The sequence below is a fragment of the Snuella lapsa genome (assembly GCF_039539345.1).
Classification (GTDB): domain Bacteria; phylum Bacteroidota; class Bacteroidia; order Flavobacteriales; family Flavobacteriaceae; genus Snuella; species Snuella lapsa.
Genome location: NZ_BAABCY010000051.1, coordinates 1 through 49,881, shown reverse-complemented (window position 1 = coordinate 49,881; position 49,881 = coordinate 1). Strand labels below are relative to the sequence as shown.

Below are 49,881 nucleotides of genomic sequence, written 5' to 3'. Positions count from 1 at the left end.
GCTGGGGGGAATCCTGATAAGGTTTTTAAAACTTAAAAAAAATGGCCGGAATTTCTTCCGACCATGGCTACCCTAAAGGTTGCTTTTAAAAATATTATGTTTTTGTATTTATATGTGTAACGCCCTATCTTCAGTAGCAGCTAAAGCCGCTTCTTTAATAGCTTCTGTAAAAGTGGGGTGCGCATGCGACATACGTGATATATCTTCGGCCGAAGCTCTGTACTCCATAGCCACTACAGCTTCGGCGATCATATCGGCAGCACGAGCACCAATCATATGCACTCCTAAAATTTCATCAGTTGATTTATCTGCCAATACTTTTACAAAACCATCCAAATCCATACTTGCCCTGCTACGTCCTAAAGCACGCATAGGGAATTGTCCAGTTTTATAAGCAACCCCAGCTTCTTTTAATTGTTCTTCGGTCTTTCCAACACTAGCTACCTCGGGCCAAGTATAAACTACACCTGGAATTAAATTATAATCTATATGTGGTTTTTGACCTACCAATGTTTCGGCAACAAATACACCTTCCTCTTCCGCTTTATGAGCCAACATAGCACCTTTTACCACATCACCAATAGCATAAATATTAGAAGCTGATGTTTGTAAATGATCGTTTACTTCTATCTGCCCACGTTCATTGATCTTAACTCCGGCAGCTTCAGCATTTAACCCATCCGTATACGGACGACGTCCTACAGATACTAAGCAGTAATCACCTTTAAACTCTACTTCTTCTCCTTTTTTATTATCTGCTTTAACAACAACTTCGTCACCAATACGCTCTACAGATTTAACCTTATGAGAAGCATTTATCTTAAATTTTTGCTTCTTAAGTACTTTGTTCAATTCTTTAGATAAACCAGCATCCATAGTTGGAATGATTCTATCCAGATATTCTATAACGGTTACTTCGGCTCCTAAACGCTTATAAACCTGCCCCAATTCAAGACCTATTACACCTCCTCCTATTACAATTAAATGCTTTGGAATCTCCTTAAGCTTCAATGCTTCGGTAGATGTAATTATGCGTTCCTTGTCTATATTAATAAAAGGCAAACTTGAAGGCTTAGAACCAGTTGCAATAATGCTGTGCTTCGCTTCAATCTCTATTGTTTCCTTACCATTAACAACAATATGTGTTGCATCCTTAAAAGCACCCAAGCCCTCATAAACATCAATCCTGTTCTTTTTCATTAAAAAATCGATACCACCTGTGGTTTGGTCTACTACGGCTTGTTTGCGGGCAATCATTTTCTCTAAATTCACTTTAATTTCTCCCGGCACTTCAATACCGTGATCTTCAAAATGCTTCACGGCATCCTCATAGTGGTGAGATGAATCTAAAAGAGCTTTACTCGGAATACAACCTACATTTAAGCAAGTACCACCAAGTGTAGCATATTTTTCTATAATTGCAGTTTTCATACCCAGTTGCGCACAACGAATGGCTGCCACATAACCTCCTGGACCAGAGCCAATAACGGCTACATCGTAAGAATTCATAAGATTATTTTTAGTCGATTTTGTTAAAACGAGTACAAAAATACGAATTTTGAATGATGTTAGTAACTTTCAAATGCATTGATTTTACTTATTTATGCTAAGAACCTTCCCTTATAAATAGTTTAACTCCTTTCTAAATAACTCCCTAAAAACATAACAAACTAAATTGCAAACACTTACTATATTTTTCGTATCTTAATTAGCTAAAAACTAATATCATGGAAGAGCATATTTACAAAAAAATTGAAATAGTAGGTACTTCAGAAAAATCAAGTGATGAAGCCATACAAAATGCATTGGCAAAAGCTTCTCAATCGGTACACAATTTAAGATGGTTTGAAGTTATCGATACCCGTGGAAGCATTAAAGATGGAAGTGTTGAGCGATGGCAAGTAACCATTAAAGTTGGCTTTACTATGCATAGCTAATGCCTTTTACTCATAGTATTTTACAAAATCACAAAAATAATTTATACAACTAAAAATAGCGCTACTCGCAATTTAGTTTCAAATTTCTTATGCCCTTTCTTCTCAAGTTAAGCACAACATCATAAAATTATGTAGCTTTGTGCTCCATGCAAAAGACTATTAACATACAAAATAAAAAAGCCCGCTTTCAATATGATATATTGGACAAATATACTGCTGGTATTGTATTAACGGGAACCGAAATAAAATCCATTCGAAACAGCAAGGCTTCTATTGCTGAAAGCTTTTGTGAATTTAATGATCGAGGTGAACTTTTTGTTATTAATATGACCATAGAAGAATATCTTTACGGCAACTACTACAATCATAAACCCAAAGCCGAACGCAAACTTCTTTTAAACAAAAGAGAACTAAAAAAATTACATAAAGAAGTACAAAATACGGGAATCACCATTATTCCCTTACGTTTGTTTATAAACGATAAAGGTTATGCTAAACTGGATATTGCCTTGGCAAAAGGGAAAAAACTTTACGATAAACGGGAAACCATAAAGGACAGGGACAACAAACGTAATCTGGATAGAATCAAGAAAATATACAAATAATTTAAGAATCTGTTAACACGTAAATCCTAAGTAAATTTAGACCTTGGTAACTTATTTTTATGATTATCCATGTATGATTAAAACCGTAATTATTTACACAATCTATAACATACACATACTACATGTGTCCATTACGAAATCAACAAACACAAACACATGAGACAATTAGTAACTATTCTGGCTATTGCCTTAATTTCTACAACTGTAAAAGCGCAAGACGCCTCTACCCCCCAAAAAAACGACACTGTTAAGGAACAGGCCATTGACAGCTCGAAAGTATTAACGCTTAACGGTACGGTAAAAGCTTTATATGAGGTCATTTCTGGAGAAAAAGAAGAAAAACGTAACTGGGAATTCTTCAAATATCTATTCCTCCCGGATGCCAAACTCATAGCTTATGGAAAAGACGCAGAGGGCGCCCAAAAAGTTAGATTCATGTCTCCCAATAACTATATTAACAATGCAGGTGAATGGATGGTTGAAAATGGTTTTTTTGAAAAAGAAATCCATAGAGAGATAGAAGTATTTGGCAATATTGCACATGTTTTTAGCACCTACGAAGCTTACACCAGTGCAGACAAAGAAATCCCGATGTTAAGAGGCATTAATAGTATCCAGCTATTAAATGATGGTGAACGCTGGTGGATCGTAAACATTTTTTGGGCTCAGGAAACCTGGCGAACACCAATACCCAAACAATACTTACCAAAATAAAACCAAAAAAACTAACTCCTTTTTCACTCTAATACAAATCACATAGTATGAATACAACATACAAAATAAAAACACCTAGAGTACTTATAGTTACAGTATTACTATTACAGATTTTCAGTTATTTGCAGGCACAAACAAAAGCTTCTCCTGTTTTTAAAGATGGTGAGGCTCAAATAGTTGAAGCATTTAATGATCCTGAAAAATGGATACGTCATGACTTATGGGTCGAAACAACATTCGACACAGATGGTGATGGCAAGTTAGACCGTATGCATGTGGACGTAACAAGACCATACCAAACAGAAACTGAAGGCCTAAAACTCCCCGTTATTTACGAGTCCAGCCCATATTATGCTGGTGTTGCACCCAATGTTGAAGGTTTATTTTGGTATGTTAATCATGAATTAGGAGAAACAGCCAAACCCAGAACCCAAGTAGAAGTAACTCGCAAAGGAAAACGTCCCATTATATCAAACTCCCAAATTAGAACATGGGTTCCCAGGGGATATATTGTAGTACACTCATCCTCTCCTGGCACTGGGCTTTCACAGGGTTCTCCTACCGTTGGTGGTGATAACGAATCTTTAGCACCAAAAGCCGTCATCGATTGGCTGTGCGGTCGTTCCAAAGGATATACTACACCAGATGGTAATGAAACGGTTAACGCTTTTTGGTCGACGGGAAAAGTTGGTATGACGGGAACATCGTATAATGGCACCATACCCTTAGCCGCTGCGACAACCGGTGTCGAAGGATTAAAGGCCATAATTCCAGTAGCTCCTAACACTTCCTATTATCACTACTACAGATCTAATGGTTTAGTAAGATCTCCTGGCGGCTATTTGGGTGAAGATATTGATGTTTTATATGATTTTATACATAGTGGTGATGAGACCAAACGTGCCTATAGTAACAAAGTGGTTAGGGATACTGAAATGAAAAATGGTATGGATAGGGTTACTGGAGACTATAACGACTTCTGGGCAGGCCGAGATTATTTAAACGATATGAAACCCATGAAAGCTGCCTTATTAATGTCCCATGGCTTCAATGACTGGAACGTGATGCCCGAACACAGCTATAGAATTTACAAAAAAGCAACAGAAATGGGATTACCTACCCAAATATACTACCACCAAAATGGTCATGGTGGCCCACCCCCAATCACAATGATGAACCGTTGGTTTACGCACTATCTTCACGGCATTGATAATGATGTTGAAAACGATCCTAAAGCTTGGATTGTTCGTGAACATGACCCCAAAGATAAACCAACACCTTACAAAGCGTATCCCAATCCTGATGCACAAAACGTAAAACTATACCTTACAGCAGGGGCTCCGAAAGCGGGAAGCTTAACTACAGCCCAAAACGATGTTCGTGGGAAAGAAACCTTAATTGACAACTATAATTTTTCTGGGGATTCATTGGCTAAATCACCAAGTTCTGAACACCGCCTTTTATATGTAACACCTAAACTTACTGAAGCACTTCACATTTCTGGGACACCAAAAGTTACCATTAAACTGGCTAGCAGCAAACCAGCTGCGAACCTATCAGTTTGGTTAGTTTCACTCCCTTGGAACGAAGGAAAGAAGGCAAAAATAACCGATAATATTATCACGCGCGGATGGGCCGACCCTCAAAACCATAAATCACTTACCAAAAGCAGCCCTTTAAAACCTGGTAAGTTTTATAAGGTTACTTTTGATCTCATGCCAGACGACCAGGTTATTCCCAAAGGGCAACAAATTGGATTGATGATATTCTCCAGTGACAAAGATTTTACTTTACACCCTAAACCGGGAACAGAGCTAACCATTGATTTAAACGGTACAACTTTAACCTTGCCCTTGGTTGGTGGTAAAGAAAAATTTAATAATGCTTTAGGAGCTAAAAACAAGTAATAATCTGCAAAACCAAAAGCATGGGAAAACAATTTTCTGAAATAAACGATGATCTTCAGGACTTTGTTAAAAATCAAAAGATATTTTTTGTTGGTACGGCGGCAAAGGACGGACGTGTAAACATCTCTCCTAAAGGACATGACACGCTTAGGATATTAAGCCCTAATAAACTAGTTTGGCTAAACCTTACTGGAAGCGGTAATGAAACGGCTGCCCATCTGTTAAAAAATGACAGAATGACTATTATGTTCTGTGCTCTTGAAGGCAAACCTTTAATACTAAGGCTTTACGGTAAAGCCAAAATATACCACGAAAGAGACACTAAATTTCAAGAATACATCAAAATGTTTCCACACAACGTTGGCTCGAGGCAAATCATAGAAATGCATATAGATTTAGTACAAACCTCTTGTGGTTATGCCGTGCCCCTTATGGATTTTAAAGAAGAGCGCGGCATGCTAAATGCCTGGTCGGAAAAACAAGGCAAAAAACGTATCGAAATGTATTGGCAAGAAAAAAACACCAAGAGCATTGATGGTTTTGAAACGGATATTCTACCAAAAAATAAATGACATTCTAATTTTTATCTTCTAACAAAGGCACAAAACGAAATTCCCCAAACTCATGCTGCTCAAATTCCTTGGGGCCTTTCCTTATGAAAAGAGTCATTACCTGTACATCATTGCCCACTGGAATGACCAAACGCCCGCCAATAGCTAGTTGAGCTAACAGCGGTTTTGGGACAAATGGTGCTCCGGCAGTCACAATAATACTATCAAAAGGCGCTTCTTCCGGCAAGCCTTTATAGCCATCGCCAAAAACAAACTTTTTGGCTCTATATCCCAGCTTAGGCAAAAACTTACTGGTCTTTTTAAATAATTCCTGCTGGCGCTCTATACTATACACTTTAGCTCCCAGCACACATAGCACAGCTGTTTGGTATCCACTGCCCGTACCTATCTCCAAAACTTTATCGCCCTTTTTCACTTGCAACAATTCGGTTTGAAACGCCACAGTATACGGCTGAGAAATAGTTTGATCGGCAGCAATTGGAAATGCTTTATCCTGATAAGCATGATCCAAAAATCCCGAATCCATAAATAAATGTCTTGGTATGCTCCCAATAGCATTTAATACCGCAGGGCTGGCTATACCTTTGGCTTTTATAACATTAACTAATTGCTGTCGTAAACCCTTATGTTTAAATGTATCGTTCAATGGCTATATCATTTTTCACGGATAAAATTAGGCATTCCTTTCTAAGCTCAAAACATTTTTTTTTAGAATTTACACCAGTGGCTTTTAACTAAATTTTAGCTTAAAAAAGTACATTCATATTTTAAATATCTTATTTTTGTTGAAAACGTAAAATTTATGCTAAAAGCTGGTGTACTTGGTGCCGGACACCTCGGAAAAATTCATTTAAGACTTCTCAATCAATCTGAAAAATATGAGCTTGTTGGTTTTTATGATGCCGATGAAGCGAATGGTAAAAAAGTAGAAGCCGAATTTGGTTATAAATTCTTCAACTCCATAGATGCGCTTATTGATGCGGTAGATATGGTAGATATTGTTACGCCTACGCTTTCGCATTACGATTGTGCCAAACAGGCCATTGCAAAAGGCAAACATATTTTTATTGAAAAGCCTATTACCAATACCGTTGAAGAGGCGGAACACATAAGAGAACTCTTGGCTAAACATAAGTTACGCGGACAAGTAGGGCATGTCGAGCGATTTAACCCAGCATTCATCGCTGTAAAAGACGATATTAAGTCTCCTATGTTCATCGAATCGCATCGTTTGGCCGAATTTAACCCGAGAGGCACCGATGTGCCTGTAGTATTAGATTTAATGATCCATGATATAGATATTGTTCTTAGTATCGTTAAATCTAGAATTAAAAACATTTCTGCCAGCGGTGTTTCTGTTATAAGCGACACGCCCGATATAGCCAATGCCCGCATAGAGTTCGAAAATGGATGCGTAGCAAATTTAACAGCCAGTAGAATTTCGTTAAAAAAAATGCGTAAAGCACGATTCTTTCAAAGAGACGCCTATATCTCTGTCGATTTCCTAGATAAAAAATGTGAAGTTGTAAAAATGAAAGACGCCCCAGAACACCCTGGAGATTTTGACATGGTACTTCAGAATGCTGAAGGCATAAAAAAACAAATTTATTTTGACAACCCGCATATAGCAAACAACAACTCCATATTGGACGAATTAGAAACCTTTGCAGATGCTATTAATAATAACACAACACCTATTGTAACCCTACAGGATGGTACAGAAGCCCTTCGTGTTGCCAATCAAATAATAAACTGTTTTAACAAATAGGCACACCTCCGTAAACAAGAAAAATTAAAAACTAAACGATGAAACATATTGCAGTAATAGGAGCCGGTACAATGGGTAATGGTATCGCACATACCTTTGCTCAAAATGATTTTAAGGTACGGCTTATCGATATAAATGAAAGCGCTCTAAAAAAAGGGATAGAGACTATTTCTAAAAATCTGGATCGAATGGTTGCCAAAGAGACGATTTCAAAACACGCAAAAGACGAAACACTAACAAATATAAGCACCTACACATCTATTGTCGAAGGCGTTAAAAATACAAGTTTGGTCGTAGAAGCAGCCACAGAGCATGTAGATTTAAAACTCGATATTTTTAAACAACTGGATAAGGCTTGTCCAAAAGATACCATTTTAGCAACCAATACATCCTCCATTTCAATAACTCAAATAGCAGCAGTTACGAATAGACCAGATAAGGTTATAGGCATGCATTTTATGAACCCCGTTCCCATTATGCAATTAGTGGAGGTTATAAGAGGTTACAGTACCAGTGACTCAGTTACCCAAACCATCTTGAACCTGTCTAAAACCCTTGGAAAAACACCTGTAGAAGTAAACGATTACCCTGGTTTTGTAGCCAACCGTATTTTAATGCCCATGATTAACGAATCCATTGAAACACTCTACAATGGTGTAGCAGGCGTTAAAGAAATAGACACTGTAATGAAATTAGGCATGGCACACCCTATGGGACCTTTACAACTTGCAGATTTTATTGGTTTGGACGTTTGCTTGTCTATTTTGAATGTAATGTACGAAGGCTTTAAGAATCCGAAATACGCTCCGTGCCCCTTATTGATTAACATGGTTAGAGCCAATAAATTAGGCATTAAATCAGGCGAAGGTTTTTACGATTATACCGAGGAGAGAAAAGCAGAAAATGTTGCTAAACAGTTTTTACAATAATGACCAAAACAAAACCATACGCTTTATCAAAAAATCAGTACGCAAAAATTTTAATCCATAAACGTTTTAAAAATTTCTGGTGGCTATACGCAATAATGATCCTATTGGGTTTACTAAACCTAAAAACGTTTAATGAGAGTAGTTTTAGTAGTTTTGTTGTTATATTTTCTTTAGCCTACCCAATAGTAACATTTCTTTTTCTTTATCTATGGACACATGCTAAAGCGCACAATCCTATATTCTCCACAACCAACTTACTTTTTGATAATGAATTCATTTATTTTCATGTCAATAAAAATGAGACAAAACTACACCATGAAAGCATTCAAAAAGTAGTATCCAACAAAATATATTGGTTACTATATGTTTCTAAAGGACAATTTGTTTATATACCAAAAGATATTTTTTATACTCAAGACGATTTTAATAAATTTTCAGTTATGATTAACACATAACAACATGGCAAAAGTTATTCCTTTTAAAGCAGTGCGACCAACACGTGACAAGGTGAGTTTGGTAGCCTCACGCTCCTATCAGAGTTACACACAAAAAGAACTGGAGTTTCGATTAACATACAATCCATTTTCATTTTTACATATTGTAAACCCAGGCTATAAATACCATCAGGACATTACAGGGCAAGAGCGGTATCATTTAGTAAGAAATCGATATTTAGAATTTAAAGAAGATGGGATTTTTGAGCAGGACGAATCCCCTTGTTACTATGTATACAAAATTGTAAATCGTGAAGGGCGTTCTTTCTCTGGTATTATAGCTGCCACAAGTGCCGAAGACTATAAAAATGACGTTATTAAAAAACATGAAGACACCATCGAATACCGCGAAAATATTTTTAAAGATTATCTAAAGACAGTCGGTTTTAATGCAGAACCTGTATTACTTACCTATCCCGACAATGATGTGATAGCATATATAATCAAGGATACTCAACGTGAACGTGCTGAATTTGAGTTTACAACCACTTATAGGGACACTCATTATCTATGGAAAATAAACAATACAAAATTAATTGACACCATACGTAATGAGTTCGAAGCCATAAACCCTATTTACATAGCTGATGGACACCACCGATCTGCTTCATCATACTTGCTTTCAGAAGCTTTAAAGGCCGAAAACGATAAGCATACGGGAAAAGAGCCTTATAATTATTTTATGAGCTTCTTAATTCCTGAATCCAATTTAAAAATTTTTGAGTTCAATAGACTTGTTAAAGACCTAAACGGTCTTTCTAAAGAAGCATTTCTAATTCAGCTAGATACCATGTTCCGTATTGAAAATAGAGGTAACGAATTATATGCACCAAACAAAAAACATCATTTTAGCATGTATTTAGATGGTAATTTTTATTCTTTATACCTAAGAAAAAACAACACAGAATTTGCTACACCCTTAGATGCATTAGACACCCAAATTCTTTATAAAACCATATTACAGCCCATACTTGGAATTTCCGACTTGCGCAATGACACCCGTATTGAATATTCGCACGGTAAAAATGATCTGGTAACCATAAAAACAAAAGTTGACAATGGCGACTTTGCTGTTGGCTTCGGACTAATGCCCATTTGTATTGATGAGATGAAAGCTATAGCCGACGCTGGATTAACCATGCCCCCAAAAAGTACTTTTATTGAACCAAAACTACGAAGCGGTGTTACTATTTATGAATTTTAAAAGTGTTTATTTGATTTGCTTAGTTGATAAGTCGTTTGGATATTTGCAACTTAACTACTAATTACAACACAAAAAATAATGTCTATAAAACAGAACCTTCAAGATATAAAAGTCTCTTTACCCGAGCATGTCACTTTGGTCGCTGTCTCTAAAACCAAACCCATAAACGATTTAATGGAAGCCTATAAAGCAGGACAACGTGTTTTTGGCGAAAATAAAATTCAGGAGATGGTTCAAAAACATGACGTCATGCCAAAAGATGTCGAATGGCATATGATTGGCCACGTACAGCGCAATAAAGTAAAATACATGGCCTCTTTTGTTAGATTGATTCATGGTGTTGACAACCTAAAACTACTTCAAGAAGTAAACAAACAGGCGCGAAAACACGATCGGTCAATAAACTGTTTGCTACAAATAAAAATAGCTTCTGAAGATTCTAAATTTGGGATGTCCCCAGAAGATGCAGCGGCCCTCCTACAATCTGAAAACTTACGGGAACTAAAGAACATTAAGGTTATCGGTCTTATGGGCATGGCAACCTTTACAGAAGACATGAGCCAAATAAAAAATGAATTCTCTTATTTAAAAGAAACTTTCGATAAATTACAACAATTCTCAAGTTTCAACTGTCAGCTCTCAACTTTAAGCATGGGTATGAGTGGCGACTACCAATTGGCGATTGACTGTGGAAGCACAATGGTTCGCGTAGGAAGTAGTATCTTTGGGGCCAGAAACTACAATTAACCACATAAACTATAAACGACTAAACACATAAACACCATATTGTACGCAATATTAGACATAGAAACCACAGGAGGTAAGTATAATGAGGAAGGCATTACCGAAATTGCAATTTACAAATATGATGGACATCAAGTTGTAGACCAGTTTATTAGTCTGATTAATCCAGAACGTGAAATACAACCCTTTGTAGTTAACCTTACGGGGATAAACAGCAACATGCTTCGCAATGCTCCAAAGTTTTACGAAGTAGCCAAACGTATTGTTGAAATAACTTATGACTGTATCATTGTTGCTCACAATGCCCAGTTTGACTACCGTATTTTAGGCACAGAATTCAAACGGTTGGGATACGACTATAAGCGTCAATCCCTATGTACGGTCGAGTTGTCCAAAAACCTTATTCCAAACCAGCCTTCCTATAGCCTGGGCAAATTAGTACGTTCCTTAGGAATTCCTGTTGCCGACAGGCATCGTGCCGCTGGTGATGCCCAAGCAACGGTAAAGCTTTTTAAAATGTTATTGGAAAAGGATTCTTCTAAAAACATTATTCAGCAATCCATCCGTTTAAACCCCAAGCACCAATTAGAGCCCCGACATTTGGACATTATTAACGAATTACCTACAACAACAGGGGTTTATTATATTCATAAAGCCAATGGCGACATCATCTACATTGGTAAAAGCAACAATATAAAAAAGCGTATCAATCAGCATTTTACAAGTAGTAACCAAAAGTCAAAAAAAATACAAGCGCAAGTTGCTGCCGTTACTTATGAAGCAACTGGTAGTGAATTAGTAGCCCTTCTAAAAGAAAGCGAAGAAATAAAACGCACTAAGCCAGTATACAATAGAGCTTTAAGACGCACATCCTTTACCCATGCCCTATATAGCTTTACAGATGAAAAAGGGTATACCAACCTTAAATTAGATATAGCTGACGGACGAAAAAATGCAATAACCACATTTAGTAACAAACAAAGTGGAAAAAGCTTTATTGCCAATGCTGTAGAAGAGTACAAACTATGCCAAAAATTAACAGGTTTGTATCCAACCAAAACAAGCTGTTTTAATTACGATATTAAAACATGTGCTGGAGCCTGTATTGAAGAAGAGCCAGCTGAGCTATATAATCAACGTGTAAATACCCTTATCTCAAAAAATAGTTACGCCAATAAAAATATGGTTATTATAGACAAAGGCCGCGATATAGACGAGCGCAGTGCCATTCTTATTAAAAATGGCGTGTACCAAGGATATGGTTTCTTCAATTTAAACTACCAAATAAACAATCTTGACATTTTGGAGTCTATCATTACCCACATGAAAAACAACAGGGACACTCAGCATATTATTCAAAATTATTTAAGGAAAAACAAGCGCTTAAAAATAATGGTCTTTAATTAAGCCCATATCATAATAAAATATTATTTTGTGAGTTAAATAATACATCAATCACCTATTTAATGAAACAAAATCACTTATTCTTACTTTTATTGTTCACTTCGCTAAGTGTATTCTCCCAAACTAATAACAAAGAAGCCTCTTACAGAACTAATCTCAAAGAGTTGAATATGAAGGTTTACGAAAAAGACTCAACTGCCAACGCTTTGGTTTTATATGAATATGGCAACAGTTATGTAGACCAACGTGATTATGACCTCATTACCGAAAAAAAATTTAAAATAAAACTTTTGAACCGTGAGGGGTTTGATAACGCTACAGTTACCGTCCACTTGTACAACAACGAAAGAAGATCTGAAAAAATAGAGGAGATAATAGCTACTACCTATTCCTTGGTTAACGGTAACGTTGAAACAACAAAACTAAGCAAGGAAAATATTTTTAAAGAACGGTACAATGAAAACTATACTCTAGTAAAATTTACTTTACCCAATATTAAAGAAGGTTCCGTTATAACATATAGTTATAAACTTATTTCCCCCTTTATGTATAAATACCATGGCTGGGAATTCCAAGGAGATATTCCTAAGTTATATAGTGAATACAATACTAGTATTCCAGCCAACTGGACGTATAATATTAAACTTGTAGGCGCTAAAAAGCTAACCACAAACACATCAGACATTAAAAAAAATTGCCTATCCGTATCTGGAGGTGGTCATTCCGACTGTGCCATTAGTAAATATGTTATGAAAGATATTCCTGCCTTTATAGAAGAGGACTATATGACAAGTGAATCTAACTATTTATCCAGGATTGATTATGAACTTATGACTTTTAAAGGTTTTGACGGTAGCATATATAACTATACAAAAACTTGGGAAGCAGTCGACAAAGAATTAAAAACAGATCCTAATATTGGCAAACAACTCTATAAATCGATCTCTGTAGAAGATTTGTTGTCTAAAACGATTATCGACGAGCAAGATGAATTAAAAAAAGCCAATGCTATCTACAAATATGTACAAGAGGAATATACCTGGAATGAAGAATACAAAATCTTTAAAGATGTTTCCGTTAAAGACCTTATTAAAAACAAATCAGGTAATATTTCTTCTATCAACATTCTACTTCATAACTTATTAAAATCCTGTAAAATAAATGTTAAGCCTGTTTTACTATCTACACGTGAAAATGGCCTTCCAACCAAAATTTATCCGGTCATTTCGGATTTCAATTATTTAATTGTTCAAGCAACCATCAATGACAAAACATATTTGCTGGATGCAACCGACAAGTTCCTAAGCTTTGGGCAAATTCCTTTCAAGTGCTTAAATCAGTATGGACGCCTTTTAGATTTAAAAAATGGCAGCAAATGGATAGATATTAAACCAGAAAAATCTTCGGCTGTTCAATACAAAGCAACGTTAAGCTTAAATAAAACAGGAAACATAACAGGAACAGTAACCTCAAAAAGAACAGACTACTATGCCCTAAAACACAAAAAATCATTTAAAAACGAAGAAAATTACCTAAAAAACCTAGAAGACAACAACCCCAATATCGAAATAACAAACCACAACGTTACAAGAAATGAATCGCACCCCGATTTTCTAGAAAATTACGATGTTAAATACCTTTACGATAACGCAGGAAACAACATTTACATTAATCCTTTTTTTATTAAACTTTTTAAAGAAAACCCTTTTAAACTTCAAGAAAGAACCTATCCTATCGATTTTGGTTATGAAAGTACTTACTACTATATAATGCATATTGACTATGACGAGGGCTACACCGTTTTAGAAAAACCCAAAGATTTAAATATTGCTCTGCCAAATAATACAGGACAATTTATTTTTTCCAGTACCATAAGCAATAATTCCTTAAACATGTTAATGAGAATAAGCATCAAAGAATCTTTATTTCCATCAGAATATTATCCCTATTTAAAAGCCTTTTTTAATAAAATAATCGAATCGCAAAATAATTCTGTCATTGTGCTACAAAAGACATAAGCAATCTTTTCTTATTTTTACTTTATGAACAACAACCCTAAAGAAGATTGGAAAACAGCCCTTCACAAAATTATTTATGAAGCGGACACTAAAGCCGGCAAGCTGTTCGACATTGTTCTATTCATCACCATTGTAGCTAGCGTTATCCTTGTAATGCTCGAAAGTGTAAAAAGTATAGATGTACACTACCATCGCATTATCAATACAGCCGAATGGTTTATTACCATCTTATTTAGTTTGGAGTATATAGCACGTATAATTGTTGTAAAAAAGCCCATAAAATATATTACCAGTTTTTATGGCATTATCGATCTGCTTTCAACAGCTCCTAAATATATCTCGCTTTTATTTGGAGGTGTACATGCGCTTGCCGCCTTACGCGCTTTACGACTCCTTAGGATTTTTAGGATTCTGAAATTAGTACGTTATCTCGGAGCTTCGTACACACTAATAAGAGCTTTAAAAGCAAGCCGTGTTAAAATTTCGGTGTTTTTATTTACCGTCATAATCATTTCAGTCATCTTAGGCACCATCATGTATCTTGTTGAAGGCGAATCTAGTGGTTTTACCAGTATTCCAGCAAGTGTTTATTGGTGTATAGTAACACTCACAACGGTTGGCTACGGGGATATCTCTCCGGTTACACCTTTGGGGCAATTTATTGCATCTATTGTCATGATATTAGGATACGGTATTATTGCAGTTCCTACAGGCATCGTTTCAGCAGAATATGCAACACAACACAAAGCAAACAAAGACAAAGCCCCTGTTATTCCTTTAAATTCTCAGTCTTGTGCTAATTGTATGGCCGAAAACCATAAAGATAGCGCAGAATTTTGTTATAATTGTGGTCACAAGTTGCACTAGGAATATTAGCCAATACGTTTTCAGCTATTAAAAACCAAAAACTATAAAAACACCATCTAAATACCTTATTTCAATAGTAGGCCCTACTGCCATAGGTAAAACGGCTCTAAGCATAACATTGGCCCAACATTTTAATACCGAGATACTATCGGCCGACTCCCGACAGTTCTTTAAGGAAATGCAAATAGGAACCGCCGCCCCTACCCAGGATGAGTTAGCTGCTGCCAAACACCATTGTATTCACCACAAATCCATACATGACGACTACAGTGTTGGTGCTTTCGAGCTGGACGCCTTACAATGTCTCAACACGCTTTTTAAAACACATAATACCGCTATTATGGTTGGTGGTTCAGGATTATATGTTGATGCCGTAACCAAAGGTTTGGATAATTTCCCTAAAATCGATCCGCAAGTAAGAGCTACTTTAAACAAAACCCTTGAAACAGAAGGACTTTTACAATTACAGGAACAGCTAAAGCAGTTGGATCCTGTTTCTTACAATACGATTGCAATAGATAACCCGCACCGCGTTATTCGTGCCTTGGAAGTATGCATAGGTTCAGGACAAGCCTATTCCTCATTTTTAAACAAAGGCAAAACGACACGTAATTTTAAGACCATAACCGTAGGGCTTAAGGCCGATAGAACGATCATTTATGAACGTATCAACAAACGCGTTGATATGATGATGCAACAGGAACAGTTAGAAGAAGTTAAAGGCTTAATGCCTTATCAAGATTTAAATGCACTCAACACCGTTGGATATAAAGAACTCTTTAATTATCTTAATGGAGAGTGGTCTTTAGAGTTTGCCATTTCCGAAATGAAAAAGAACACCCGACGTTTTGCAAAACGCCAATTAACTTGGTTTAAAAAGAATGAAAATACGATATGGTTCGATTATTTAACCGACTCCAAAACCATTATAGAAAGCATAGAAGAGTGTAAAGCATCCATTGGATAATTACTTTAGTTTAAAGACGATGGTTAAATAAGCAAATAATAGAATTTATAAAAAATATCATATCTTAACCTTTCATAAATAACCTATCAAATTCGCTTGCTTTGATTGATTTTCTCTTCACAGCCGATGCATTAATGGCTCTAGTAACGCTTACCTTCCTGGAAATAATTCTGGGTATCGACAACATTGTATTTATCTCGATAGCTGCCAATAAACTACCAGAGCACCAACAATCTAAGGCAACAAACATTGGTTTGTTATTAGCTATGTTACAACGTATTATATTGTTATTTTTTGTTTCCTTTCTTATTGGTTTAAAAGATCCCTTTTTCCATGTAGAAACCAATTGGCTACATCTGGAAATAAGCTGGCAAGCTCTTATATTGTTTACCGGAGGTCTGTTTTTAATTTACAAAAGCACATCGGAGATCCACGAAAAAGTAGAATTGCCAAAACACGATGAAAACGAATTGAAAAGCAAAAAAATAAAAAATTTTCCCCAAGCCATTGCTCAAATATTAATCATCGATTTTATATTTTCAATAGATTCTATTTTAACGGCGGTGGGTATGACCAATGGTATTCATTCCAACCATAATTACACACTGGTTCTTATGATAATAGCAGTGGTTATATCAATTGCTGTTATGATTGGCTTTGCCAACCCAATAAGAAAGTTTATTAACACGCATCCCAGTATGCAACTATTAGGACTGGCATTTTTAATTCTTATTGGTTTTATGCTTATTACAGAAGCTGCTCATTTATCGCACACCAAACTATTTGGCAATACTGTGGGAGCCATTCCCAAGGGCTATTTATATTTTGCAATTGCCTTTTCTCTATTTGTTGAGTTTTTAAATTTCAAAATGCAGAAAAAGCAAAAAAAGAGCAAATAACTAACTGAACCATTATGGATTTAAAACCCAACAACCAGCAACCAATAAACACTAAACCTTCTTTAGTAAATGCTCAAGTGCAGGTTTTAAGTGATGGTATTTAAAATAAAACCCTTTATCCTCAATTCTTTTAGAGCTAACGCGTTGGCTTAAAAACAGTAATACATACATTTCCCCTAAAATAAACTTCATAACAGATTTAGGGATACTTGGTAAAATTAATGGTTTACGCAATACCCGTGCTACCGTTTTTGTAAATTCATGATTGGTAACGGGGTTGGGTGCTACTCCATTATACACCCCAAACAATTGATACTCTAATACGAATAAAAACATACGAGCCAAATCTTTAATATGAATCCAAGATTGCCAATGCTTGCCAGATCCAAAAGATGCGCCCATCCAATACCGCATTGGTTTAACAATTTCTGGAAGTGCCCCTCCTTTATTCGATAATACCAAACCTATCCTTATTTTTGAAACAGGAATGTTTAAACTTGAGAAATTATCAACCGCCCGTTCCCATGTTTTTGTTACTTCACTTAAAAAAGTAGCACCAACACCAGTAAATTTTTCATCGTAATAGTTTATTAACGAATCTGGATAAATACCAATAGCACTAGCCGAAACAACCTGTTTTATGGTATGTGACTCCCCCTTTAGTGCATTAATTAACAACTGTGTACTTTGTACCCTACTAGATACTATTGTTTTTTTATAAGCCCGTGTCCACCGTTTGGCAATTGTAGCCCCTGCCAAATGGATAATGGCATCAACTCCCTTAAAACACCTGGTATCTATATCCTGAGTTTTAATATTCCAGTAAAATCCTTTGTAATTTTCACTTTGCTCCAGTTTGGACCGCTTTGTGGTTAAGTAATTAACAGCAATACCATTTTTATGGCAACGGTTCACAATTGCCTGTCCGATTAACCCTGTTGCACCTGTAATTAAGACCCGCATTATCAATTTTTACATAAAGTTACAAAATGAAAATACGATCTCCCTTACATTTATACTAGCTTTAACACTATAAACCATGCACATAACTAGCCTAAAACTTTAGAAGCCCTAAGCATTTCTCTCTTTCCTGGAGGTCCGGGTAAACGTTCTACACTAAAGCCAACAGCTTGCATAGCACGGCGCACACTACCTTTAGCTGAATATGTAACCAAAACGCCATTGGGTTTTAGTGCTTCGTACATCTTTTTAAATATAGCCTCCGTCCACAATTCGGGTTGCACTCTTGCTCCAAAGGCATCAAAGTAAATAATATCGCATATACCCTTCTCCTTAATTTCAGAAAAAAAGCGTTGCTGCTTTATTAACGAAAATTTATCCGAAAGCCTATGGGACGTTTCCCAAGAAACCTCATGAAGTGTATTAAAAATGGTCTGGTTTCCTAATTTTATATGTTTCGGATAGTTTAACATATTAATTTCTTCAATCGAAACCGGATACCCTTCTACACCACAATAATCAACAGCCACCTGTAAGTCTTCAGTTTCTAGTAACGTAATGTAGGCATTCAATCCCGTTCCAAAACCTATTTCCAAAATAGATACCTCAGTGGGTTGGTGCATTCTATAAAAATACTGTAAGCCATGCGTTATAAACACATGATAGGCCTCTTGTACAGCCCCATGTTTAGAATGGTATTGTTCATTCCAATCCGGCAAGTGGATGGTTGACGATCCGTCTCCAGTAATCACTATCTCTCGTTCCATATACTAAAAGATCATTCGTAAATTTCCTCTTTCATCGCAAAAATAGTCTAAATCCTTTCTAAAAACCTCTGTACCTGTATTACTAACTACACAACCTTGCTAATGGTTAATAGATAAAACATAAAGCTTTAAAAGAACAAATCCTTATAAAAATCAAAAAATTAAATTTTAATGATTTGTTGTAAATATACCGCTTTTTTAAAAACGTTTTTACTTAAATTTGCACTATAAAACGACTAGACTTATGAATGCTTTAATCAATGATATAGAGATTATAAAAGCAAAGACTACAAAAATTAATGATGTAGATTTTGATAACCTAACTTTCGGAAAAATACTAACGGACCACATGTTAGAATGCGATTTTAAAGATGGTAAATGGCAAGCCCCAAAAGTGGTCCCTTACCAACCCATTACTTTAGATCCGTCTGCTAAAATTTTTCATTATGGGCAATCTGTCTTTGAAGGCATGAAAGCCTACAAAGATGCTAATGATACTGTTTGGTTATTTCGCCCTCTAGACAATTTTAAGCGCCTAAACATTTCTTCAAAACGATTAGCCATTCCTGAACTCCCAGAAGATTATTTTATGAATGGCTTAAAAGCACTGTTAAAAGTAGATAGTGACTGGATTCCCAGAAATGAAGGCAGCTCTCTATATATAAGACCATTTGTCTTTGCTTCGGGAAAAGGATTTCATGCTTCACCCGCCGATGAATACAAGTTTATTATTGCTTGTGCTCCATCAGGCTCTTATTTTTCTGGAAAAGTAAAAGTTTTAATCGAAGAAAAATACTCCCGATCTGCCAATGGTGGTGTTGGATTCGCTAAAGCCGGAGGTAACTATGCTGGGCAATTTTATCCGACACAACTAGCCATAGAAAAAGGCTACCAACAAGTAATCTGGACCGATGATAACACACACGAGTATATCGAAGAAGCAGGTGCAATGAACATTTTTATTAGAATTAACGATACACTTATAACCGGACCAACAAGTGATAGAATTCTAGACGGTATTACACGAAAAAGCATCATAGAATTAGCACAATCTAAGGGTATCCCAGTAGAAGTTAGAAAAATAACAGTAAGTGAAGTTGTTGAAGCAGCCAAAAACGGATCGCTTAAAGAAATGTTTGGAGCCGGTACAGCTGCAGTAGTTTCTCCTATTTCTGGATTTGGCTACAAAAATGAAGATTACGACATTCCAGAAATGGAAGACACTTATGCTAGTTTTCTAAAAAAGCATATCACAGACATACAAACCAATAAATCTGAAGATCCATTTGGATGGCGTTATAAAGTAGAATAAACTTTTTAGTAAGTTATTATATTATGTATTATGAAAGACATCCCATTGCGGATGTCTTTTTTGTTGTATATGTGCATATAATAAGGAATTCCTTCTCTGTCACTTCTTAAACGTAGTCTTCAATTATCACATTAAATAAAGAGCTTAAAAACAAGGCTTCCATCCTTTCCCTACTTTCCATGTAGCTCTAGCACCATTTGCCTTTTAAATTAGAAAATAACAACAAAAAGCAAATATAGAGGTTATCATAGCTAATACAAAGCAGTAAAACCTATTATTTTAGAATTAATTTTGTTATACTCATACAAGTATAAATCTATATAATAAGGTACATAATAATAATGTACATATCAAAACATAAATGAAAAAATTTTGGAATACAGATGACCAGCTTTTTACAGCAGCTAAAAAAGAACTTTTCACAGCTGTTATTGGTGACGCTATGGACAAAATGAATCTATTACACCAATTTTTACCACCTAAAATACAACCTTTAAAAACAGATATGTTTTTAATTGGAAGAGCTATGCCAGTTTTAGAAGCGGATACCTTTGAAGAGTTAAGCCATAACAGTCAAAATCCACTTATGTCAAAACCGTTTGGATTAATGCTGGAAGCCTTAGACGATCTGAAAAAAAATGAAGTTTATATCTGTTCTGGAGCCTCTCCTAATTATGCATTAGTTGGAGAATTAATGATGACTAGAGCCAAAGTCCTTGGTGCTGCTGGTGCTGTTGCCAATGGCTACTCCAGAGATACTTTTGGCTTATTAGACTTAGACTTTCCTGTCTTCTCTTATGGAAACTATGCACAAGATCAAGCGCCTCGTGGTAAAGTAATTGACTTTAGGGTACCTATTGAAATTGAAGGTGTTCGCATCAACCCTGGAGATATTGTAGTTGGCGATACAGATGGTGTATGCATTGTTCCAAAAGTACACGAAGAAGAAGTGTTTTTACGTGCATTTGAAAAATCTAGAGGTGAAAAAACCGTTTTAAAAGCAATTCAAAATGGTATGAGTGCTGTTGATGCCTGGAATAAATATCAAATAATGTAAACAAGATAAACTATGAAAAATATAAACACTACGCTTTGTCAATTGACAATTCTCATCTATCTGCTTTTAATAGTTCCCCCCGTTTGGGCACAACAAAAAAACAGTTCCATCTTATCTGATGCAAACGTAACAATCCCTAGAATTTCACCACTGCCAATAAAAGTTAACAACGTCGCAACCCCTGTTTTATCACTCGATGGGGAATGGCAAGTAGCCATTGAAAAAGGTAACAACGCACCAATACAAGTTCCCGGAGAGTTACTCATGCAAGGATTTAATCTGAATATTGGAGAAACGGCCTATTACACAAAGCATATTGAAATTCCCGAAGATTGGAAAAACAAAAAAATATTTGTGCGCTTTGATGGTGTTAGCTCTCATGCTATTGTAAAATTAAATGGCAAAAAAATTACAGAACACGAAGGCAGTTTTGCACCTTTTGAAGCAAATATTACCAAAGCAATCAATACAAGTAACAATATATTAGAGGTCGAGGTTAAAGCAAACACAATCAGCGACATACTGGCGTGCACCTCGCAATATGCCGCCCATACGGTAGCAGGCATTTTACGTAAAGTTACACTTTTTGTCCTTCCAGAATCAAACATTGAAGATATTACCACAAATACCACGTTTGATAAAAAGTTTAACAATGCAAATCTGTCGATAGAAACTAAAATTGATCAACCATCAACAGGTCTGCAACTAAGATATACTTTGTACAATGCGAATAATAAAAAAGTATTTCAAAAAAATATTACCGTAAACGGTAATACATCTACAGCAAATATTCCTGTAAAAAAACCGAATAAGTGGAATGCTGAAAGCCCCTATTTGTATGTTTTAACTACCGAATTACTTCAAGACAAAGAAATACTTCAAAAAAATGAACAAAAAGTAGGATTCAGACAAATTCAAGTTATTGGCAGTGAACTCTATGTCAATGGAAAACCTGTGAAATTACACGGCGTAAACAGGCATTCAGTACACCCAATAACAGGTAGATCTTTAAGCCCTGAAATGGAACGATTGGATGCTGAATTGTTCAAAAAAGCAAACTGTAATTATATAAGGACATCGCATTATCCTCCTTCGGAAGAATTCTTAAATGCTGCCGATGAATTGGGGCTTTTTGTTGAAAGTGAAGCCTCCTTAACCTGGATACAACATGGTGCCTCACCTATTTGGGGACATTGGGATTATAAGGATGGAAAATTTCTACCATACTTCTTGCAAGCCAATTTAGATAATGTACAAGCCAATAAAAACCATCCTTCGGTAATTATATGGTCATTGGCAAACGAATCGCGATGGAGTCCGCTTTGGGATAAGGTAAATCAAGTAGTAAAACAAATGGATCCTCATAGACCTACCAGTTTTCATGACCAGTGTTGGGGTGGTTTTAATAATGCCGGCAGTACAGCCGATATAGCTAATTACCATTATCCTGGTATTGACGGACCAGCTGCAACAGACTCTATGACCCGTCCTACACTTTTTGGTGAATATGCCCATTTATCTACTTACAACAGAAGAGAACTTCTTACCGATCCAGGTGTAAGAGATGCCTATAATATACCTTTAGTAAAGTTTTACGATTCAATTTATGCTCATAAAAACAATTTGGGAGGCGCCATCTGGAGTGGAATCGATGACATCTTTCATTTGCCGGATGGAAGAATAGTTGGCTATGGACCTTGGGGGCCCATAGATGGTTGGAGAAGACCCAAACCAGAATATTATGGTATGAAAAAAGCCTATTCTCCGGTACGGGTTAATTCTGTACAGAACCTAAAAGGTAAATTACTTATAAACGTGGAAAACCGTTATGACTTCACTCCCTTTTCAAGCCTCAAAATAGTAGCCGAGATAAACGGACTTAACAGCACTATTAAAAGTAATATTCAACCAAGACACAAAGGAATAATAACAATTCCTTTCAAAGATAAAGTTAATAGTTTGAAACTAACCTTTTACAACGCTAATAACCATATAGTTGAAGAAGAATTTTATAACTTTAATGAAGAGAATATCGTTAGCTCTAAGTTAGATTTAAAACTTTCTTATTCAGAAAATAAGGAATCATACCTTATACAACAAGGGACGACAAGCTATAGAATTGATAAACTAAAAGGAAAAATTGTGTCCATTACCAAAGGGAATAAAGCGGTGGTTTTACAAGGACCAGAATTTACAATTGTAGAGATGAATAGTGAAAATGGAGGTAAAAACAATATTGCGGGAGAAACCTATCAACGCATAGTACATCCATTACAAAGTTTTCCCTGGTACATGAAATATGCTTCAGACATAAAAGTCCATAAAAAAGAAAATGCTATCGAAATGGAATTAACCGTAACCTACAAAGAAGGCAAAGGAAAACTATGGTATATTTTTAAATCAGATGGTCAGTTTACTACTAAATATGAAATTGAACAAACCAATGGAGAAACCAAACCTTATCAATATGGTCTGCTTCTACAAGTTCCTAAAACCTATCAAACATTAGAATGGGAACGTAAAGGCGATTTTAGCATATACCCCAGTGATCATATCGGCAGAAATAAAGGAAAAACGAAATTGAATGCTAAAATCACCGATGGTGTTGAGCCCTGGCGGATAAAACCGACCCACCCATGGAAAGATGAGGCTAATGAGTTAGGGAGCAATGATTTCCGTTCAACAAAAAGGAATATTATAAAAGCATCCTTATCAGACGAAAAAACAAAAATAAATGTTTTATCGAATAGCCATCAGGCCTCCAGATCTTGGGTGCAGGAAGAGAATATTCACTGGTTAATTGCCGATTATTGGAATAATGGATCAGAACGTTTCTATGGCACCCCACATAGTGAAGGAAGAATATCTACAAAAAACAGGGTTTTAAAAGGAGAATTAACCTTAGTCATAGAATAGTCTAGCAGTTAAAACATGGATACTACAATTTTCTGTATAAGAAAAATTAAACAATTTTCACTCAAAACCAAAGGTTTCAAGTTTATTATTGGTATCTTTTTAATTTTAATATGCATGCACCTTACTCATAGCTAACAAGAAAACAAACAACAATATAAGTAAATGAAAATAACAGACGTAAAAGTATGGCTCGTTGAAGGCGTTAAATACAATTGGACATTTCTTAAAATTTATACAGACGAAGGTATAACAGGTGTTGGAGAAGCAACAAACTGGCCCGGAAGCCAAATTGTTGAAGGTGCCGTTAAAGAACTAGGCCAAAGAATTATTGGTTTAGACCCCATGAAAACCGATTTTATTTGGACCAAGCTATATAGAGATCTCAATTGGGTTGGCCCCTATGGCGCTAGTATGTGTGCTATTTCTGGCATTGATATGGCCTTGCTGGATTTAAAAGGCAAAGCCTTAGGTGTTCCTGTCTACGACTTATTAGGTGGCTCGTATCGCACAAAAATTCCCTTATATGCCAACTATTGGTTTACAGGAGGTGGTCATAATGAAGAAGACTACGCCAAGCAAGCAAAAGAAGTGAAAGCCGCTGGCTTTACAGGATTAAAATTCGATCCCTTTGCACATACAAATTACTTTTATGGCGAAGATTTAGATACTACATTATCACTAACAAGATCCCAACAGAACAGAGCTTTTGAAGTTAGTAAAGCCGTTAGGGATGCTGTAGGTGAGGATATGGACATTATGATTGAAACCCATGCCATGTTAAATTTTAAAGTAGCTATTGCAATGGCCAAACGTTTGGCTAAACTGGACATCACCTGGTACGAAGAACCTGCTGGACCTGAAAACCCTAATACACTTAGAGCCTTTAGGGAACGTTTACCTTCAGAAGTTTCTATTTGCGTGGGAGAACGGCACTATACCAGACATGGCATACGTCCCATCTTAGAACGGCATATTTGTGATATTATCATGCCCGACATTACCCGATGCGGAGGTCCGTCTGAGATGAAACGTATGGCTACTATGGCCGAGGCATATAATGTTCTAGTAGCTCCCCATAACCCTAACGGTCCCTTGTCTACACTGGCATCAGGACATGTTTGTGCGTCAATCCCTAATTTTTTTCGGCAAGAGTTTATTTTTAAAGACGTGCCTTGGAGAGATAGTATAATAGACTATCCTTTAGAAATTGAAGATGGAAAACTAGTATTAAGTAAAAGACCCGGATTAGGCGTAAACTTGATAGAAGAAGAGATGGAAAAACATCCCGGCATTAGGGAACATAAAGAAGGATTTTATATATAATTAAAAATCTATACGATGTTAACTATCAACCTTAAAGGAAAAACAGCTATCGTTACAGGTGTTAGCAGTGGTATTGGCCTTGGCGTTGCTAAAGTACTCGCTAAGGCTGGTTGTAACATTTCTGGTTGTGGTACTTCTGTCGAAAACTCTAAAGCAGCCCTTACTTTTTTAAAAGCAATAAAAGAAGAAGGTACCGAAGCCCTGTATACATGTTTGGATGTTACTTCCCAACAAGACCGAGAACACTTGGTAAACAAAACCTCAACAACTTTTAGTCAAATTGACATTTTAGTTTCCAATGCAGGCATAAATGTGTTTAAAGGTGCTAAAGATTGTACTGAAGAACAATGGGAATTTAATATGTCCTTAAACTTAAAATCCCATTGGGCACTTAGCAAATTATGTAAACCATATCTCGAGTCAAGTAACAATGGCGTTATTATACTGATGACTTCAAATCATGCCTACCATAGTATACCTGGATGCTTTCCTTACAACGTAGCCAAAACCGCCATTAAAGGATTGGTTCAATCTCTTGCCATAGAATGGGGACCTAAAATAAGAACCGTTGGAATAGCACCTGGGTTTATTGACACGCCTGGCAATCAAAAATGGTTTAACAGCTTTCCTGATGCTAAAGCCGAAAGACAACGTACCATTAACATGCATCCCGTAAAAACCTTAGGAACAACCGAAGATGTAGGATACCTTTGTGCATTCTTGGCTTCAGATATGGCGCGGTTTATCTCGGGAACCACTTACTTAATTGATGGGGGGAGATCGGCACTAATGCAAGATTAACTATTATTAATTTTAAGAATGAGTACGTGTCAAATCAAAGAATCATAGCCAATGTCTTTATAGACACTAAAGCGATTCTGGGAGAAGGTCCTATATGGCTAACTAATTCCCAAGAACTTTTGTGGGTCGATATTGCTAAAGGAGAAGTACATGCTACCAATACCACAACCAAACAAGATAGAGTAATATACCAAGGCAAAAAAACATCGGCCATTATACCGGTTTCCGATACAGAGTTTTTAATATCAGATACCAACAAATTAATTTTAGTGAATACTGCAACGGGAGTATCAAACGAATATACTTCCATTCTATTTGAAACAAAAAATATTCGTTTTAATGATGGAAAAGCCGATCCAAATGGAAACTTATGGATAGGAACAATGGAAATGGACATAAAACCAAAAAAGGGAGCATTATATCGAATAGATTCTAATAAGGAAATGAAAAAGTGCATTTCTAAGATTACCATTTCCAATGGTATAACATGGTCGCTTGATAAAAAAACAATGTATTACATAGACACTGTAAAGCAGGGAGTTTATGCGTTTAACTTTGACGAAAACAGCAATATCTCTAATCAACGAATGGTAATAACAATTCCTAAAAAATTGGGAGCTCCAGATGGAATGACCATCGACAACCTAGGTAATTTATGGATTGCCTTGTGGGGAGGTGCTTGTGTAACCTGTTGGAACCCTAAATCTGGACAACTGCTCAAAAAAATTGATGTAGATGCCCCACTTGTAACTTCATGTACTTTTGGAGGAAAAAATATGAATACACTTTTTATAACCACTGCTAAAGAAGGGTTATCAGCATCAGAGCTAGAAAAATACCCCAATAGCGGAAGTATCTTTGCCATAAAAACAGAAGTAAATGGATTTAAACCTTACTATTACAGGCCTTTGATTTAAACCAGTTCTTCTATATTCTCCTTTGTACTATTAGCAAACTCCGATGGCGAAACCCTTTTAATAAGACGAAATTGTTTATTAAAATGTGATGGGCTGTTGTAACCGCTTAAATAGGCTGCTTCAGATATACTATACTTCTCTTCGTGGATAAGTTTACAAGCATAACCTATTCTAATTTCATTTAAAAAAGACGTAAATGTTTTATTGGTTCTATTTTTAAAATATCTACAAAAAGCCGTTTTATTCATTGAAGCTATATCAGCGACCTCCTCTAAAGTAATCGGGTTGGAAAAGTTATCCATTACATACTCAAAAACACGATTAATTTTCATATCGCTTTTAAATATAGTTTCTTTAAAAAGAGGCGTTGCCAATAATCTATATTCACTTGTTTGAGACGCTAAATTCAATACATCCAGAAACAACAATAAACGCTCCATCCCTTCCTCTTTCAACAAGCGTTTTATTTTTTTTATCATTTTTTGTGCCGCTCCCCCTGCAAAAGACATCCCCATCTCTGCCCTTGTAAAAAGCTCTTTTATTTTTTTGGATTCGGCCAAACTTAAAAAGCCATCCCCTAAAAAATTGGGGGAAAACTGAATAATAATCGATGCACAGGTTTCCTCTGCCTGATCAAGGTTTTCAGGAGGCTTGCTACGCCAAACATGAGGTAATTTCTCTCCTACTAAAATAACATCACCCTTAGAAAACGTCTCAATAGAATCACCTATAAAGCGTCTCCCCTCACCCTTAAGAATTACAACCAATTCCAAAAGTTCATGAAAATGCCAATGATCATCAAAGTGGGTAAGCACATCCTTCCTAATGTGAAAAGCTTGCTCAATTGGTGTTTTTAGTTTTCTAAAATTCGCTTTCATTATAACCTTAACATTACGAAGTGCAAATATAGAGAATGTAATTGATAATTTAGTGCAAGACAACCATGAATTGCCTAGGTAAATTTGTAGCAATCCAATTTTAAATCAACTTAAGTATGAAAACAAAATTATGTAATCTATTTACGTTACTAGTAATTTTTTATGTCAATTTGGGGTTTTCCCAAAATCAAAAAATTACTGGTACAGTAACATCTGCTAGTGATGGCATGCCCCTTACAGGTGTAAATGTTGTCGTTAAAGGCACTCAAACTGGTGCTGTCACCGATTTCGACGGGAATTTCACCATAAACAATGTAACTCCAAACAGCACACTAACATTTAGCTATGTTGGATTTAAAACACTTGAAATTGCCGTTAACAACAAAACGTCTTTGTCCATTACAATGGAAGAAGATACATCCCAACTTGAAGAAATAGTAATCGTTGGGTATGGTACCCAAAAGAAAGAAAACTTAACAGGGTCTATTTCCACGGTAAAACTGGAAAACGAGCAAAACCGACCTATTGCAAATGCTACCCAAGCGCTTGCAGGACAGGCTGCTGGTGTAACTGTAACGCAAGGTTCTGGAAACCCAGGTGGTGATGGTGCGACAATACGAATTAGGGGTATAGGTACATTGGGAAACAATGATCCATTAGTACTTATTGACGGCATTAGAGGAAGCCTCGGAAACGTAAATGTAGCAGACATCGAAACCATTACAGTTTTGAAAGATGCTGCCTCAGCTGCCATATATGGAGCTAGAGCTGCGAATGGTGTTGTATTGGTTACTACTAAAACAGGAAAAAAAGGAAAATTCAGTGTTAACTACGACGGTTACACAGGTTTTCAAAAACCTACAAGGTTAACCAATTATGTTACCAATTCTGTAGAATTTATGGAATTATTAAACCAAGCTATCTTCAACGAAGATCCTACTGCTACCCCTGAATTTACAACCGATCAAATTAATGAATTTAGAAATGGTACAGATCCCTACTTATACCCCAACACCGATTGGCAGGACGTCATGTATAGAGATGCACAAATTACAACCCATAACTTAAGTGTTAGGGGTGGTGGAGAAAAAACAACCTATTCATTTTCATTAGGTCATACCGATCAAGACGGTATCGTTTTGGGAACAAATACCAAACAATATACCGCAAGATTAAATTTAGACACTAAGGTTTCCGATAAATTTAGTTACTCACTTAAATTATCCGGAAGACATGACGATGTATACCAACCCATCGCTGGTGCTGGAACAGTTATTGGTTGGATAGAGAGGGCCACACCAATGCAAAGTCCACGCCTAGAAGATGGAAGCTATGCCTTTCCTTGGGTAGGCTTCCCTAATGCAACGCACCCTCTTGCAGGTGCCTTGGAAGGTAAAAATCATAATTCTTGGGACAATATGCTGGTTAATTTATCCGGAGAGTATGCTCTTTTGGATGAATTAAAAATTAAAAGTTCTGTTGCCGTAAATACCTATCACAACTTGCATAAAGTTTTTAGACCACAAATCGATCTTGTAAACCCTAAAACAGGAGCCGTTACCGATTTAGGTGTTAATGGAAATCCTTTGTCTGCATGGAATGGTTATAACACCCAACGTACCTTAACCTTTGTTACCACTCTTAATTACAACAAGACTTTTGGCGAAAATCACAATATTGGAGCCTTAGCTGGTTTCAATCAGGAAACTTCCAAATTCAATCACCTATCAGCTTCAAAGAACGATTTACCTAGTAACGCTTTACAAGAAATAGATGCAGGTTCTACAGACCCGGCGGCTTCTGGATATAGTGTTGATTATGGGTTACAGTCGTTCTTCGGTAGACTTACTTACGACTATAAAAGCAAGTACCTTTTTGAAGCCAATGTAAGATACGATGGGTCGTCTAATTTTGGAGAAGGCAATAAATGGGGCGTATTCCCATCCTTTTCTGCAGGATGGAATATTTCTAACGAAGCCTTTATGGATAATGTAGACGTTATCAATAACTTAAAATTAAGAGCTTCTTGGGGACAGTTAGGAAACCAAGCCATCACTCCTAACCAGTACAGTTCCATCTATTCATTGGGTCGTGTATATTCCTATGGAGGCAATCTGGTTGGTGGTGCTGCTCAAACCAATTTACCCAACCCTGATGTTACCTGGGAAACCTCTACACAAACAGATATAGGATTAGATATGTCTCTTTTAGGAGGTAAACTAGATCTGGTAGTAGACTATTATATTAAAGATACAGAAGACATTTTAAGAAGCGTAAATATTTCAACCGTAGTTGGTGGCTTAACACCTCCAACCGTTAATCTGGCATCTGTTCGCAATAAGGGCTGGGAATTTTTAGCCAATTACGATGATGCCGTTGGCGACTTTGAGTATGGAGCAAGTTTTAACTTTACAACCATCGACAACGAAGTTACCAAATTGCCTACACCGCAAATCGGTGCGTTCTCTAGACTTGTTGAAGGTGGCTCTATAAACGAATTCTATACCATTAAAATGTTGGGCATTTTCCAAAACCAAGCAGAAATAGATGCACATGGCGCGCAACCTGATGCGCAACCCGGAGACATTAAATTTGAAGACCTTGATAATAATGGGGTTATTGACGATGCCGACAGACAAGTTGTAGGACGCTCTATTCCTAAATTCACTTATGGGTTTAACTTAACTGCCGCTTATAAAGGTTTCGACTTTTCTATGCTATGGCAAGGAGTTGAGGGCATCAATGCAAGAACCGAAGAAGAGCAAAAACCATTCTTCAACAGTGCCGGACTTCCTGAATTTTGGGCAAAAAATGCATGGACCCCAGAAAATCCAAACAACAAATATCCAAGACTTGTTAGATCTAGTAACTATATAAATAACATTTGGAGAAACTCTTCATTCTTAGTAGAAGATGCCTCGTTCTTAAGATTGAAAAACGTACAGTTAGGATATTCTTTACCAGACACTTTGTTAGAAAAACTCAGTATAAATAAACTTAGGTTTTATGTTAACGCAACTAATCCACTAACATTTACAAAATACAGAGGGTTAGATCCCGAAAAGAGTCCTTTCGGAGGCAGAGGATCTTACTCTAATGTTCAAGTGTATTCACTGGGTATAAACATCTCGTTATAATAAAAAACGTCTAAAAATTATGAAAACATATTTTAAAATTATTTTGGGATTAACCTTGGTTTTGACAGCTTGTACCAAAGATGTCTTAGAGGTAAGTTCCACAACACAAATATCTTCTGAAACATTTTGGAAGACAGAATCTGATGTCCGTTTAGCTCTTAACGGTATCTATAATTCCCTACAAAGCTTGGAACAAAGCTATATCTATTATGATGTTTTATCCGATAACGCTTATAATAACTATCCATGGGAAGGATTTAAAGCCATAGCAGATGGTACTCACGACGCCCGAGGCCCTGGTGCTATTAGCTGGATATGGAGTGATTGCTTTAGAGGTATTGGTAGAGCAAATGTTGTTTTAGACAATATTGAAGCAGTTGAAGGTCTTGACGAGAATTTTAGGCAATCTACCAAAGGAGAAGCCTTATTTCTAAGAGCCTATTTCTATTTCAGATTAACAGATTTTTATGGAGGCGTACCTATCATTTTGGAAAGTCCAAAACTAGAACATTCGGAGTTACCTAGAGATAGTAAAGAAGCTGTCGTAAATCAAATTATATCCGATCTGGACCAAGCAGTAACTTTATTACCTTCCAGTCAATCAGAAGTTGGTAAAGCAACAGAAGGTGCTGCCAAAGCATTAAAGGCCAGAGTGCTTTTATATAACGACCGTTGGGCTGAAGCTGCTAGCACAGCTCAAGAAATAATGGGTATGGGATATGACTTATTCCCCAATTACAGAGATCTTTTCCGTGAAGCCAACGAAAATAACGAAGAGGTTATATTCGATGTGCAATACAAGTCCCCAGAACAAGGTAACTTTTTCGAACTGTATTTAGGTAGTTATACAGTTGGAGGTTGGTCGTCTATTGTGCCTTTACAAAATATGGTAGACGAATACGAAATGACCGATGGAATGTCTATCGATGATTCTCCAATGTACGACGAAAACAGCCCCTATGAAAACAGGGATCCTCGTTTAAAACAAACTATTTCCGTACCTGGAGCTACTATTAATGGTATAGCAGACCATGTTGGAGAATTTGGAGGTTACTGCTTTAAGAAATATACGGAATACGACGAAGATGGGGTTGTAGCACCAACACCTTACCCAACAAGAACAGGCTTAAATGCTATTATATTTAGATATGCCGAAATATTATTGACCTATGCGGAAGCCAAGAATGAAGCTTCGGGACCAGACAGCTCTGTTTATGATGCCATTAACGCCATTAGGTCAAGACCTAGTGTAAATATGCCTCCTTTGCCTGCTGGTTTGTCTAAAGAACAAATGCGCGAGGCCATAAGACATGAACGCCGTGTAGAGCTTCTTCTTGAAGGTACTCGATACTCCGATATTCGTAGGTGGCGAATAGCTGAACAGGTTATGGATGGGTTGGTAGACCCAGGAGGTACAAGACAATTTAATCCAGGTAGAGATTACCTATGGCCAATACCTGCTAGTGAATTCGATATTGAAGGCACTAAACTGGAACAAAACCCAAACTATACAAACTAACGTTTTTAATTTAGTTTGAGTATTTCAAAAGTGAGGCTGTATTATATATACTAGCCTCGCTTTTGCTTTATATTATATAACATAATTCTTTTCAACATGCGTCCTTCTAGCTGTTTCTTAATGTTCAACTGCCTTATCGTATTACTCTCATGTAATAAAAACAGAGAGGATATAACGACTAATAATCAAGTGCCTGTTCTTCCTTTGTTTACCATAGTCAATTCGGAAATAACCAATATTCATTTCAATAACCAACTAACCGAATCCATGACCATGAATGGTTTGTTTTATGAATATTTTTACAATGGAGGCGGTGTCGCCACTGGGGACTTAAACGGAGATGGCCTATCTGACATTTATTTTGTTTCCAATTTAAAATCCAACAAACTCTATTTAAATCAAGGGAAATTGAAATTTTCGGATATAACTGACGTTTCAAAAACTAAAGGAAAATATGGTTTCCCTACTGGAGTTACCTTAGTAGATATTAATAACGATGGAAAACTAGACATCTACATTTGTAAATCCGGAAAGTTTAATGACCCTAACAAACGACGTAATGAACTTTATGTAAATCAAGGGAATAATGCACAAGGCATTCCAACTTTTAAAGAAGAGGGTAAAAAATACGGACTGGATCTCCCTCATTTATCTACACAAGCTACTTTTTTTGATTATGATAAAGATGGCGATCTGGATATGTTCCTTCTTAATCATGGTATTATGCAATATCCCGATGATGCCATAGAAAAATTAATGGCAACCAAATCGCAATTTCAAGGGGAACGTTTATTTAAAAACGTCAACGGCTTTTTTAAGGACGTTACAGAACAATCTGGTATAATCAATAATTTATTAGGCTATGGTTTAGGAGTTGCTATTGGTGACTTGAACAACGATGGATGGCCAGACATATTGGTTGGCCATGACTATTCCGAAAAAGACCATTTGTATATCAATCTAAAAAATGGAACCTTTAAAGAAGTTATAAAAGAAATAACCAATCATGGTTCCAATTTTTCTATGGGTAACGATATCGCCGATTTCAACAATGACGGCCTTTTGGATTTTATTTCCTTAGATATGATGTCTGAACATAATTATGATATTAAAACCAGTATGAGTGGCATGAATCCTGAGAGGTTTTATAAACATGTTGATCTGGGGCTACACCATCAATACATGTATAATGCTTTACAAATTAACAACGGTAATCATGATGGCCTACCCAGGTTTTCGGATATTGCCCAATTAACAGGTGTATCCAGTACCGATTGGAGTTGGGGACCGTTGTTCCTAGATATGGATAATGATGGGCTGAAAGACCTATTTGTTTCAAATGGTATAAAGGGTGATTTTAGGAACAATGATTTTATAAACTACCGTAAAGAGCGACAAAAGCAAATTATTGAATTAAAAAAACAAGGAAAAAACTTTGACCAAAAGGCCTATGTTAAAGACATTTTAGCACACATGCCCAAAAGAAAAAAGGAAAACTATTTTTACAGGAATAACGGCGACCTTACATTTTCCAAACTGGAATTAAACCCAGAAGATAAGAAACTAACAAGTTCTAATGGTGCTGCCTATGCCGATCTGGACAACGATGGTGACCTCGATATAATAGTCAACAATGCTGATGACCTTGCCTTCATTTATAAGAACAATAGCACCGAACAAAGTAAAAGCAACTATTTAAAAGTAAGACTGAAAGGATCTAAAGAAAATACCCATGGTATTGGAGCCAGAGTTAATGTTACTACTAAGGATAATACACAAACTGTAGAACAATATCTAACAAGAGGCTTTCAATCATCTGTTAGTGAGGTATTACATTTTGGTTTAGGACAAAACAAAACAATTGATGAACTTAAAATTACATGGCCTGATAGCAAAGTTCAAATCATAACCAATATTAAAGCAAATCAGTTAATTACATTAGACCATAAAGAAGCAAAAAACAACATTAATCATCAGGTTCCTAAGTACAAACCTTTATTTACCGATGCGACACTCCATTATAACATTAATTACAAACATGTAGAGAATGACTATAACGATTTTAACAAAGAAAGTCTATTGCCACACAAAATGTCCAATTTTGGACCAGCTTTGGCCGTTGGGGATATTAATAATGATGGAGTGGATGATTTCTTTATTGGAGGAGCTAAAGGGTTTAGTGGCGCATTACATGTACAAACAAAAAACCAAACATTTCAAAAAGTAAACAGCAATGCCTGGATTACAGATAAAAACAGTGAAGACATTGGAGCAACATTCTTTGATGCTGACAATGACGGAGATTTGGATTTGTATGTTGTAAGTGGCGGAAACGAATTTGAAATAAATGACGCCGAATTACAGGATCGCCTTTATTTAAATGATGGTCTTGGTAATTTCACAAAAACCAGTAGAGCATTACCAAAAATGTTAACCAGCGGATCGGTAGTAAAACCATGCGATTATGATAACGATGGTGATCTGGATCTGTTTGTTGGCGGCAGGCTCATCCCCGGAAAGTATCCTTTTCCTGCTAAAAGTTATATTTTAAAAAATGAAACTAAAGATGGCAAGGTAACTTTCGAGGATGTTACAGACTCACTAGCCCCCGAGTTTAACAATCTGGGGATGATCACGGATGCCGAATGGGTCGATTTAACGGGTGATAACAAAATGGATCTAGTGGTGGTTGGCGAATGGACACCCATACTCATATTTAAAAACGAAGCAAATGGCTTTACCAACCAAACTCAAAATTTTGGGTTAGACAATCTTACTGGTTGGTGGTATGGCATTGCATCAGCAGATATGGACAATGACGGAGATATGGATATAATAGTTGGTAACCTAGGAAAAAATTACAAGTATAAAGCCAGTTCCGAAGCCCCTTTTGGAGTGCATACAACCGACTTCGATAATAATGGCTCTTTGGATATTGTTCTCAGTTACTACGACCTGGGCAAAAATTATCCGTTAAGAGGGCGTTCATGTAGTTCGGCACAAATGCCTTTCATTAAAAAGAAGTTTCCAACCTACAGTGATTTTGGACAAGCTACCTTAAAAGATGTTTATGGCGACGTCCTTGAAGAATCGTTATCCTATACTGCCAATTCCTTTGCTACTACCTACCTTGAAAACTTAGGTGATGGGGCATTTCAAGCAACCGAACTTCCCAATCAGGCACAATTCTCGTCTGTCAATGACATTTTATTAAAAGATATTGATAACGATGGCAATAACGATATTGTTTTAGTCGGGAACCTATATGCTTCCGAAATTGAAACCCCTAGAAATGATGCAGGCTATGGCTTGTTGCTTAAAGGAAACGGACAGGGCGCCTTCTCTCCTATACCATCGACACAAAGTGGTATTTATATAAATGGGGACACTAAAGTCATGAAACCTATTAACTTGGGCAATAAAAAGGATTTCGGATTGCTCTTTGGTAAGAATAGTAACTCAATCCAACTTATAAAATTGAATACCCCCTGATTTGATTCATACTCAAACAAAAAAGGCTACCTAAAAATAACCATTATTTTAGGCAGCCTTTTTTGTTATTTATCCAAAATCGATCCGATATTTGGTTTAAAGTAATTGGGACCTTTTAGCACTTTACCATCCTCACGGTAAATGGGCTGCCCATCCTCCCCCAATTTACTCATGTTACTTCGCTGTATTTCATCAAATACTTCCTCAATTTTATATTGCATACCGTGCTCTATTATCGTACCGCATAAAATATAAAGCATATCTCCTAATGCATCGGCAACTTCTACCAAGTCATTATTATTTGCTGCTTCTAAGTATTCTTCGTTTTCTTCCCTCATTAAATTAAATCGCAGCGTATTCTTATCAACCCCCAAATCGGCCTTGGGAGTTTCACGATGACCTATTTTAAAAGCAGTATGAAATGCTTTTACAGCTTCAATCTTGTTCTTCATTTATTTTAATATTAGTTTTATGGTAAGTTGTTACCCTTTTATTAGAACTTCTTTTAATTTTTTATTTTTGCCTAAAAATAACCATATGTTCAGTAAAGGTCAAATCATTTTCGGTATTTTGTTTGCTATAGTATTCGCTATCATTATAGGCTATACCTATCGAAAAGATCTAAAACTTCACAAACGCTTTTATAAAGGCAGTATCTGGATGCTTGTTGCCTTTATATCTTTTATTCTATGCATTGTAGCCATTAAAGTTTTTTTAAAAAACTAAAATAAAGCCCAATATTAAGGTAGGAATTTTTGGTCTAAAACTGTTTTATTAAAAAAAATGTATGTAACGACGCAACCAAAAGTAGTCTAATGCATCTAAACAGTAATTAAGACCAATCTCAAATCATGAAAATCCTTATAATCATTGCGATACTAATAGCCATTAATGGTATTCTTTTAGCATTTAGCGTAAATAAAAAAACAGAACCTTAAAAATTTTAAGATTCTGTTTTCTAATTTCTTCTAAGTATTTGCATTAATTAACTTCTGGAAGGAAGCTGTAATGCTTACTATAGGCCAACATTTGTTCGGCAAATGTTTTTGGCTGCGTAACTTTAACCGCAATGATTTTACCTTCACTATCCATTTCTGGCACCAACACAGGATTTACATACCCCTTATAAGGCGCCGATTTAAACTGTTTATTACGTTCCAATATCTCTTTATGAAGTGCCTGATCTACTTTTACACCATAACCTTCAACCAAGGCTTCAACAGCTGCAAAATCACCCTCCGACTTGATGCGTTGGGTTTCACGAAGCAACTGTCCGAAAAGTGTATGGAGCTTTTCATAATCGGTAATATTAAAATAAGTCTTTCCATCTCGGGTAACTTTCTCAATAACATTATCGGCCTTCCCTTTTTCATAAACCCAAGCTGAAATCCACTGTCTATTACGCATATGCGCCTCTTCAACATCATCACCTAACTTTAAACGAATCAACTGTGTCATGAGCCCATTTCTAATATAACCATCGTAAGCTGCTTTGCCAACACTCTGCCAATCGTCGACCAACCCCAAATCCTGCAATTTAGAATCGTACAAAAAGTATAGGGCTACCAAATCGGCACGTCCTTCCTCTAATGTAGACGCATAGGTTTTAAGTGTTTCTTTGGTCTCTCCCACTCCTGGATTTAATTGTCCCGAGGCATGTCCCACAACTTCATGTAAAGCGGTATGCAACTTATCGGCTAATTGCCCGTATTTTTCTTCAAGTGCTAACTCCTCTTCATCATGAACAAATTCTTTTAACCGTTGGGAGCTCCCTGCATTGTTAGCTGCATGTATAATATTCCCCAAGGATACCGATTTACTTCCCACGGCAGCACGAATCCAGTTTGCATTGGGTAAATTAACCCCTATTGGCGTACTTGGTGATGCACCGCCAGACTCTCCTGCCACATTAACAGTTTTATATGAAACCCCAACCACATTTTTCTTTTTATGGGCTTCCATTAAGGGTGAGTGATCCTCGAACCACTGCGCATTTTCAGACAATACAGCCATTTTTTGAGACATTTCAAAATCTTTAATCTGTACAATAGATTCGTAATACCCGCGATAACCCAACGGATCGTAATACACTTCAATAAAACTGTTAATATAATCTATGTTTCCTTCGGTAGCTGCCGTCCAGGCCACATTATAATCATCCCAAATCTGTAAATCTCCCGTTTTATAATACGCTATCAACAAACCCAAGGCATTGGCTTGCGCTTCATTTTCAGCAACACCTTTTGCCAATTCCAACCATTTTACAACCTCATCGATAGCAGAGCCATATAAGCCTCCCGATTTGTAAACGCGCTCTTTTAAAACACCATTTTCTTTAACCAATTGAGAGTTTAAACCAAAAGACAATGGTTTTTCTGGATCTGGTGACTTTTTAGCACTATAAAAACGCTCTACATCTGCATTGGTGATCCCATCTCCATAAAAGTTAACCGCAGAGACAGCCACATTATCAACTCCCTTCGACTTGTTTACTTTTTTAGAATCGAGATCGTTAAAAATGACATCAAAAGCTGCTCCTTTTAGTTCTGTATTAGTTTCTGCTAATAGCTTTTTTAAATATTCGACTGGAAATCCGGCCTCAATTTTATCATTAGAATAATGATGATGGATACCATTACTAAACCAAATGCGTTTTAAATAAGTTTCGAATGCTTTCCATTCTTCTGTACTTTTGTCACCTGTATACTTGGTATATACAGATTCCAGAGCATTTCTAATCTTTAAGTTGTACTTATAATTTTGATCCCATACCATATCCCTACCGGCCAATCCCGCTTGGGTTAAGTAATATACTAATGTTTGCTCTTTTAAAGTTAAGGCATCCCATCCTGGAATTTGATACCGTAATACTTGAATATCTGCAAAAGCATCTACTTTGTAGTCAAAAACATCTGCCTTTACTACTGGTTCTACCTTTTCATTCTCCTTTTTAGCATCATTCCCACAGGACATAAAACACCCTGCTAACAACACTAAACATAATTTTAATCGTAAGTTCATTCGTTACCGTTATTATAGTTTTCAGTTAATTGCAAATCAACAATTTGACACAATAATTTATTGATTAACACAAATCACCCCTGTTTAATTATTAAATATTCATTTTTTAATAGGCAAATGTAATAATTTATTAATTGAAAGTTAAAAAATAAGTATCTTTGGTTTTGATTTATAATTTGAAAAAAATGAAAGCTTTTAAATACCTCTTATTTCTTTTATTAATTTTTGTCATAGGACTTTCTGTATACATTGCTGTACAGCCAAATACGTTTGAAGTTAGCAGAACACGCACCATAAAAGCACCAGCGTCCGTAATTTATAATAATGTTATAGACCTAAAAAACTGGGAAGCTTGGTCGTCGTGGGTAGAGTCCGATCCAGATATAAAAATAAGCTACCCAGAGCAAACACAGGGTGTTAATGGAAGTTACACATGGGAGGACAAAGATGGCATAGGCACCATGAAAACGCTTGAAACCGTTGCTAATAAATCCATTAAGCAAACCATGCAGTTTGCCGACTTCCCCGCTTCAAGCATTAACTGGAAATTTGAGCCCAATGCCAATGGTTCTACAGATGTAACATGGTCCATTTCTGGAAACGACCTACCTTTTGGCTTCAAGGCCTTTACTGTTTTTGCAGGGAGCATGGACGAACAAATAGGCCCACATTACGAGCGCAGCCTTGAAAAGCTGGACAGTATCGTCGTAGCAAGTATGAAAGCTTACAACATTACCATAAATGGGATAACCCAACACGGTGGAGGGTATTACTTATACAATACAACATCTTGTAAAATAGATGATTTAAAAGACAATATGAGTACGATGCTACCCAAAGTTATAAACTATGCTTCCAAAAATAAACTAACGCCATCTGGCCCTCCTTTTGTAATCTATCACAAATGGGATGAAACCAATAACGCGACCATATTTTCCTGTTGTATCCCCACAACCGAAAAGGTAATAACAACTAACGATAGCATTTTAACAGGGCAGCTTCAAGATTTCAAAGCAGTTAAAACGACACTTAAAGGTCATTATGACAATCTAAAAGAAGCTTGGGAAACCGCGATGTCGTATGTCGAAAAACAAGGGTTGGAATTTAATGAAAATGGCCCAATGCTGGAAAGCTATATAACAGATCCTATGCAAACTCCTAATCCTGCTAATTGGGAAACCCAAATTTATATTGCCGTGAAATAGTATTTCCACTCACATTTCTTTTGAGCTCTAAATAGCTATACCTCAACATTAGCAAAGTAACAATTCTGTAATTAAATTGTGCTTAATGCTCCTTAAACGCTTTAACACCTGCTTCTACGCGTATTTTCAAATAATTTTCCCGAGGAACAATAGGACAAGAATAACTAGGATTGTAAGCGCAATATGGGTTATAGGCTTTATTGAAATCGATTACCAAACTATCCCCTTCAGGAATCCGTAAATCTATATAACGTCCTCCCCCGTAACTTTCCTTGCCGTTTGTTTCATCTAAAAATGGCAAAAACAAATAATCTTCATAGCCAGCTTCTAACATGGTATCTGCGCCTTGGTATACATTCAATTGATACACATTACCTAACAATTTAAAAGATAAAACACCAAAAACACGTTCTTTGGAAACCCGACTTGTCGTGGTTTGCATATTAAACCAATCTGTATCGGGCGTTTGCTTTAAATGTGCTTTTACGATGTAAGTGGAATCGAATTTAAAAAAATCAAGCCCTTTAAATGCTTTTCTATCCTTATCTGTTAAAGGAGACACCGTTGCATCCTTAAACTTGGCATTTAATTCTTTCTGAAAAGGAGTTTCCCCCCGCAATGGCTGTTTCCTTTCACCACAGGCAAAGGCAATAAGTATGACTAAAATAAATGGTAAAAGTTTGTTCATTCTATTTTTTTTCATTTCAAAAATACAACTTACAATTATTTTACATAGCTTTGGAGGATCAAAAAAAAGACAACATGAATTTAAACGTCACCATTTGTACAATACAATATTCCATTTTAAAACAATGGAAGAGTTGGATTTGTTATATATTGTGATGATGTAGATATAGAATAATACAATATGTAAAAGTCCAACTGTAAAGTTGGACTTTTTATTTTTAGGTAGTCCACACTTTACACAAACACTAGCAATTAAAGTCTCAATTCTAAAGATTAATACACACGAATGAAACGAACATTAATAAATTTCAAGAATAGTTTTACAAAGGGTATGTTTAAAATTTTTAATGTGAGAGCGAAGCGGTTGCATACGTTCTCAGTTTTACAATTAATTTATTATCGGGTGGTTATAAAATTTTAAACGAATGAAACCCTCATTACGTTGCAAAATAATTTTAAAGGAATCCGTCACAAAAGGGTATGATAAAAAACAACTGGCCAATCTGGGGGAAGAACCCCTCCAACTGGCATAAAAAATAAACAAAGGTCGATTTTTACTGTTGGAAAAACCACGAGAATGAAACTGACCTTATCAGTTAAGCACAAAAGAGTATTGCCTTAGAGCATGTGTGTGAAAATTTTACCTAAAAGGTGTCCTTAACTGATAATTGTATAAAATATTGAAAATTAAATGTTTAACTTAAATTTATTCGTGTGAAAACACTATTTACTAAATACATCAACACATTTAAAGGACTTTCTAAAGAAGTTTGGTGGCTCGCCTTAATTACCCTTATTAACAGGGCAGGCACTATGGTTATTCCGTTCTTATCGTTATACCTAACCAAGAGTCTAGACTTTAGTTTAAACGATGTAGGATGGATAATGAGTGCTTTTGGACTAGGCTCTGTAATAGGATCTTGGCTTGGTGGAAAGCTAACCGATAAAATTGGTTTCTATAAAGTTATGGTATTTAGCTTACTAGCTACTGGTATACTATTCGTTGTTTTACAGTTTTTAACCACATTTGTATCGTTCTGTATTGGTATTCTATTGGTAATGCTTATTGCCGACATGTTTAGACCTGCCATGTTCGTTGCTTTAAGTGCTTACAGCAAACCTGAAAACAAGACACGATCGGTTACATTAATACGATTGGCTATAAATTTAGGCTTTTCTGCAGGCCCAGCCATTGGCGGCATCATTATAACAACACTAAGCTATGGTGGTCTGTTTTGGGTGGATGGTATTACCTGTACCTTGGCTGCTTTGGTATTGATAAATGTATTGAATCCCAAAACAACAAAAACATTGGACGATGTAAGCGTTTCTAATCCTAGATCAGCTTATAGTGATACGCCTTTTTTAATATTTTTAGGAGCCATGGTTCTTTTCGGAATTGTATTTTTACAATACTTTTCTACCATGCCCTTGTATTATAAAGACGCACATATGCTAACCGAATTTGAAATTGGCATGTTACTTGGAATGAATGGTTTTCTCATTTTTGTTTTTGAAATGCCTCTAATAAAATGGTTGGAAACTTCGCGGTTTACCAAAACTGGGCTTATGATATTTGGTGCGATCCTTACTGGGTTTAGCTTTATCATTTTAAACCTAACAACCTGGATGGGTGTATTGGTTATTGGTATGCTGCTTGCTACGGTAGGTGAAATGATAGCTTTCCCCTTTTCCAATGCTTTTGCAATGGATCGGGCAAAAAAAGGGAACCAAGGTGAGTATATGGCGCTTTACTCCATATCGTTCTCTATAGCCCATATTTTTGGTCACAATGCAGGAATGCGTATGGTAGATGGTCTTGGATTTGACAATACTTGGTATCTTATAACCGTATTAGCCGCTTTCTGTATTTTACTATTGGTAATACTACAACAATTCCTAAAAGCAAAAAAACGTTTCGTATGAACTTAAATCAAGTAACCATCCCTTCATTAGATCTTGAGAAAGCAACCGAATTTTACAAAACCTTGGGATTGCAGCTCATTGTAGATGCACTTCCAAGGTATGTAAGGTTTGAATGCCCCGATGGCGATTCGACGCTATCCATTCATCTTGTAGAAACACTACCCAAAGACAATGGTGTAAGCATATATTTTGAAGACGATAATTTAGATGCTCTAGTAACACAACTAAAAAGTAAAGGGCTTGTTTTTATAAGTGCCCCAGAAGATAAACGTTGGTTATGGCGTGAAGCGCATTTATTAGATCCCGATGGCAATACCATCATCTTATACCATGCAGGAAAGAACAGGAAAAACCCTCCTTGGCGTATCCCTAAATAATTTTAAATGGGCTTTAACGCTTTTAGCTTTACTACGCGAGACAAAACAATTTGTGTTTTTGTTTCTCCGTATATAATAAGTTGATCTATAAACGCTTCTAAATGCTTTTGGTTCTTTAAAACAACTTCCATAACGATGTTTTCGTCACCCGTAATCCGGTAACAATTAATAACCTCATCGTAAGTTTTCACTTTTTCCAAAAAAGGTTTTAATTTCCCCATAAAAGCACGCAAAGTAATGATGGCCTTTAATTGATACCCTATTTCAAATGGCGAAATTATAGTTTTATAGCCTTCTATAATACCTAGGTCTTCCATCTTTTTAATGCGTTCAGAAACCGCTGGAGAACTTATCCCTACGCGCCTTCCTATTTCGGCGTTTGAGAGTCTTGCATTTTCCTGTAAACACCTTAAAATCTTCTCATTAAGCACATCTAACCCCATTTAAAGAAATTTAACTATAAAAAATTAATTATTAAACCAAATATACATATTTACTTTAACTTTTAAAGTAAGATATGAATTCTTGTGACTAATTTTGATGAAAATTGCTTAGCTAAGATGTCGTACAACCATTCACCATACTTGTCTGACACGCCTTTATATAAAAAGGCCATGGAGATTTTTGCCTTGTCGCAAAGTATCTCTACATACTTAAATCACGATTTATCTGAACTAAAGGAAGATGGTTCCGAAGATCAGCACATCTATTTTTCGGGAGATATTGTACAACAATCGGTGTCTTTAGCTCCTGAAATAGCGAATGCCGAAAGAGAACGTTATTCCGATAGAAAGCATAAGCATATTGATGCACTTAAACGCCTAACGAACAGGCTTTACAAAAACGCTTACCGCTTAGAGCATTCTAATAGTAATGGTAAGGATTTTTTACCCATTTTACGTAGTGAGTTACGTAAATTTAAGAAGTTACAACGCACTTGGATGTTGAGCTTATAAGCTATAAACCCAATATTACTTTGTTAAGTTGAATAACTCAAAACACAAAACAGTTATATTACTTAATCTGGTAATGCTTTAATGTAAAAACCATTTACCTTTACCAGATCAATAACATCTTCTTCCAATAAATTTGCTGTTGCTTCAATGCGAAGCACATTATCAATATCTTCCAGATCAATAGACCACTTAATGATGTCTGGATGTGCATTAAATACTGATTTTAGGGATCTTACTTTTTTACGCGATTTAATATCTGTTTGAAATATTAGCAATTCCATAATGTCTTTAATATTATTCTGAATCAGATTTTAATTCATTACTTTCTTGCGAAGGGTTTGTTTGTCGTTCTACGTATTCCTTATAATGTGCATCCCCTTCTTCTTTCCAAAATTTATCATAGTACTTCCATTTCGAAAAATCGGTCTTTGAATCCTTTTTACACTTATCGTTTGAACTTTTCGATCCATCTTTACTGCCACCAGTACCACAACCGCCAAGAAGTATCTTTAACAATACAAATAAGCCTATTGCCTGCCAATATGAAAGTGTTGTAAGCCCAAAAATATCTGGCATGAGCCAATTCCATAACCACATAATTACAAATCCAAATAAAATAACCAATCCTGTTAGGGCTATAGCTCCAAAAATGATCATTCCAACGATTTCTATTTGAGACTTTTTCCTGAATTTATGTGTGAAAAAATTTGTCATGATATACTAATTTTATGTTTGTTAATTTCCTTTTCTATTGTTTTGTATAATATACCTATGGCCCTGTGTCTTCTGGACATAAGTGTTCCTACAGAAATCCCTGTTTCTTCAGAAATCTCTTTATAGGAGTAACCTTCAAAATCTACAGCTATGATAATATCCCTATATGCTGGTTTTAACACATTGATACACTTTTTTAATATTAAGATCATTTCATCTGAAGTATAACTATTGGATGATTGCTGTACAACATCTATCAGTTCCAATAAATCGGTATCGATAGTTATGCTATCCGTTTTTTTACTGGTACGTATCACATCAATGATCTTGTTTCTTATAGATCTATAAACAAAACCCGCTACATTGTTTATAGGCGCATATCTATCTGCCCCAGAAAACAACTTTAAGGCTACATCCTGAATAATGTCCTCTGCATCACGATTAACCGTATCACTAATTTTAGTGTTCACGTAAACCCTGAGAGACTCATATTCTCTTCCAAAAAAATCTTTAAGCTTTTTACTGTTTTCTGATTCCAAACCAATTAAAACCTTTTACGAAGGGTTCTTCATTAAATAAGACGATACTTTTCTTATTTATTGCATTTCTTTAAGCTTTTATTTGAAAAAAAATAGCTAAATGTTAAAAGACCTCTATTTTATAGATAACAGACAAACAATAAATAAGTGTAAAGGCCGACCTAATACTTTATTGCATTACGGTATTACTTTACAACAAGCACTATATATTAACTAATAGCTTTCCTTAAGGTTTTTTCTGCTTGCATAATGTGCCTTTCATTGTGGTATATTAATACCCTTAGCGTATCCCCCAATCTTAATTTGATGAATTTTGAGATTGAAATTGCGGTTTTGGTTTTGTCTAGGCTTACATCTTTTGATTTGTCCAACAGTTCAATTATTTGATGCTGTTGGCTAATAAATTTTTCGAGCGTTTGACTATTAAGGCTTGAGTTTAAAGGGTTCATAGATTTAAACGTTTTCATCTTATTCAAATTCTCATTATACGAAACGGATTTACTAAAATATGTCCCCAACCAATTACTTTTAAACACTTCAGAATGCTTATGCTTAGAAGTATTTATCCTTTTCGTTATTTCGGGAATGTAAAAGTCTCCATATCTGTTTAAATGTTCAATACATTCCAATACGCTCCAGCTTTCCTTACTTTGTTTCCAGTTTAAAAAATCAATAGGCTGCTTTTTTAAGTTCTCTGCCAAATTTAGATTTTCACGTGTAACCTCCAATAAGTTTTGCAATAATTGTTTAGATGATAACGCCATTGTTTTTTATTGCAAATTTCAATGTAATACTTATTAAAAAAATTGATCGAAGTTAATATTTTTTAATTCTTGAAAGTGTTTCGGGAGTCATTCGTAGATAAGATGCGATATACTTACTTGGTATTTCCTGGAACAGTTGGGGACTTCTCTTTAAAACCCTATTATACCTTTCAACAGGCGAAGATGTTAGAATATCTATTTCCCTCTCCATTTGTTGCAATACAAAGGCTTCTAAAATATCCAGCCATAATTTTTTATTCTCTAACGACGAGTCCATAAAAGATGTATAGCTTTTTTTATTTATAACCTTTAAAGTTGTTTTTTTAAGAGCCTGAATATGGAGTTCGGAAGGCTCTTCACTTAAGAAAGAATCTAAAGATGCTATTAAATTATTTTTATACCCAAATCTAATAGTGTGCTCTTCGTACTCATCAACTACAAAAATTCTTAAACTCCCACTTTTTACTAAATAGATATTTGTATCAATACTTCCTTTTACTTTTAAATAGTCATTGCGTTCCAACCTTATCTCCTTATCCCACAGGTTTTCATTACTTATCTTATCAATTAATTTGGAAATGGGGTTCATATTAGCTTATAGGAATGTTTATGCCCTAAATTTAGTAAATAGAAACCGAATGGATAGACCACAAAACTATAACAGTTAAAAGTTATAAACACGATACGATATACTAACTCACCATGTTTGTTAATGCTCCCAATTCCGTAGTCGATCTAGGTACAAATAGCCCTCCACAAATTTCCTGTGTTCCAAACTTGTCATTTTCTCCAATAAATGCAACGCAGAAATATAACTTGCTAAATTGCCGTTCGAGGAACTGAATTTCCCATCTTCAACAAAAGTTACCAAACTATCATTTTGAACTTTTAAATTCGGGAAGTCTTTTTGTAATTGTTCGCCTCCTCCTATCCAGGTAACTATTTTATGACCGTCGGCAATACCCGATTTACCTATTAGCTGCGCCCCTGCACAATTACTAACAATATAATTGGTCTCAGCATTTTTCTCTTTTATAAAATCTACAATTTTGCTATTATGTACTTGCGCATACATATCATAAGCACTAGGCACAAATAAAGCTGTTAGTTTTGGACAATTTTCAAAAGTATAATCAGGAACAAAGTGCATCCCCTCTTCTGTTGTAATCGGGCTTTGAGTCTCTGCAATGGCTATTACGTTAAAAAGCTGTTTACCGTTTTTGTCTGGTTTCCCAAAAACATCAGAAGTCGCTATAACTTCACCCTGCAAAACACCGTTAAACATAAGAAGTCCTATTGTTGGTAAATCGGATTTAAAAGGCTTTAGGTGCTTTGTTAGTGTATCAGATTGTGACGTAATTTGATTAACTTCCTCAACTTTAGCATTGTTTTTTGATCTTTCATTATTACAACCAATTACAATGGTCACTAAAACCATTGCTGCAATTATTTTATTTCTTTTCATAGTCTTCTTTATTTAGTAGTTCTCTCTGTTGGCTTAATTATCATTCTAAAATATTGGTCTTTGTAGATGTAGTAGCCCAACCAGTTGTACAATGTTCTTACTTTGTTTTTAAAGTTGACCAGCCCCATTATATGAACAAAGATCCAAATTAACCAAGCTCCAAAACCTTTTACAGAGTGGGTTTGCCTCGGGAAATCCAATACCGCCTTGTTTCTCCCTATTATGGCCAAAGAACCTTTATCGTTATACATAAATGGTTTCCAATTGTCACTTTTCCTGTTTAGATTATCTGCCAGATTCTTTGCTTGCTGTAGTGCTGGTTGAGCCAATTGCGGATGACCATTAGGGTAATTTTCATCACCAAGAACCAAGGCACAATCTCCCAACGCATAGATATTGTTGTAGGTATGGACTTGATTAAACTGATTTGTTTTTAATCTCTTACCCGCTCCAAAACTATCTTTTGAAAATCCCGAAAATGTTTTTGCCGAAACACCTGCAGCCCAAATAAGGTTTTTAGATTGAATTTCAATGCCATTGGATAAACACACCGTTTCACCATCAAAATCCTTAACCAGTGTATCCATCATTAAAGTAACGCCCAAGGTTGTTAATTTTTTTGACGTATAATCTTGAGCACTTTTGGACATAGCTGCCAAAACAGAGGCTTGCCCATCAATTAAATAAATCTCTCCAAGGTCATGCTTTTCCAATTCTGGGTAATCCTTCATTATAATTGAAGCCTTCATTTCTGCCAAAATACCCGAGAGCTCTACGCCAGTAGGCCCAGCACCAGCAATAACAAAGCTTAGATACTTTTTTCGTTCTTCAGCATCATAAATTCGTGTAGCACGATCCAATCGGGTTAAAATAACATTTCGAAGCGACAAGGCATCGCTTATCGTTTTCATTGGTAAACTTTTTTCTGCAATGTTTTTGTTACCAAAAAAGTTTGTCTCCGTCCCCGTAGCCATCACTAAAATGTCGTATTCCAATTCTCCGTTACTTAACAGTATTTTGTTTTCTTCAGGAACAACTGCTTCAAGGAAACCAAGCCTAAAACGGACATTTTTAAATTTTCGTAAAATCTTCCGAAACGGATAACTTATTGCAGAGGGCTCCATAAAACCTGTGGATACCTGATAAATTAATGGCGGAAAAAAATTATAATTATTACTGTCAACTAAAACAACCTCATAATCAACCGAATTCCCCAATCCTTTTACAAGCTCCAAACCTGCAAAACCACCCCCTACAACAACAAGTTTTTTTATGTTTCTCATGATTAAGTTTATCCTTATGTTTAATAATAAACAAAGATAACGAAGGAAATTGCCACAAAACTTAAACTGGTTTAAGAAAGTTATTTTCTTTTAATTTCACTTAAATATTCGGGGGTTAAACCAAGAAAGCTTGCTAAAAGGTACTGTGGTACGCGTTTTACAAATTCTGGAAAATCATCTCGAAACCTAAAAAACATATCCTCTTTAGAAAAACTGTTTATATACTTTAAGCGCATTAATGCTGCACCATAAGCAATTTCGTAAATAGTCCTAAAATACGTTTCCATTTTCGGGAATTTAGACAATAACTCCTGGTATTTTGAAAACGATATGGACAGCACATCCGAACGCTCGACAGCTTCGATGTAGAAATTTGATTGTTTTTGACTTTGAAATGCCAAGAAATCTGTTAACCACCAATTTTCTATGGCAAACTGTATTGTTTTTTGGTTTCCCAAACCATCAATAAAGTATAGGTGCAAACACCCTTTCCCTACAAAGAACAACTTATCACATCGCTTTTCGGCAGACAATAAAGTCGCTTTTTTATTGTAAGAACAGGTATCGAAGAAATTTACGATTTCTGCCAACTCGTTATCCGATAAACTTATATAAGTTTTTATATGTGCTATTAAATACGCTCGGTCATTTATGAATGGGGACACTTGTTTACTAAGGTTTCGTTGTTAAAACAATATATAAGATACTTTTCCAATAGCCGAAAGATAACAAATTGCAATGAATTCCGATTCGAGTTTTAGCTGCAATCAGGGCAATTTCATTTAAAACCAAGAACTTTTTCTCTGTATTCTCTATCAAGAAGAGCATTAAGGCGT

General features: G+C 36.0%; 45 protein-coding genes. 28 read left to right on the top strand and 17 right to left on the bottom strand.

Going from position 1 to position 49,881, the window contains the following annotated elements:
• Positions 1–108 precede the first annotated feature (108 nt).
• Positions 109–1,509, bottom strand: a complete 1,401-nt coding sequence (gene lpdA, locus ABD792_RS09565; protein ID WP_345005726.1) for a dihydrolipoyl dehydrogenase — start codon at positions 1,507–1,509, stop codon at positions 109–111.
• 218 nt (positions 1,510–1,727) lie between these two features.
• On the opposite strand from lpdA, the gene ABD792_RS09560 reads away from it, so the two are divergent.
• The 5 genes from ABD792_RS09560 to ABD792_RS09540 all read left to right on the top strand — a co-directional run bounded on the left by ABD792_RS09560 (position 1,728) and on the right by ABD792_RS09540 (position 5,735).
• Positions 1,728–1,937: a dodecin gene (locus tag ABD792_RS09560; RefSeq protein ID WP_425568143.1), complete on the top strand. Its 210-nt coding sequence runs from the start codon at positions 1,728–1,730 to the stop codon at positions 1,935–1,937.
• Positions 1,938–2,083: 146 nt separating this feature from the next.
• Positions 2,084–2,542, top strand: a complete 459-nt coding sequence (smpB, locus tag ABD792_RS09555) for an SsrA-binding protein SmpB (protein ID WP_345005724.1) — start codon at positions 2,084–2,086, stop codon at positions 2,540–2,542.
• Positions 2,543–2,698: 156 nt separating this feature from the next.
• Entirely contained in the window at positions 2,699–3,256 is a 558-nt protein-coding gene (locus ABD792_RS09550; protein ID WP_345005723.1) for a hypothetical protein, read from the top strand.
• A 47-nt stretch (positions 3,257–3,303) separates the two neighbouring features.
• A complete protein-coding gene (locus tag ABD792_RS09545) occupies positions 3,304–5,163 on the top strand; it encodes a Xaa-Pro dipeptidyl-peptidase (RefSeq protein ID WP_345005721.1) in 1,860 nt (619 codons plus the stop codon).
• 20 nt (positions 5,164–5,183) lie between these two features.
• On the top strand, positions 5,184–5,735 hold the full coding sequence (locus ABD792_RS09540; protein WP_345005720.1) for a pyridoxamine 5'-phosphate oxidase family protein: 552 nt from the start codon (positions 5,184–5,186) through the stop codon (positions 5,733–5,735).
• A gap of 4 nt (positions 5,736–5,739) precedes the next feature.
• On the opposite strand, the gene ABD792_RS09535 is transcribed toward ABD792_RS09540, so the two are convergent.
• A complete protein-coding gene (locus ABD792_RS09535) occupies positions 5,740–6,381 on the bottom strand; it encodes a protein-L-isoaspartate(D-aspartate) O-methyltransferase (protein WP_345005719.1) in 642 nt (213 codons plus the stop codon).
• A 156-nt stretch (positions 6,382–6,537) separates the two neighbouring features.
• On the opposite strand from ABD792_RS09535, the gene ABD792_RS09530 reads away from it, so the two are divergent.
• From ABD792_RS09530 to ABD792_RS09485, 10 genes are all read left to right on the top strand, one after another.
• Positions 6,538–7,503 carry a Gfo/Idh/MocA family protein gene (locus tag ABD792_RS09530; RefSeq protein WP_345005718.1) on the top strand — a complete coding sequence of 322 codons (966 nt, stop codon included), beginning with the start codon at positions 6,538–6,540 and terminating at the stop codon, positions 7,501–7,503.
• Positions 7,504–7,541: 38 nt separating this feature from the next.
• Positions 7,542–8,432, top strand: a complete 891-nt coding sequence (locus ABD792_RS09525) for a 3-hydroxyacyl-CoA dehydrogenase family protein (protein WP_345005716.1) — start codon at positions 7,542–7,544, stop codon at positions 8,430–8,432.
• Positions 8,432–8,887: a YcxB family protein gene (locus ABD792_RS09520; protein ID WP_345005715.1), complete on the top strand. Its 456-nt coding sequence runs from the start codon at positions 8,432–8,434 to the stop codon at positions 8,885–8,887. Before ABD792_RS09525 ends, ABD792_RS09520 begins: the two co-directional genes overlap by 1 nt.
• Positions 8,888–8,891: 4 nt before the next feature.
• Positions 8,892–10,130: a DUF1015 domain-containing protein gene (locus ABD792_RS09515; protein WP_345005714.1), complete on the top strand. Its 1,239-nt coding sequence runs from the start codon at positions 8,892–8,894 to the stop codon at positions 10,128–10,130.
• A 78-nt stretch (positions 10,131–10,208) separates the two neighbouring features.
• Positions 10,209–10,877, top strand: coding sequence for a YggS family pyridoxal phosphate-dependent enzyme (locus tag ABD792_RS09510; RefSeq protein ID WP_345005713.1), 669 nt, complete (start codon positions 10,209–10,211; stop codon positions 10,875–10,877).
• Positions 10,878–10,916: 39 nt separating this feature from the next.
• Positions 10,917–12,281, top strand: coding sequence for an exonuclease domain-containing protein (locus ABD792_RS09505; protein ID WP_345005712.1), 1,365 nt, complete (start codon positions 10,917–10,919; stop codon positions 12,279–12,281).
• Positions 12,282–12,340: 59 nt separating this feature from the next.
• Positions 12,341–14,296 (top strand): DUF3857 domain-containing protein, encoded by a 1,956-nt coding sequence (locus ABD792_RS09500; RefSeq protein ID WP_345005711.1) that lies wholly within the window; start codon positions 12,341–12,343, stop codon positions 14,294–14,296.
• A gap of 24 nt (positions 14,297–14,320) precedes the next feature.
• Positions 14,321–15,163, top strand: coding sequence for an ion transporter (locus tag ABD792_RS09495; protein WP_345005710.1), 843 nt, complete (start codon positions 14,321–14,323; stop codon positions 15,161–15,163).
• Positions 15,164–15,206: 43 nt separating this feature from the next.
• Positions 15,207–16,130, top strand: a complete 924-nt coding sequence (gene miaA / locus ABD792_RS09490) for a tRNA (adenosine(37)-N6)-dimethylallyltransferase MiaA (protein ID WP_345005727.1) — start codon at positions 15,207–15,209, stop codon at positions 16,128–16,130.
• Between the two features lie 101 nt (positions 16,131–16,231).
• Positions 16,232–17,029 carry a TerC family protein gene (locus tag ABD792_RS09485; RefSeq protein WP_345005709.1) on the top strand — a complete coding sequence of 266 codons (798 nt, stop codon included), beginning with the start codon at positions 16,232–16,234 and terminating at the stop codon, positions 17,027–17,029.
• 51 nt (positions 17,030–17,080) lie between these two features.
• Here ABD792_RS09485 and ABD792_RS09480 read toward each other — a convergent pair whose 3' ends face one another.
• Together ABD792_RS09480 and mnmC2 are read right to left on the bottom strand one after the other, a co-directional pair.
• Complete coding sequence (locus tag ABD792_RS09480; RefSeq protein WP_345005708.1) at positions 17,081–17,992, bottom strand: TIGR01777 family oxidoreductase; 912 nt, start codon at positions 17,990–17,992, stop codon at positions 17,081–17,083.
• Between the two features lie 86 nt (positions 17,993–18,078).
• On the bottom strand, positions 18,079–18,756 hold the full coding sequence (gene mnmC2, locus ABD792_RS09475; protein ID WP_345005707.1) for a tRNA (5-methylaminomethyl-2-thiouridine)(34)-methyltransferase MnmC2: 678 nt from the start codon (positions 18,754–18,756) through the stop codon (positions 18,079–18,081).
• A 244-nt stretch (positions 18,757–19,000) separates the two neighbouring features.
• On the opposite strand from mnmC2, the gene ABD792_RS09470 reads away from it, so the two are divergent.
• From ABD792_RS09470 to ABD792_RS09445, 6 genes are all read left to right on the top strand, one after another.
• Positions 19,001–20,068 carry a branched-chain amino acid aminotransferase gene (locus ABD792_RS09470; RefSeq protein WP_345005706.1) on the top strand — a complete coding sequence of 356 codons (1,068 nt, stop codon included), beginning with the start codon at positions 19,001–19,003 and terminating at the stop codon, positions 20,066–20,068.
• Positions 20,069–20,429: 361 nt separating this feature from the next.
• Positions 20,430–21,125, top strand: coding sequence for an RraA family protein (locus tag ABD792_RS09465; RefSeq protein ID WP_345005705.1), 696 nt, complete (start codon positions 20,430–20,432; stop codon positions 21,123–21,125).
• Positions 21,126–21,137: 12 nt separating this feature from the next.
• On the top strand, positions 21,138–24,041 hold the full coding sequence (locus ABD792_RS09460) for a glycoside hydrolase family 2 protein (RefSeq protein WP_345005704.1): 2,904 nt from the start codon (positions 21,138–21,140) through the stop codon (positions 24,039–24,041).
• Positions 24,042–24,203: 162 nt separating this feature from the next.
• Positions 24,204–25,364 carry a mandelate racemase/muconate lactonizing enzyme family protein gene (locus tag ABD792_RS09455; protein ID WP_345005703.1) on the top strand — a complete coding sequence of 387 codons (1,161 nt, stop codon included), beginning with the start codon at positions 24,204–24,206 and terminating at the stop codon, positions 25,362–25,364.
• 15 nt (positions 25,365–25,379) lie between these two features.
• Positions 25,380–26,165, top strand: coding sequence for an SDR family NAD(P)-dependent oxidoreductase (locus ABD792_RS09450; protein WP_345005702.1), 786 nt, complete (start codon positions 25,380–25,382; stop codon positions 26,163–26,165).
• A 26-nt stretch (positions 26,166–26,191) separates the two neighbouring features.
• The gene (locus ABD792_RS09445) at positions 26,192–27,082 is read left to right on the top strand and encodes an SMP-30/gluconolactonase/LRE family protein (RefSeq protein ID WP_345005701.1); all 891 of its coding nucleotides are present in this window, start codon (positions 26,192–26,194) and stop codon (positions 27,080–27,082) included.
• Here the strand turns inward: ABD792_RS09445 and ABD792_RS09440 are convergent.
• A complete protein-coding gene (locus ABD792_RS09440; protein ID WP_345005700.1) occupies positions 27,079–27,960 on the bottom strand; it encodes an AraC family transcriptional regulator in 882 nt (293 codons plus the stop codon). The two genes, ABD792_RS09445 and ABD792_RS09440, sit on opposite strands and share 4 nt — an antisense overlap.
• A gap of 116 nt (positions 27,961–28,076) precedes the next feature.
• On the opposite strand from ABD792_RS09440, the gene ABD792_RS09435 reads away from it, so the two are divergent.
• The 3 genes from ABD792_RS09435 (at position 28,077) to ABD792_RS09425 (ending at position 36,108) form a co-directional block, all read left to right on the top strand.
• On the top strand, positions 28,077–31,097 hold the full coding sequence (locus tag ABD792_RS09435) for a SusC/RagA family TonB-linked outer membrane protein (protein ID WP_345005698.1): 3,021 nt from the start codon (positions 28,077–28,079) through the stop codon (positions 31,095–31,097).
• Positions 31,098–31,116: 19 nt separating this feature from the next.
• Complete coding sequence (locus ABD792_RS09430; protein ID WP_345005695.1) at positions 31,117–32,616, top strand: RagB/SusD family nutrient uptake outer membrane protein; 1,500 nt, start codon at positions 31,117–31,119, stop codon at positions 32,614–32,616.
• A gap of 120 nt (positions 32,617–32,736) precedes the next feature.
• Positions 32,737–36,108, top strand: a complete 3,372-nt coding sequence (locus tag ABD792_RS09425; protein WP_345005693.1) for a VCBS repeat-containing protein — start codon at positions 32,737–32,739, stop codon at positions 36,106–36,108.
• A 65-nt stretch (positions 36,109–36,173) separates the two neighbouring features.
• On the opposite strand, the gene ABD792_RS09420 is transcribed toward ABD792_RS09425, so the two are convergent.
• Together ABD792_RS09420 and ABD792_RS09415 are read right to left on the bottom strand one after the other, a co-directional pair.
• Complete coding sequence (locus tag ABD792_RS09420; RefSeq protein WP_345005691.1) at positions 36,174–36,560, bottom strand: pyrophosphohydrolase domain-containing protein; 387 nt, start codon at positions 36,558–36,560, stop codon at positions 36,174–36,176.
• A 529-nt stretch (positions 36,561–37,089) separates the two neighbouring features.
• The gene (locus tag ABD792_RS09415; RefSeq protein ID WP_345005689.1) at positions 37,090–39,129 is read right to left on the bottom strand and encodes a dipeptidyl-peptidase 3 family protein; all 2,040 of its coding nucleotides are present in this window, start codon (positions 39,127–39,129) and stop codon (positions 37,090–37,092) included.
• 185 nt (positions 39,130–39,314) lie between these two features.
• Here ABD792_RS09415 and ABD792_RS09410 point away from each other — a divergent pair, with 185 nt between their 5' ends.
• Positions 39,315–40,334 carry an SRPBCC family protein gene (locus tag ABD792_RS09410; RefSeq protein WP_345005687.1) on the top strand — a complete coding sequence of 340 codons (1,020 nt, stop codon included), beginning with the start codon at positions 39,315–39,317 and terminating at the stop codon, positions 40,332–40,334.
• An 82-nt stretch (positions 40,335–40,416) separates the two neighbouring features.
• Here ABD792_RS09410 and ABD792_RS09405 read toward each other — a convergent pair whose 3' ends face one another.
• Complete coding sequence (locus ABD792_RS09405) at positions 40,417–41,022, bottom strand: DUF1684 domain-containing protein (RefSeq protein WP_345005685.1); 606 nt, start codon at positions 41,020–41,022, stop codon at positions 40,417–40,419.
• Positions 41,023–41,735: 713 nt separating this feature from the next.
• Here ABD792_RS09405 and ABD792_RS09400 point away from each other — a divergent pair.
• Together ABD792_RS09400 and ABD792_RS09395 are read left to right on the top strand one after the other, a co-directional pair.
• On the top strand, positions 41,736–42,947 hold the full coding sequence (locus tag ABD792_RS09400; protein ID WP_345005683.1) for an MDR family MFS transporter: 1,212 nt from the start codon (positions 41,736–41,738) through the stop codon (positions 42,945–42,947).
• Positions 42,944–43,324: a VOC family protein gene (locus tag ABD792_RS09395; RefSeq protein ID WP_345005681.1), complete on the top strand. Its 381-nt coding sequence runs from the start codon at positions 42,944–42,946 to the stop codon at positions 43,322–43,324. Before ABD792_RS09400 ends, ABD792_RS09395 begins: the two co-directional genes overlap by 4 nt.
• Positions 43,325–43,326: 2 nt before the next feature.
• On the opposite strand, the gene ABD792_RS09390 is transcribed toward ABD792_RS09395, so the two are convergent.
• On the bottom strand, positions 43,327–43,767 hold the full coding sequence (locus ABD792_RS09390; protein WP_345005680.1) for an Lrp/AsnC family transcriptional regulator: 441 nt from the start codon (positions 43,765–43,767) through the stop codon (positions 43,327–43,329).
• A 117-nt stretch (positions 43,768–43,884) separates the two neighbouring features.
• Between ABD792_RS09390 and ABD792_RS09385 the strand changes: the two genes are divergently transcribed.
• Entirely contained in the window at positions 43,885–44,280 is a 396-nt protein-coding gene (locus tag ABD792_RS09385) for a hypothetical protein (protein WP_345005678.1), read from the top strand.
• Between the two features lie 62 nt (positions 44,281–44,342).
• Here ABD792_RS09385 and ABD792_RS09380 read toward each other — a convergent pair whose 3' ends face one another.
• The 8 genes from ABD792_RS09380 to ABD792_RS09345 form a co-directional block, all read right to left on the bottom strand.
• The gene (locus tag ABD792_RS09380) at positions 44,343–44,561 is read right to left on the bottom strand and encodes a hypothetical protein (RefSeq protein ID WP_345005677.1); all 219 of its coding nucleotides are present in this window, start codon (positions 44,559–44,561) and stop codon (positions 44,343–44,345) included.
• Positions 44,562–44,574: 13 nt separating this feature from the next.
• Positions 44,575–44,994 (bottom strand): hypothetical protein, encoded by a 420-nt coding sequence (locus ABD792_RS09375; protein ID WP_345005675.1) that lies wholly within the window; start codon positions 44,992–44,994, stop codon positions 44,575–44,577.
• Positions 44,991–45,533 (bottom strand): RNA polymerase sigma factor, encoded by a 543-nt coding sequence (locus ABD792_RS09370; protein WP_345005674.1) that lies wholly within the window; start codon positions 45,531–45,533, stop codon positions 44,991–44,993. Before ABD792_RS09370 ends, ABD792_RS09375 begins: the two co-directional genes overlap by 4 nt.
• A 209-nt stretch (positions 45,534–45,742) precedes the next feature.
• Entirely contained in the window at positions 45,743–46,297 is a 555-nt protein-coding gene (locus ABD792_RS09365; RefSeq protein WP_345005673.1) for a DinB family protein, read from the bottom strand.
• 52 nt (positions 46,298–46,349) lie between these two features.
• Entirely contained in the window at positions 46,350–46,886 is a 537-nt protein-coding gene (locus tag ABD792_RS09360; protein ID WP_345005672.1) for a Crp/Fnr family transcriptional regulator, read from the bottom strand.
• Between the two features lie 120 nt (positions 46,887–47,006).
• Positions 47,007–47,762 carry a DJ-1/PfpI family protein gene (locus tag ABD792_RS09355; RefSeq protein ID WP_345005670.1) on the bottom strand — a complete coding sequence of 252 codons (756 nt, stop codon included), beginning with the start codon at positions 47,760–47,762 and terminating at the stop codon, positions 47,007–47,009.
• 8 nt (positions 47,763–47,770) lie between these two features.
• Complete coding sequence (locus tag ABD792_RS09350; RefSeq protein ID WP_345005669.1) at positions 47,771–49,045, bottom strand: NAD(P)/FAD-dependent oxidoreductase; 1,275 nt, start codon at positions 49,043–49,045, stop codon at positions 47,771–47,773.
• An 80-nt stretch (positions 49,046–49,125) separates the two neighbouring features.
• Positions 49,126–49,710, bottom strand: coding sequence for a Crp/Fnr family transcriptional regulator (locus ABD792_RS09345; protein WP_345005668.1), 585 nt, complete (start codon positions 49,708–49,710; stop codon positions 49,126–49,128).
• Positions 49,711–49,881 lie beyond the last annotated feature (171 nt).

What these genes read in the sequence shown, in the direction of transcription:
- ABD792_RS09515 (WP_345005714.1), top strand. Translation starts at nt 8,892, where the DNA reads ATGGCAAAAGTTATTCCTTTTAAAGCAGTGCGACCAACACGTGACAAG.
- lpdA (WP_345005726.1), bottom strand. Translation starts at nt 1,509, where the DNA reads ATGAATTCTTACGATGTAGCCGTTATTGGCTCTGGTCCAGGAGGTTAT.
- ABD792_RS09480 (WP_345005708.1), bottom strand. Translation starts at nt 17,992, where the DNA reads ATGCGGGTCTTAATTACAGGTGCAACAGGGTTAATCGGACAGGCAATT.
- ABD792_RS09375 (WP_345005675.1), bottom strand. Translation starts at nt 44,994, where the DNA reads ATGACAAATTTTTTCACACATAAATTCAGGAAAAAGTCTCAAATAGAA.
- ABD792_RS09410 (WP_345005687.1), top strand. Translation starts at nt 39,315, where the DNA reads ATGAAAGCTTTTAAATACCTCTTATTTCTTTTATTAATTTTTGTCATA.
- ABD792_RS09430 (WP_345005695.1), top strand. Translation starts at nt 31,117, where the DNA reads ATGAAAACATATTTTAAAATTATTTTGGGATTAACCTTGGTTTTGACA.
- ABD792_RS09420 (WP_345005691.1), bottom strand. Translation starts at nt 36,560, where the DNA reads ATGAAGAACAAGATTGAAGCTGTAAAAGCATTTCATACTGCTTTTAAA.
- mnmC2 (WP_345005707.1), bottom strand. Translation starts at nt 18,756, where the DNA reads ATGGAACGAGAGATAGTGATTACTGGAGACGGATCGTCAACCATCCAC.
- ABD792_RS09435 (WP_345005698.1), top strand. Translation starts at nt 28,077, where the DNA reads ATGAAAACAAAATTATGTAATCTATTTACGTTACTAGTAATTTTTTAT.
- ABD792_RS09385 (WP_345005678.1), top strand. Translation starts at nt 43,885, where the DNA reads ATGTCGTACAACCATTCACCATACTTGTCTGACACGCCTTTATATAAA.
- ABD792_RS09465 (WP_345005705.1), top strand. Translation starts at nt 20,430, where the DNA reads ATGAAAAAATTTTGGAATACAGATGACCAGCTTTTTACAGCAGCTAAA.
- ABD792_RS09425 (WP_345005693.1), top strand. Translation starts at nt 32,737, where the DNA reads ATGTTCAACTGCCTTATCGTATTACTCTCATGTAATAAAAACAGAGAG.
- ABD792_RS09395 (WP_345005681.1), top strand. Translation starts at nt 42,944, where the DNA reads ATGAACTTAAATCAAGTAACCATCCCTTCATTAGATCTTGAGAAAGCA.
- ABD792_RS09525 (WP_345005716.1), top strand. Translation starts at nt 7,542, where the DNA reads ATGAAACATATTGCAGTAATAGGAGCCGGTACAATGGGTAATGGTATC.
- ABD792_RS09460 (WP_345005704.1), top strand. Translation starts at nt 21,138, where the DNA reads ATGAAAAATATAAACACTACGCTTTGTCAATTGACAATTCTCATCTAT.
- ABD792_RS09415 (WP_345005689.1), bottom strand. Translation starts at nt 39,129, where the DNA reads ATGAACTTACGATTAAAATTATGTTTAGTGTTGTTAGCAGGGTGTTTT.
- ABD792_RS09495 (WP_345005710.1), top strand. Translation starts at nt 14,321, where the DNA reads ATGAACAACAACCCTAAAGAAGATTGGAAAACAGCCCTTCACAAAATT.
- ABD792_RS09450 (WP_345005702.1), top strand. Translation starts at nt 25,380, where the DNA reads ATGTTAACTATCAACCTTAAAGGAAAAACAGCTATCGTTACAGGTGTT.
- ABD792_RS09550 (WP_345005723.1), top strand. Translation starts at nt 2,699, where the DNA reads ATGAGACAATTAGTAACTATTCTGGCTATTGCCTTAATTTCTACAACT.
- ABD792_RS09540 (WP_345005720.1), top strand. Translation starts at nt 5,184, where the DNA reads ATGGGAAAACAATTTTCTGAAATAAACGATGATCTTCAGGACTTTGTT.
- ABD792_RS09360 (WP_345005672.1), bottom strand. Translation starts at nt 46,886, where the DNA reads ATGAACCCCATTTCCAAATTAATTGATAAGATAAGTAATGAAAACCTG.
- ABD792_RS09545 (WP_345005721.1), top strand. Translation starts at nt 3,304, where the DNA reads ATGAATACAACATACAAAATAAAAACACCTAGAGTACTTATAGTTACA.
- ABD792_RS09530 (WP_345005718.1), top strand. Translation starts at nt 6,538, where the DNA reads ATGCTAAAAGCTGGTGTACTTGGTGCCGGACACCTCGGAAAAATTCAT.
- ABD792_RS09500 (WP_345005711.1), top strand. Translation starts at nt 12,341, where the DNA reads ATGAAACAAAATCACTTATTCTTACTTTTATTGTTCACTTCGCTAAGT.
- ABD792_RS09470 (WP_345005706.1), top strand. Translation starts at nt 19,001, where the DNA reads ATGAATGCTTTAATCAATGATATAGAGATTATAAAAGCAAAGACTACA.
- ABD792_RS09390 (WP_345005680.1), bottom strand. Translation starts at nt 43,767, where the DNA reads ATGGGGTTAGATGTGCTTAATGAGAAGATTTTAAGGTGTTTACAGGAA.
- ABD792_RS09440 (WP_345005700.1), bottom strand. Translation starts at nt 27,960, where the DNA reads ATGAAAGCGAATTTTAGAAAACTAAAAACACCAATTGAGCAAGCTTTT.
- smpB (WP_345005724.1), top strand. Translation starts at nt 2,084, where the DNA reads ATGCAAAAGACTATTAACATACAAAATAAAAAAGCCCGCTTTCAATAT.
- ABD792_RS09355 (WP_345005670.1), bottom strand. Translation starts at nt 47,762, where the DNA reads ATGAAAAGAAATAAAATAATTGCAGCAATGGTTTTAGTGACCATTGTA.
- ABD792_RS09380 (WP_345005677.1), bottom strand. Translation starts at nt 44,561, where the DNA reads ATGGAATTGCTAATATTTCAAACAGATATTAAATCGCGTAAAAAAGTA.
- ABD792_RS09455 (WP_345005703.1), top strand. Translation starts at nt 24,204, where the DNA reads ATGAAAATAACAGACGTAAAAGTATGGCTCGTTGAAGGCGTTAAATAC.
- ABD792_RS09520 (WP_345005715.1), top strand. Translation starts at nt 8,432, where the DNA reads ATGACCAAAACAAAACCATACGCTTTATCAAAAAATCAGTACGCAAAA.
- ABD792_RS09350 (WP_345005669.1), bottom strand. Translation starts at nt 49,045, where the DNA reads ATGAGAAACATAAAAAAACTTGTTGTTGTAGGGGGTGGTTTTGCAGGT.
- ABD792_RS09560 (WP_425568143.1), top strand. Translation starts at nt 1,728, where the DNA reads ATGGAAGAGCATATTTACAAAAAAATTGAAATAGTAGGTACTTCAGAA.
- ABD792_RS09510 (WP_345005713.1), top strand. Translation starts at nt 10,209, where the DNA reads ATGTCTATAAAACAGAACCTTCAAGATATAAAAGTCTCTTTACCCGAG.
- ABD792_RS09405 (WP_345005685.1), bottom strand. Translation starts at nt 41,022, where the DNA reads ATGAACAAACTTTTACCATTTATTTTAGTCATACTTATTGCCTTTGCC.
- ABD792_RS09365 (WP_345005673.1), bottom strand. Translation starts at nt 46,297, where the DNA reads ATGGCGTTATCATCTAAACAATTATTGCAAAACTTATTGGAGGTTACA.